General features: G+C 75.6%; 49 protein-coding genes and 1 tRNA gene (1 of these 50 running past the window's edge). 18 read left to right on the top strand and 32 right to left on the bottom strand.

The window, feature by feature from the left end; genetic code table 11:
- Window positions 1–364, bottom strand: partial view of a sugar transferase gene (locus ACWPWV_RS10270; protein ID WP_454042897.1) — the start only. It extends 1,154 nt beyond the left edge of the window; only the first 364 of its 1,518 coding nucleotides appear in the window; it begins with the start codon at window positions 362–364; its stop codon lies beyond the left edge, outside the window.
- Window positions 365–744: 380 nt separating this feature from the next.
- Between ACWPWV_RS10270 and ACWPWV_RS10265 the strand changes: the two genes are divergently transcribed.
- Complete coding sequence (locus tag ACWPWV_RS10265; protein WP_454042896.1) at window positions 745–1,053, top strand: DUF2530 domain-containing protein; 309 nt, start codon at window positions 745–747, stop codon at window positions 1,051–1,053.
- 12 nt (window positions 1,054–1,065) lie between these two features.
- On the opposite strand, the gene ACWPWV_RS10260 is transcribed toward ACWPWV_RS10265, so the two are convergent.
- From ACWPWV_RS10260 to ACWPWV_RS10245, 4 genes are all read right to left on the bottom strand, one after another.
- On the bottom strand, window positions 1,066–4,191 hold the full coding sequence (locus tag ACWPWV_RS10260; protein ID WP_454042895.1) for a sacsin N-terminal ATP-binding-like domain-containing protein: 3,126 nt from the start codon (window positions 4,189–4,191) through the stop codon (window positions 1,066–1,068).
- Window positions 4,188–5,018, bottom strand: coding sequence for a DUF3027 domain-containing protein (locus tag ACWPWV_RS10255; protein ID WP_454042894.1), 831 nt, complete (start codon window positions 5,016–5,018; stop codon window positions 4,188–4,190). Before ACWPWV_RS10255 ends, ACWPWV_RS10260 begins: the two co-directional genes overlap by 4 nt.
- A gap of 2 nt (window positions 5,019–5,020) precedes the next feature.
- Window positions 5,021–5,404, bottom strand: coding sequence for a cold-shock protein (locus ACWPWV_RS10250; RefSeq protein ID WP_251150583.1), 384 nt, complete (start codon window positions 5,402–5,404; stop codon window positions 5,021–5,023).
- A gap of 93 nt (window positions 5,405–5,497) precedes the next feature.
- Window positions 5,498–6,241: a TetR/AcrR family transcriptional regulator gene (locus ACWPWV_RS10245; RefSeq protein WP_454042893.1), complete on the bottom strand. Its 744-nt coding sequence runs from the start codon at window positions 6,239–6,241 to the stop codon at window positions 5,498–5,500.
- A gap of 119 nt (window positions 6,242–6,360) precedes the next feature.
- Between ACWPWV_RS10245 and ACWPWV_RS10240 the strand changes: the two genes are divergently transcribed.
- The 5 genes from ACWPWV_RS10240 to ACWPWV_RS10220 all read left to right on the top strand — a co-directional run bounded on the left by ACWPWV_RS10240 (window position 6,361) and on the right by ACWPWV_RS10220 (window position 14,663).
- Complete coding sequence (locus ACWPWV_RS10240; RefSeq protein ID WP_454042892.1) at window positions 6,361–7,293, top strand: NAD-dependent epimerase/dehydratase family protein; 933 nt, start codon at window positions 6,361–6,363, stop codon at window positions 7,291–7,293.
- A 50-nt stretch (window positions 7,294–7,343) separates the two neighbouring features.
- Complete coding sequence (locus tag ACWPWV_RS10235) at window positions 7,344–9,845, top strand: helicase-associated domain-containing protein (protein ID WP_454042891.1); 2,502 nt, start codon at window positions 7,344–7,346, stop codon at window positions 9,843–9,845.
- A gap of 40 nt (window positions 9,846–9,885) precedes the next feature.
- Entirely contained in the window at window positions 9,886–11,565 is a 1,680-nt protein-coding gene (locus ACWPWV_RS10230) for a DNA repair helicase XPB (RefSeq protein WP_454042890.1), read from the top strand.
- A 101-nt stretch (window positions 11,566–11,666) separates the two neighbouring features.
- Complete coding sequence (locus ACWPWV_RS10225) at window positions 11,667–13,778, top strand: TPM domain-containing protein (RefSeq protein WP_454042889.1); 2,112 nt, start codon at window positions 11,667–11,669, stop codon at window positions 13,776–13,778.
- 78 nt (window positions 13,779–13,856) lie between these two features.
- Entirely contained in the window at window positions 13,857–14,663 is an 807-nt protein-coding gene (locus tag ACWPWV_RS10220) for a PspA/IM30 family protein (RefSeq protein ID WP_454042888.1), read from the top strand.
- Window positions 14,664–14,845: 182 nt separating this feature from the next.
- Here the strand turns inward: ACWPWV_RS10220 and ACWPWV_RS10215 are convergent, their stop codons facing one another.
- Window positions 14,846–15,649: a type 1 glutamine amidotransferase gene (locus ACWPWV_RS10215; protein WP_454042887.1), complete on the bottom strand. Its 804-nt coding sequence runs from the start codon at window positions 15,647–15,649 to the stop codon at window positions 14,846–14,848.
- A 102-nt stretch (window positions 15,650–15,751) separates the two neighbouring features.
- Between ACWPWV_RS10215 and ACWPWV_RS10210 the strand changes: the two genes are divergently transcribed.
- Window positions 15,752–16,354 carry an NYN domain-containing protein gene (locus ACWPWV_RS10210; RefSeq protein ID WP_454042886.1) on the top strand — a complete coding sequence of 201 codons (603 nt, stop codon included), beginning with the start codon at window positions 15,752–15,754 and terminating at the stop codon, window positions 16,352–16,354.
- A 21-nt stretch (window positions 16,355–16,375) separates the two neighbouring features.
- On the opposite strand, the gene ACWPWV_RS10205 is transcribed toward ACWPWV_RS10210, so the two are convergent.
- Window positions 16,376–17,623, bottom strand: a complete 1,248-nt coding sequence (locus ACWPWV_RS10205) for a winged helix DNA-binding domain-containing protein (protein ID WP_454042885.1) — start codon at window positions 17,621–17,623, stop codon at window positions 16,376–16,378.
- 104 nt (window positions 17,624–17,727) lie between these two features.
- Between ACWPWV_RS10205 and ACWPWV_RS10200 the strand changes: the two genes are divergently transcribed.
- The 4 genes from ACWPWV_RS10200 (at window position 17,728) to ACWPWV_RS10185 (ending at window position 21,459) form a co-directional block, all read left to right on the top strand.
- Window positions 17,728–18,468, top strand: coding sequence for a response regulator transcription factor (locus ACWPWV_RS10200; RefSeq protein ID WP_454042884.1), 741 nt, complete (start codon window positions 17,728–17,730; stop codon window positions 18,466–18,468).
- Window positions 18,465–20,141 (top strand): sensor histidine kinase, encoded by a 1,677-nt coding sequence (locus tag ACWPWV_RS10195; RefSeq protein WP_454042883.1) that lies wholly within the window; start codon window positions 18,465–18,467, stop codon window positions 20,139–20,141. Before ACWPWV_RS10200 ends, ACWPWV_RS10195 begins: the two co-directional genes overlap by 4 nt.
- Before the next feature lie 163 nt (window positions 20,142–20,304).
- A complete protein-coding gene (locus ACWPWV_RS10190) occupies window positions 20,305–21,036 on the top strand; it encodes an HD domain-containing protein (RefSeq protein ID WP_454042882.1) in 732 nt (243 codons plus the stop codon).
- Between the two features lie 129 nt (window positions 21,037–21,165).
- Window positions 21,166–21,459: a WXG100 family type VII secretion target gene (locus ACWPWV_RS10185; protein ID WP_454042881.1), complete on the top strand. Its 294-nt coding sequence runs from the start codon at window positions 21,166–21,168 to the stop codon at window positions 21,457–21,459.
- A 65-nt stretch (window positions 21,460–21,524) separates the two neighbouring features.
- Here the strand turns inward: ACWPWV_RS10185 and uca are convergent, their stop codons facing one another.
- The 9 genes from uca to ACWPWV_RS10140 form a co-directional block, all read right to left on the bottom strand.
- A complete protein-coding gene (uca, locus tag ACWPWV_RS10180; protein ID WP_454042880.1) occupies window positions 21,525–25,205 on the bottom strand; it encodes an urea carboxylase in 3,681 nt (1,226 codons plus the stop codon).
- A gap of 94 nt (window positions 25,206–25,299) precedes the next feature.
- Window positions 25,300–26,004: a GntR family transcriptional regulator gene (locus ACWPWV_RS10175; RefSeq protein ID WP_454042879.1), complete on the bottom strand. Its 705-nt coding sequence runs from the start codon at window positions 26,002–26,004 to the stop codon at window positions 25,300–25,302.
- A gap of 85 nt (window positions 26,005–26,089) precedes the next feature.
- Window positions 26,090–26,782, bottom strand: coding sequence for an urea ABC transporter ATP-binding subunit UrtE (urtE, locus tag ACWPWV_RS10170; protein WP_454042878.1), 693 nt, complete (start codon window positions 26,780–26,782; stop codon window positions 26,090–26,092).
- Window positions 26,782–27,735: an urea ABC transporter ATP-binding protein UrtD gene (urtD, locus tag ACWPWV_RS10165; RefSeq protein WP_454042877.1), complete on the bottom strand. Its 954-nt coding sequence runs from the start codon at window positions 27,733–27,735 to the stop codon at window positions 26,782–26,784. Before urtD ends, urtE begins: the two co-directional genes overlap by 1 nt.
- Window positions 27,732–28,916 (bottom strand): urea ABC transporter permease subunit UrtC, encoded by a 1,185-nt coding sequence (gene urtC, locus ACWPWV_RS10160; protein ID WP_454042876.1) that lies wholly within the window; start codon window positions 28,914–28,916, stop codon window positions 27,732–27,734. Before urtC ends, urtD begins: the two co-directional genes overlap by 4 nt.
- A complete protein-coding gene (gene urtB, locus ACWPWV_RS10155) occupies window positions 28,913–29,797 on the bottom strand; it encodes an urea ABC transporter permease subunit UrtB (RefSeq protein ID WP_454042875.1) in 885 nt (294 codons plus the stop codon). The genes urtC and urtB overlap by 4 nt, the downstream gene beginning before the upstream one ends.
- Before the next feature lie 256 nt (window positions 29,798–30,053).
- Window positions 30,054–31,316: an urea ABC transporter substrate-binding protein gene (gene urtA, locus ACWPWV_RS10150; protein WP_454042874.1), complete on the bottom strand. Its 1,263-nt coding sequence runs from the start codon at window positions 31,314–31,316 to the stop codon at window positions 30,054–30,056.
- Window positions 31,317–31,534: 218 nt separating this feature from the next.
- Window positions 31,535–34,363 carry a hypothetical protein gene (locus ACWPWV_RS10145; protein ID WP_454042873.1) on the bottom strand — a complete coding sequence of 943 codons (2,829 nt, stop codon included), beginning with the start codon at window positions 34,361–34,363 and terminating at the stop codon, window positions 31,535–31,537.
- Window positions 34,306–34,707, bottom strand: coding sequence for a hypothetical protein (locus ACWPWV_RS10140; protein ID WP_454042872.1), 402 nt, complete (start codon window positions 34,705–34,707; stop codon window positions 34,306–34,308). Before ACWPWV_RS10140 ends, ACWPWV_RS10145 begins: the two co-directional genes overlap by 58 nt.
- A 126-nt stretch (window positions 34,708–34,833) precedes the next feature.
- Between ACWPWV_RS10140 and ACWPWV_RS10135 the strand changes: the two genes are divergently transcribed.
- A complete protein-coding gene (locus tag ACWPWV_RS10135) occupies window positions 34,834–35,328 on the top strand; it encodes an N-acetyltransferase family protein (protein WP_454042871.1) in 495 nt (164 codons plus the stop codon).
- A gap of 76 nt (window positions 35,329–35,404) precedes the next feature.
- Here ACWPWV_RS10135 and ACWPWV_RS10130 read toward each other — a convergent pair whose 3' ends face one another.
- From ACWPWV_RS10130 to groL, 8 genes are all read right to left on the bottom strand, one after another.
- Window positions 35,405–36,442, bottom strand: coding sequence for an energy-coupling factor ABC transporter permease (locus tag ACWPWV_RS10130; protein ID WP_454042870.1), 1,038 nt, complete (start codon window positions 36,440–36,442; stop codon window positions 35,405–35,407).
- 1 nt (window position 36,443) lies between these two features.
- Complete coding sequence (locus ACWPWV_RS10125) at window positions 36,444–37,337, bottom strand: urease accessory protein UreD (RefSeq protein WP_454042869.1); 894 nt, start codon at window positions 37,335–37,337, stop codon at window positions 36,444–36,446.
- 27 nt (window positions 37,338–37,364) lie between these two features.
- Window positions 37,365–38,213 carry an urease accessory protein UreG gene (ureG, locus tag ACWPWV_RS10120; protein WP_454042868.1) on the bottom strand — a complete coding sequence of 283 codons (849 nt, stop codon included), beginning with the start codon at window positions 38,211–38,213 and terminating at the stop codon, window positions 37,365–37,367.
- A complete protein-coding gene (locus ACWPWV_RS10115; protein ID WP_454042867.1) occupies window positions 38,179–38,976 on the bottom strand; it encodes an urease accessory protein UreF in 798 nt (265 codons plus the stop codon). The genes ureG and ACWPWV_RS10115 overlap by 35 nt, the downstream gene beginning before the upstream one ends.
- Before the next feature lie 3 nt (window positions 38,977–38,979).
- Complete coding sequence (locus ACWPWV_RS10110) at window positions 38,980–40,698, bottom strand: urease subunit alpha (protein WP_454042866.1); 1,719 nt, start codon at window positions 40,696–40,698, stop codon at window positions 38,980–38,982.
- A gap of 3 nt (window positions 40,699–40,701) precedes the next feature.
- Complete coding sequence (gene ureB, locus ACWPWV_RS10105; RefSeq protein WP_454042865.1) at window positions 40,702–41,076, bottom strand: urease subunit beta; 375 nt, start codon at window positions 41,074–41,076, stop codon at window positions 40,702–40,704.
- 40 nt (window positions 41,077–41,116) lie between these two features.
- The gene (locus ACWPWV_RS10100) at window positions 41,117–41,419 is read right to left on the bottom strand and encodes an urease subunit gamma (RefSeq protein ID WP_454042864.1); all 303 of its coding nucleotides are present in this window, start codon (window positions 41,417–41,419) and stop codon (window positions 41,117–41,119) included.
- A 177-nt stretch (window positions 41,420–41,596) separates the two neighbouring features.
- A complete protein-coding gene (gene groL / locus ACWPWV_RS10095; protein ID WP_454042863.1) occupies window positions 41,597–43,222 on the bottom strand; it encodes a chaperonin GroEL in 1,626 nt (541 codons plus the stop codon).
- 314 nt (window positions 43,223–43,536) lie between these two features.
- Here groL and ACWPWV_RS10090 point away from each other — a divergent pair, with 314 nt between their 5' ends.
- Window positions 43,537–45,102 carry a glycoside hydrolase family 15 gene (locus tag ACWPWV_RS10090; RefSeq protein WP_454042862.1) on the top strand — a complete coding sequence of 522 codons (1,566 nt, stop codon included), beginning with the start codon at window positions 43,537–43,539 and terminating at the stop codon, window positions 45,100–45,102.
- A 109-nt stretch (window positions 45,103–45,211) separates the two neighbouring features.
- Here the strand turns inward: ACWPWV_RS10090 and ACWPWV_RS10085 are convergent, their stop codons facing one another.
- The 4 genes from ACWPWV_RS10085 to ACWPWV_RS10070 form a co-directional block, all read right to left on the bottom strand.
- Window positions 45,212–46,693, bottom strand: coding sequence for a phytoene desaturase family protein (locus ACWPWV_RS10085; RefSeq protein ID WP_454042861.1), 1,482 nt, complete (start codon window positions 46,691–46,693; stop codon window positions 45,212–45,214).
- Between the two features lie 45 nt (window positions 46,694–46,738).
- Window positions 46,739–46,942: a cold-shock protein gene (locus ACWPWV_RS10080; RefSeq protein ID WP_454042860.1), complete on the bottom strand. Its 204-nt coding sequence runs from the start codon at window positions 46,940–46,942 to the stop codon at window positions 46,739–46,741.
- A gap of 102 nt (window positions 46,943–47,044) precedes the next feature.
- Complete coding sequence (locus ACWPWV_RS10075; RefSeq protein ID WP_454042859.1) at window positions 47,045–47,695, bottom strand: LytR C-terminal domain-containing protein; 651 nt, start codon at window positions 47,693–47,695, stop codon at window positions 47,045–47,047.
- A gap of 72 nt (window positions 47,696–47,767) precedes the next feature.
- On the bottom strand, window positions 47,768–48,085 hold the full coding sequence (locus ACWPWV_RS10070; protein ID WP_454042858.1) for a DUF3263 domain-containing protein: 318 nt from the start codon (window positions 48,083–48,085) through the stop codon (window positions 47,768–47,770).
- Window positions 48,086–48,226: 141 nt separating this feature from the next.
- On the opposite strand from ACWPWV_RS10070, the gene ACWPWV_RS10065 reads away from it, so the two are divergent.
- Both ACWPWV_RS10065 and ACWPWV_RS10060 read left to right on the top strand, forming a co-directional pair.
- Complete coding sequence (locus ACWPWV_RS10065) at window positions 48,227–48,928, top strand: uracil-DNA glycosylase (protein ID WP_454042857.1); 702 nt, start codon at window positions 48,227–48,229, stop codon at window positions 48,926–48,928.
- 285 nt (window positions 48,929–49,213) lie between these two features.
- The gene (locus tag ACWPWV_RS10060) at window positions 49,214–50,071 is read left to right on the top strand and encodes an SGNH/GDSL hydrolase family protein (protein WP_454042856.1); all 858 of its coding nucleotides are present in this window, start codon (window positions 49,214–49,216) and stop codon (window positions 50,069–50,071) included.
- Window positions 50,072–50,129: 58 nt separating this feature from the next.
- On the opposite strand, the gene ACWPWV_RS10055 is transcribed toward ACWPWV_RS10060, so the two are convergent.
- From ACWPWV_RS10055 to ACWPWV_RS10040, 4 genes are all read right to left on the bottom strand, one after another.
- Window positions 50,130–50,202, bottom strand: a tRNA-Thr gene (locus tag ACWPWV_RS10055).
- Between the two features lie 62 nt (window positions 50,203–50,264).
- The gene (locus ACWPWV_RS10050; protein ID WP_454042855.1) at window positions 50,265–51,122 is read right to left on the bottom strand and encodes a DsbA family protein; all 858 of its coding nucleotides are present in this window, start codon (window positions 51,120–51,122) and stop codon (window positions 50,265–50,267) included.
- Between the two features lie 86 nt (window positions 51,123–51,208).
- Entirely contained in the window at window positions 51,209–51,787 is a 579-nt protein-coding gene (locus tag ACWPWV_RS10045) for a hypothetical protein (protein WP_454042854.1), read from the bottom strand.
- A gap of 75 nt (window positions 51,788–51,862) precedes the next feature.
- Entirely contained in the window at window positions 51,863–53,527 is a 1,665-nt protein-coding gene (locus ACWPWV_RS10040; RefSeq protein WP_454042853.1) for a protein kinase domain-containing protein, read from the bottom strand.
- A 125-nt stretch (window positions 53,528–53,652) separates the two neighbouring features.
- Here ACWPWV_RS10040 and otsA point away from each other — a divergent pair, with 125 nt between their 5' ends.
- The 3 genes from otsA (at window position 53,653) to ACWPWV_RS10025 (ending at window position 57,341) form a co-directional block, all read left to right on the top strand.
- Window positions 53,653–55,140, top strand: coding sequence for an alpha,alpha-trehalose-phosphate synthase (UDP-forming) (gene otsA, locus ACWPWV_RS10035; protein ID WP_454044516.1), 1,488 nt, complete (start codon window positions 53,653–53,655; stop codon window positions 55,138–55,140).
- Window positions 55,137–56,000: a trehalose-phosphatase gene (otsB, locus tag ACWPWV_RS10030; protein WP_454042852.1), complete on the top strand. Its 864-nt coding sequence runs from the start codon at window positions 55,137–55,139 to the stop codon at window positions 55,998–56,000. Before otsA ends, otsB begins: the two co-directional genes overlap by 4 nt.
- 216 nt (window positions 56,001–56,216) lie before the next feature.
- Window positions 56,217–57,341, top strand: coding sequence for an ABC transporter ATP-binding protein (locus tag ACWPWV_RS10025; RefSeq protein WP_251150160.1), 1,125 nt, complete (start codon window positions 56,217–56,219; stop codon window positions 57,339–57,341).
- Window positions 57,342–57,671: the final 330 nt, after the last annotated feature.

Below are 57,671 nucleotides of genomic sequence, written 5' to 3'. Positions count from 1 at the left end.
AGGAGGCGTCGAACACGCGGTGGTACTCCGTCGGCCCGCTGCCGAGCACCCGGGGGTCCCGGGTCCGCGTCGCGACGAGGGAGATGGACCACGCGATCCCGAGCAGGAGGCTCAGGACGACGTACGGCACCTGGAGGTTGCTGCGGACCGGCTGCTCGATGAACTGCTCCCACCGCAGGAAGTACGCGACGAGGACGCCGACCGTGACGGCGATCGTGTCCGTGAGGAGGAGCCGACGGGCGTAGCCGACCTGCCAGTCGTGGTCCGTGAAGGCTGCGCGCGCACGGCGGACCCGTGCGGCCGGAGAGCTGGTGAGGAGCGAGCGCAGTCGGCGCCGCGTGTCCTGCTCGACGTCGTGGGACACCCGTCCACCTCCTGTCTGCTGATACCCCTGCATGGCGACTCATCCTAAGTTCGTCAACGTTCCGGACAGCGAATTCCCGAGGGCTTTCACCCGGGTGAGAAGGAGATGGCTCCAGTCGGTCCGAGAGCCGCGTCGACCGCGGTATTCCAACGATCCCTGCAGCCGCTCCGAACGAGTGAAACAGTCTGGACACCCGTCCAGATCAGACGTTCTGCCCGCCGTTCCCTCGTCGGGCGGAAGGCTGAGCCCTCCGGGCCTCGCCGGGGTGCGGCGGCGTGCCGGCCGGGGACGCTGGAGAACATCACACCAGGGAAGATGCGGGATCCGGCCCGCTGTGACCTGGATCACCGGGTGAAAAGAGCCGCCGGTACGATGTCGGCGTGCCCTCGTTCGTCACGCTCCTGCTCCACCCGGAGCGCCGCCGGCCCGACCCGGCGCCGCTCCGGGTCGACCTGCGCGCCGTGATCCTGTGGGGTGTCGCCCTGTGGGCGGCGGCCCTGCTGGTGTGCGTCGTGCTGCTCGCGACCGGCATGCCCACGGCCCGCGGGGTGGCGACGAGCGTCGTCGGCCTCGCGCTCGGAGGAGCGGGGCTGTGGTGGGAGCGCGGGCACCGCGACAGCTACCGCGCGGGCACCGCCGAGCTCCCCACCGTGCCGCGCGACCACCGCCGGGGCGGCGCGGCCGACTGACACCGGCCGGCCTCAGGGCTCGCCGGGCCCCTCGGGCACCTCGTCCCAGAACGACGAGGCGACCGCCAGCTCGGCGCCTCCCGGGTCCCGCAGCACGTCCTCGACGAGGTGCCGCAGCGCGAACCGGCCCGCCGCCGCGGCGAGCGCCGCCGCGAGGCCCCACGGCTGCGCGACGTGCACCGCGGCGGAGGTCCCGGTCCCCACGACCCACCACGGCACCGGCACGCCGTGCACCCGCAGGTCGGCGTGCTCGGTCCAGGTGCGCGGGGACTCCCCCAGGACGCGGCGTACCGGCCCGGGCACCTCGCGCGGCGAGCCCGCGCCGGCCGCCGGCACCTCGAGGCCGTCGGGCAGCGGGCCGTCGGGCAGCGGCGCGGGCGGCGCGACGTCGACGTCGAGCAGGTCGGCGACGGCGCCCACGAGCGTGGCGGGGGCCGGGACCACCGGGCGCAGCGGCGACCACATCGGGTCCTCCGCGACGACGACCTCGGCGGCGTCGGCGACCACGACGCCGCCGGGGCCGAGCGCCGGCAGCCGCTCCGGGGCCGGGTCGAGCTGCGCTCCTCGGCCGGCGAGCGTGGCGAACGCCCGCCACACCGTCACAGCGTCGGCGGCGGCGATCGGCCTCCCGACGTCGGGGAGCGCGTCGAGCAGACCGACCCACTCGTCCGGCGCGAGGCCGTCGAGGCTCCGCACGCCGCCCAGGGCGGCGAGGACCGCCTCGTCGAGCCCTGCGCCGTCAGCCCCCGCGCCGTCGAGGCCGGAGAGCTCGGGCGGGACCGGACACAGGAACGGGACGTCGCCCAGCGCGAACGGGCCGCCCAGCTCCTCGCGCAACCACCAGGCGGTGTACGACGGCGCCTCCCGCCCGCCGGGTGCCCGCACCGGCTCGAGCAGCGCGGCCCGGGCCGCCGGGTCCGCGGCGATCGTCCCGAGGACGTCGGGCCACGCGCCGTCGGCGACCGCGTCGAGGTCCGCCACGGCCGCGACGTCCCCCACGAACATGCCGGGCCCGAGCGCGACCGCCAGGTGCTCGACGTAGCCCGACCAGTCCGAGAGCCAGGACTCCGGACCGTGCGGAGCCAGGACCGGCTCCTCGCCGGGCGACGGGGTGAGGACGTCGCGCACCCGGTGGACCGCCGGCCCGGCGACGACCCCCACCGCGCGCAGCGCCGGCTCTCCCCAGCGCGCGACGGCGGCCGCGTCGACCTGGTCCAGGTCGAGGACGCGGCTCGCCCACGACCCGGGCAGGACGAGCGAGCGCGCCGCCGCGACGTCACCGTCCGCGGTCGGGAGCGGCAGCTCTCCCCACCAGAACGGGGCGGTGCCGAGACCGGCCTCGACCGCCGCGGCGACCAGGGAGAGCAACGGCCCGACCGCCGTCGTGACGTCGTCGCCGTCGTCGGACGCGGACGCCGCGGCGAGGACGCGCGCGCGGACCGCGTCGTCGGCGACGAGGTCGCGCAGCGACGCCCGCCGCGCGCCGAGGCGCTCGAGGAGCGGGTGCGCCGCCTCCGGGTCGACGACGCGCAGGCCGAGCGCCACGGCGTCCTGGGCGGTCAGGGAGAGCGGAGCGCCGGGCTCGCGCGGCGCCGGTCCCGCGTCGGACGCGTGCGGCTCGTCGAGCAGGACGAGCCCGCGCGCCCCGCGGACGGTGCGACCGTCGGCGAGCGGCACCGGGAGGGCGCCGAGCGCCTCGCGCACGGCCGCGTCCGCGGCGTGCGGCGCGAGCGCGTCGTAGAGCGAGCGCCAGCCCTCGGGTCGCGTCGGGAGCGACAGGTCGTCGACGACGTCGGCGAGGTCCAGCACGTCCGTCCCGAGCCCACGGGCGACCGGGAGGAGCTGTCCCGGCACCGCGACGAGGTCGGCGACGCCGAGCACGTCGAGCACGGCCGGGTCGGAGCCCGCGTCGCCGCGCAGCACGCGTGCGTCGACAGGACGGAGCAGTCGCCGCGACCCCGCGCCGGGCAGGAGCGGCGTGCCGCGCAGGGCGTCGGTGGCCGCGTCCCGCACGAGGGCGTCGACGGCGCCGGCGGGCAGCCCGGTCGGCACGAGCCCGAGGACGTCGGCCCCTCGCCGGGCCGCCTCCGCCCCGAGCAGCTCCGCGTACGCCTCGCCCGCGCGGCGCGCCACGTGCTCCGTCAGCGCGCCCGGTGACACGTGCCGACGCGACGGGTCGAGCGGGAACGACGCGAGCAGCAGCGCCGGGAAGGTCGTCGGCTCGTCGGTCGGCGTCGGCGCGTGCACGACGCGCGGCGCGCCCGCGGGCGCCGATCCGCGCGGGAGCGCCCACGTGACCGTCCACCGGGTGCGCGACCGCTCCTCGACCGGGCGCCCGGCGAGCAGCCCGGGGTCGAGGTCGCCGCCGCGACGCAGCGTCGTCCAGCGCTCCTCGACGTCCGCGACCCGCCGTGACGTGCCCGTGCCCTCGTCGACGGCGATCTCGGCCAGGGCGGGCAGCGCGAGCAGCAGCGGGTCGCCGACCCCGGCCAGCTCGGCCCGCACCGCGGCGAGCGCCTCCGCGTCGCGCAGCACGACCTCGACCGTCGTGTCGTAGCCGCGCGGGACCTCGACCGCGGCGGGGAACGGGAGCCGCAGGACGGGGAGCCGGTCGCCGCGCCGGGCGATCTCGGCGCTGAGCGCGGCGTCGTCGCGGACGACGTCCTGGAGCGTCGCCCGCGACCGGTCCAGCGAGAACCCGACCGCCCGCTCCCCGGCGCCGATGCGGATCTCGTCGGACACCGAGCGCAGCGCGGCGAACCCGACACCGAACCGGCCGACGGTCGTGCCGGTGCCGCGCTCCGCCGTCGCGGACGCCCGCATCGCGGCGAGCGAGGCCGCGCCCGCGGCGTCGAGCGGCTCCCCGGTGTTGGCCGCGCGCAGGAGCCACCGCGCGTCACCCTCGTCGTCGTCGTCACCGTCCGGCCGGAGCGTCAGGAGCAGACGGCCGGGCACCCCCGCGCGCGCGGCGGCGTCGGCGGCGTTCTGCGCGAGCTCGACGACCACGCGGTCGCGGTACGACCCGTGGGCGTGGTCCTCCTCGGTGTTGGCGTCCTCGCGCAACCGCGTGGGCGACGACCGCCACGCCTCGAGGACGGCGCGACGCAGCGCCGCGGTCCCGAGGGGGTCGTGGGTCACGCCCCGGGCTCGTCCTCGGCCGGTGCGGCGGCCTCGAGCATCGTCACGAGCTCGACGTGCATCTCGTCGATGAGCGGCGCGGTGTCGGGCCAGTCGCTGGGCTGCGGGTCGACGTCGGTCTCGGAGTGCGCCCCGCAGCCGTGGTCGAGGCTGACGACCTTGCCGTCGTCGGGCGACCACGCGTTGGCGCACACGCCGAACACCTGGCCGAGCGCGCCCTGGAGCGGCACGAGGAAGCCGCACGACCCGCACTCGGCCGCGGAGGCGACGGCGCCACGCGTCGTCGGACCGCGCGAGCCGCGGTACCAGCGCTCGGCGGCCTCGTCCCGGCCCTGCGGGGACAGGACCCGGGCGCGCGCGAGCGCGAGCTCCTCGATCGCGACGGCGTCCTCGTCCTCGTCACCGGTGGGGACGTAGCCGGGCTCGAGGCGCGGGTCGTCCGCGCGGAACGGCAGGACGTCGCCGGGGCCCACGTCACCCGGCCGCAGACGCTCGGACCACGGCAGCCACGCGGGCGCGAGCAGCGCGCCCTCGCCGGGCAGCAGCTCGACCTCGCACACGGTGGCGACGCGCCCGCGCGGCACGCGCGCGAGCGTCACGGTCCAGTGCCAGCCGGAGTACCCGCGCATCGTGCACGCGAACCGGTGGGAGATGAGCCGGTCGGCCTCCGCGACGGTGCCGAGGTGCTCGCCGACGTCCTGCGGGTTCTCCGCGACCTCCTCGGCCGCAGCGCGGGCGACGTCGACGGCGCCCGTCAGGACGGCGTCCCGCGCGGCCCGCGCGGACACCCCGCGCACGCGCTCCTCGGCGGCTGCCACGGCACTCATGCTCAGGCCTCGATCTCGTCCGCGACCGCGCGCAGCACGGCGGCGACCTTCGTCGCCTTGCCCTTCTCCGGGTAGCGGCCGCGGCGCAGGCCGTTGCCGATCCCGTCGAGCTCCTTGATGAGGTCCTCCACGATCACGGCCATCTCGTCGGCCGAGCGACGCTTGGCCTTGACGACCGACGGCGCGGGGTCGAGGAGCTTGACGGCGAGCGCCTGGGGGCCACGACGGCCGTCGGCGACGCCGAAGTCGACGCGCGCTCCGGGCTTGGGGGCGGGCGCGCCCGCAGGGAGCGCGGAGGCGTGCAGGAAGACCTCGCCGCCGTCGTCGTCGGCGATGAAGCCGAAGCCGCGCTCGGTGTCGAACCACTTGACCTTGCCGGTGGGCACGGGGACCTCGTTCGTGCTCGTAGGGACCAGAGCCATCAGGCTACCGGCCCCGTCGGGCAGTCGCCGCATCGATGCCGCCCGGCGGACGCGTGCTCAGGGCGCACCGCTCCCGGCGTCGGGGGCGCGCCCCACGACGCCGAGGTCGGCGCCCAGCCGCAGCGCGACGGCGTCGAACCACTCCGCCCGGTCCCCGACGGTCCGTTCGAGGTGCCCGAACAGCTCGAACGAGACCGTGCCGAACAGCGCGGTCCAGGCGGTGAGCGTCCGCACGACGCCCTCGGTCGGGACGTCCGGGCCGACCAGGCCTCGGGCGGTGACGTAGTCGCGGGCGTCGGCGACGAGCGCGGTCGCGTCGCCGGCCCCCACGGGTGCCGGGACGGGTTCCCGGGCGGCGGCCCACGCGTCGCCCGCGATCCGCACGAGGACCCGCACGACGCGCGTCGCGGGCTCGACGGTGTCCCTCGGCGCGGCGTAGCCGGGCACGGGCGTGCCGTAGAGCAGCGCGAAGTCGCCCGGCCGCTCGACGCACCACGACCGCAGCGCGCGGCACGCCGCGAGCCAGCGCCCCTCGAGGTCGTCGCGCGCTACGGCCGCCTCCGCACGCTCGACCGCGGCGCCGAGCTCGTCGTAGCACTCGACGAGGAGAGCCGTGAGGAGCGCGTCGCGGCTCGGGACGTACCGGTACACGGCCGACGACACCATGCCGACGTCGCGCGCGACCGCCCGGAGCGAGAGCGACCCGGGGCCGTCGGTCGCGAGCCGGGCGCGCGCGGCGTCGAGGATCTGCCGCGTCAGGGTCTCCCGGGCGAGGGCGCGGGCGGTGCGGGGTGCGGCCATGCGCCCAGGGTCGCAGACGAGAGCGCCGCCCACCAACGAGAGCACTGCTCTTGTACTTTCCGACCACGCGTGCCACGCTCCTCGCAGTGAGAGCACCGCTCTCGGAAACGGAGACCGTCATGCCCAGCACCCCTCTCGACCGCCACGTCGTCGTCGGGGCCGGCCCCGTGGGCCGCCACGTCGCCGCCCTGCTCGCCGCCCGCGGGTCGTCCGTCACCGTCGTCACGCGCAGCGGCCGCGACACCGGGATCGCCGGCGTCCGCCACGTCGCGCTCGACGCGTCCGACGCCGACGCCCTCAGCCGACTGGCCGAGGGCTCGGACGTCCTGCACAACTGCGCGAACCCGGGCGACTACACGCAGTGGGAGCGCGTGTGGCCGCCGCTCGCGGCCTCGCTGCTCACGGCCGCCGAGCGCAGCGGAGCGGTCTACGCCATCACGGGGAACCTCTACCCGTACGGACCCGTCGACGGACCCATGACGGAGGACCTTCCCGACGCCGCGACCGACCACAAGGGCGTGCTGCGCGCGCGGCTCTGGGCCGAGGCGCTCGCCGCGCACGCCGCCGGGCGCGTCCGCGCCGTCGAGGTGCGCAGCTCGGACTTCATGGGCCCGGGCGTCGGGGCGAACGGCCACGTGTCGCGCGTCGTCCCGGCGGCGTCCCGCGGGAAGGGCGTGACGATGATGGGGCGCACCGACCTCCCCCACACGTTCACCGACGTGCAGGACGCGGCGCGCACCCTCGTCGCCGCCGCCGAGGACCCCGGCGCGCACGGACGCACGTGGCACACGCCGAGCAACGCGCCCCTCGGCCAGGAGCAGGCCCTCACCGACGTGCTCGCGAGCGTCGGCCTGCCGCCCGTGCGCGTCCGGTCGCTGCGCGGGGCCGGGCTCGCCGCCGCGGGCCTCGTCTCGCCCCTCGTGCGCGAGCTCCGCGAGCTGATCTACCAGTGGGAGCGCCCCTACGTCCTCGACGACTCCGCAGCCCGCGCACGGTTCGGCATCGAGCCGACGCCCTGGGAGGAGGTCTGCCGCCGTACCGCGCGCGGGTGAACGGCCGGACCACGCGCAGCGGTGGCCGCGGCCCGCGTAGCATCGAACGGATGGCCACCTCCACGTCCGGACGGTCCGCGACGTTCAGCGACACGCTGCGCTCGAGCGACGACGCGCGCCTCGTCGCGCTCCTGGTGCGGCGACCGGACCTGGCGACGCCGTCCCCCTCGACGCTGCTGTCCCTGGCCGCCCGCGCCTCGAGCCGCACGAGCCTCGAGCGGGCGCTGGCCGGCCTCAGCGCCTTCGAGCTCCACGTGCTCGAGTCCGTGCTGCTCCTCGACCCGGTGACCGGCCCGCCGGCGCCGCGCGACGTCGCCACCGCGCTCGGCCTCCGGGACGCGGCGGGCGTCCGCGCGACGACGGAGGCCCTCGCGCACCTCGCGGAGGCGGCGCTGGTCTGGGCCCCCGACCCCGCGCGACCCACCAGCCGTCGCCCCGCGCCGGGCCTCGCCGAGATCCTCGGGCCCTATCCGGCCGGGCTCGGGCCCGCCGCAGGCGTCCCGCGCGACGACGTCCCGGCGGTCCCCCTGCCGCCCGACGCCCCGCCCGGCGCGACGGCGATCCTCGACGCGCTCACGTGGGGCCCGCCGGTCGGTGTCGCCCCGCGCTCCGACCCGGCGGCCCGGCGCGCCGTGGCCTGGCTCGTCGAGCGCGGGTACCTGCACGCCACCGACGACCGGCACGTCGTCCTGCCGCGCGAGGTCGGCCTCGCGCTGCGCGGCGGCCGCACGCACCGCGACGTGCGCACGACAGCGCCCGTCCCCGACGTTCGCGAGGTCCCGGCGGCGACCGTCGACGCCGAGTCGGCGAGCGCCGGGATCGAGGCCGTGCGCCTCGTGGCCCGGCTCGTCACGGCCTGGCAGGAGAACCCCCCGGGCGTGCTGCGCTCGGGCGGTCTCGGCGTGCGCGAGCTCCGCCGGGCCGCCACGACGCTCGAGGTCGACGACGCGACGGCCGCCGCCGTCGTCGAGCTCGCCGCCGCGGCCGGGCTGGTCGCGGACGACGGCGACGACCCGCCGTCGTTCACCGCGACGGCCGCCGCCGAGGACTGGCTGGACGACGACCTCGGCGACCGCTGGGCGACGCTCGCGCGCGGCTGGTGGCGCTCGCGGCGCACCCCGTGGCTCGTCGGCAGCCGCGACGAGAGGGGCTCGCTGCGCGGCGCGCTCGACCCGGAGCTGTGGCGACCGTGGGTGCCGCGGCTGCGCGGCACCGTGCTCGACGTGCTCGCGGACGCCCCCGGGCGCGGGCCGGGCGCGCCCGAGGTCGTCGACGTGCTGCGCTGGCGCACGCCGCGCGCCGTCCCGCCCGAGCAGGCGGTGGCGGGGCTGCTGCGCGAGGCCGCGCTGCTGGGCGTGACGGGAGCCGGCGCGCTGTCCGCGCCGGGGCGTGCGCTGCTCGACCAGGACGACGACCGCGCCCCGGCGCTCGCCACGGCGTTCGAGGCCGTCCTGCCGCCCGAGGTGGACGAGCTGCTGCTGCAGGGCGACCTCACGGGCATCGTGCCGGGGAGGCCGTCGGGCACCCTGAGCCGGCTCGTGGAGATCGCGGCCGACGTCGAGTCGCGGGGCGCGGCCACGACGGTGCGGTTCTCCGCGGAGTCGGTCGTGCGCGCGCTGGACCACGGCCGCACCGCGGACGACCTCCTCGACGACCTCGCCGCGCACTCGCGGACGCCCGTCCCCCAGCCGCTGGAGTACCTCGTGCGCGACGCCGCCCGGCGGCACGGGCGCGTGCGCGTCGGCTCCGCGTCGAGCTACGTCCGCGCGGAGGACCCGGCGCTGCTGGCCGGCCTGGTCGAGGCCGCGGCCCTGCGGCACCTGGGCCTCGTGCGGATCGCGCCGACCGTCCTCGTGTCGGCCGTCCCCGCGAGCGAGCTGCAGGCGGCCCTCCGCGAGCGCGGCGTCGTCTCGGCGGTCGAGGGCCCGGACGGTCGGGTGCTCGTGGCCGACGGCGGACGGCGCCCCGGTCCGCAGGGCGGCGGCCGGCACGTGGTCGGCAGGCGACGCGCCCGCGCAGCCGCCGCAGGGTTCGGTACCGGGACGGACGACGACGCGCCGCGACCCGGGGACGGGCGCGCGGCTGCGGCCGGCGAGAGGTACGCCGCGCTCGTCGCGCGCCTGCGCGCGGCCGACGTCGCGGCGGCGGGTCCGGACGAGGCGTCGGGTCGCGGCGGGGTCACCTCGGCCCGACGACCCGACGGCGGACGGCCCGGCCGCAGTGGCGGCGCGACGGGCGCCGGTGGCGGGCGGGCGTCGTCGGGCACGAGCGCGGCGGACGACGGCACCACGAGCGGGGCACCGGGGGGCGGGTCGGCCGCGGGCGACGGAACAACGGACCCGGCGGCCGCGTTGGGCCTGCTGCGCGAGGCGATCGCGGACGGCTCCTCGGTGTGGCTCGAGGTCGTGGGGTCCGTCGGGTCGCCGACCCGGCGGCTCGTGCGGCCGCTCACGCTCGACGCCGGGCGGCTGCGCGCGCAGGACCCCGCACGCGACGCCGAGCTCACCGTCGCCGTGCACCGCATCGCCTCCGTCACCCCGGCCCGCGGGTGACCACGGGCGCGACCACGGCTCTACCCCGCCAAGGAGACGCATGACCGACGGCCCCCTCATCGTCCAGAGCGACAAGTCCCTGCTGCTCGAGGTCGACCACCCGCGCGGCGACGACGCGCGCCGCGCCATCGCGCCCTTCGCCGAGCTGGAGCGCGCACCCGAGCACGTCCACACGTACCGGCTGACACCGCTCGGTCTCTGGAACGCGCGCGCCGCGGGCCACGACGCCGAGCAGGTCGTCAACACGCTCATCGAGTACTCGCGCTACCCGGTGCCGCACGCGCTGCTCATCGACATCGCCGAGACGATGTCGCGCTACGGGCGGCTCACGCTCGCGCAGCACCCGGTGCACGGGCTCGTGCTCGAGGCGACCGACCGCGCCGTGCTCGCGGAGGTGCTCAAGTCGAAGCGGACCGCGGGCCTCGTGGGCGAGCGGGTCGACGAGACGACCGTCGTGGTCCACCCCTCCGAGCGCGGCCACCTCAAGCAGGTGCTCGTCAAGCTCGGGTGGCCCGCCGAGGACCTCGCGGGCTACGTGGACGGCGAGAAGCACGAGATCGCGCTGAGCCCCACGACCCCGCCGCGCACCGAGGGCGACGCGCCCAAGCCCTGGGAGATGCGGCCCTACCAGGCCCAGGCCGTCGACGGGTTCTGGCACGGCGGGAGCGGCGTCGTCGTGCTGCCGTGCGGGGCCGGCAAGACGATCGTCGGCGCCGGCGCGATGGCGCGGTCGAGCACCACGACGCTCATCCTCGTGACGAACACCGTCAGCGCGCGGCAGTGGCGCGACGAGCTCGTGCGGCGCACGTCGCTCACCGAGGACGAGATCGGCGAGTACTCGGGCGCCCGCAAGGAGATCAAGCCCGTCACGATCGCGACGTACCAGGTGCTCACGACGAAGCGGAAGGGCGTCTACACGCACCTCGAGCTGCTCGACGCGCGCGACTGGGGCCTCGTCGTGTACGACGAGGTGCACCTGCTGCCCGCGCCCATCTTCCGCATGACGGCCGACCTGCAGGCCCGGCGCCGGCTCGGCCTGACGGCGACGCTCGTGCGCGAGGACGGCCGCGAGGACGAGGTGTTCTCGCTCATCGGGCCGAAGCGGTACGACGCGCCGTGGAAGGACATCGAGGCGCAGGGCTACATCGCGCCGGCGGACTGCGTCGAGGTCCGCCTCACGCTGCCCGAGGCCGACCGCATGACCTACGCCGTGGCGGAGCCCGAGGACAAGTACCGGCTCGCGGCGACGGCGACGGGCAAGAACCGGGTCGTCGAGCAGATCGTCGCGCAGCACCCGGACGACCAGGTGCTCGTCATCGGGCAGTACCTCGACCAGCTCGAGGAGCTGAGCAACCACCTCGACGCCCCGCTCATCACCGGCGCGACGACGGTCCGCGAGCGCCAGCGCCTGTTCGAGGCGTTCCGCTCCGGCGAGATCTCGCGGCTCGTGGTGTCGAAGGTCGCGAACTTCTCCATCGACCTCCCCGAGGCGTCGGTCGCGATCCAGGTGTCGGGCTCGTTCGGCTCGCGCCAGGAGGAGGCCCAGCGCCTCGGCCGGGTCATGCGGCCCAAGGCGGACGGCCGGACGGCCCACTTCTACGCCGTCGTCGCGCGCGACACCGTGGACCAGGACTTCGCGGCGCACCGCCAGCGCTTCCTGGCGGAGCAGGGGTACGCCTACCGCATCGTCGACGCCGAGGACCTGGGCGTCGTGCAGTAGAGGGTGGGGACCGCAGCGCAGCAAGGTCCCCGCCCGGCACGGAACGGCGCCCACGGTGCCTGCGATTGCAGGCGGGTGGCCGCTGGGAAAGGATCGGGCGCGTGAGACCGCTCGCGCGCACGACCGCCCCTGCCCCCGTCACGACGGCGAGCCACGGGTTCCGGCGCGGCGTCGCCGTCGCCCTGGCGCTGCTGGCGGGCGTCCTGACGGCGGCGGTGCCGACGGTCGCCGCCGTCGCGCTCCCCTCCGGGCCGCCGGTCCGGACGGAGGCGCCGCTCGACGTCGACGGCGAGATCACGGACCCCGAGGGCGTGCTGGGCGACCGCACGGGTGAGGTCGAGGAGGCGCTGGACCGGCTCGCCGCGGACACGGACCTGCAGCTCTTCGTCGTGTACGTGCCCGACCTGGACGGCATGGACGGCATCGACTGGGCGAACACGACGGCGAACGCCTCGGGGCTCGGCGTCGACGACCTCCTGCTCGCGGTCGGCACGCAGGACCGTCGGTACGGGTTGTCGTACGACAACAACGTCGCGCTGAGCGACGCCGACATCGACCGCGTCACGTCCGCCGTCGAGGACCACCTGCGCGAGGACGACTGGGCGGGCGCCGCGATCGCCGCCGCCGACACGGCGCGCGACGCGGCGGCCGGCGGCGGTGGGGTGAGCTGGTTCCTCGTGCTCGCGGTCGGCGGGCTCCTGGTGCTCGTCGTGGTGCTCGTGGTGCGCGCCGTCGCGAACCGGCGACGTCGCGGCGAGCGCGGGGCCGTCGCGGGCGGCCCGGCCCCCGGCAGCCTGGAGTCGCTGCCCACCGACGAGCTGGACCGTCGTGCGAGCGCCGCGCTGGTCGCGATCGACGACGCCCTGAGGACGTCCGAGCAGGAGCTCGGCTTCGCCCAGGCCCAGTTCGGGATCGAGGCCACGCAGCAGTTCTCCGCCGCCCTGGGCGCGGGGAAGCAGAAGGTGACCGAGGCGTTCGCGCTGCGTCGCCAGCTCGACGACGGCACCCCGGAGGCGGAGCCCCAGGCCCGCGCGCTCCTGCTGCGGATCATCGCGCTGTGCGACGAGGTCGGGGACGCCCTCGACGCGCAGTCGACGACGTTCGACGAGCTGCGCGACCTCCAGGCCCGGGCGCCCCAGGTCCTCGACGAGACCGACCAGCGCGCGACCGAGGTCCTGTCGCGCGTCCCGACGGCCCGCACGACGCTCGACACCCTCGCCCGGACGTACCCGGCGACGGCGCTCGCGTCGGTCGCGCAGAACCCCGACCAGGCGGAGGCGCTCGTCGCGGGCGCGCAGGACTCGGTGGCCCGGGGACGTGAGGCGCTGGCCCGCAAGGACCGCGCGGCCGCGGTCGCGCTGGCGCGGGCGGCGCAGAACGCCGTGGGCCAGGCGGTCACGCTCCTGGACGCGGTCGATCGCGCGGGGACGGACCTCGCGCAGGCCGGCGTCCGCCTGGACAAGGGGCTCGCCTCGATCCGGGCGGACATGGCCGACGCCGCCCGCCTGGCGCCGCAGGACACCGCGGTCACGCCTGCCCTGGCCGAGGCCCAGGCCGCCGCCGAGGCCGCCGCGACCGTGCACGACGGCGGCGACCCCCTGGCCGCCCTGCGCCGCCTCACCGACGCGGAGGCCGCGCTCGACGCCGCGCTCGCCCCGTTCCGGGAGCGCGCGGAGCAGGCGGCCCGCGCGAACGCCCTGCTGCGCGAGACGCTCTCGCGCGTGGACTCCCAGGTGCGCGCGACGCACGACTTCATCGAGACCCGGCGCGGCGCCGTCGGGCCCGAGGCACGCACCCGCCTCTCGGAGGCGATCCGCCTGCTCGGCGAGGCCCGCTCCCTCCAGCCCACGGACCCGGTGTCGGCCCTGCAGCGCGCGCAGCAGGCCGACGCGCAGGCGCAGGCCGCCGCGCAGCTCGCCCAGCAGGACGCGTCACGGTGGGACGCCTCGCAGGGCGGCGGTCTCGGCGGGTTCGGCGGGGGCGGCGGCTACGGCTCCGGCGGCGGGAGCAACGTCGGTGGCATGGTGCTCGGCGGCATCCTGCTCGACTCCATCCTGCGCGGAGGTGGCGGTCGCGGCGGTCGCAGCGGAGGCTTCGGCGGAGGCAGCTTCGGCGGCGGGTTCGGCGGCGGAGGCTTCGGCGGCGGACGCTCGGGCGGACGGTCCGGCGGCAGGTCCTCGGGCGGCCGCTCCGGGCGCGGCGGACGCTTCTAGCGCGGCGCCCCGGACCACCCCGGCATCTCTCAGCAGCACGACCCGGTCACGGAACGACGCATCGACAGGAGAGGCACCATGGCGGAGAAGCAGAGCATCTTCGGGCGCATCGCCCAGCTCACGAGGGCCAACATCAACGCGTTGATCGACAACGCCGAGGACCCGCAGAAGATGCTGGACCAGCTCGTGCGGGACTACACGAACAACATCGCCGAGGCCGAGCAGGCCGTCGCCCAGACGATCGGGAACCTGCGCCTCGCGGAGCAGGACTACAACGAGGACGTCGCCGCGGTGCAGGAGTGGGGCGAGAAGGCCGTCGCCGCCTCCGCGCAGGCGGACCGCTACCGCCAGGGCGGCGACACCGCGAACGCCGACAAGTTCGACAACCTCGCCAAGCTGGCGCTCGGCAAGCAGATCGCGGCAGAGGGCGAGGTCCGGCAGGCGGAGCCCGTCATCGCCTCCCAGCGCGAGACGGTCGACAAGCTCAAGTCCGGCCTCGCGCTCATGAAGGACAAGCTCGGCGAGCTGCGCTCGAAGCGCGACTCGCTCGTCGCCCGGCAGAAGAGCGCCCAGGCGCAGCAGACCGTGCAGGGCGCCATCAGCTCGATCAACGTCCTGGACCCCACGAGCGAGATCTCGCGCTACGAGGAGATGGTGCGGCGCGAGGAGGCGATGGCGATGGGCCAGGCCGAGGTCGCGGCGTCGAGCATCGACGCGCAGTTCGCCGAGCTCGAGTCGTCGGGCGAGACGATCGAGATCGAGGCGCGCCTGGCCGCGCTCAAGGGCGGGTCGGCGTCGACGGCGCCCCAGGTCGCGCCCACGCAGGTCACCCCGGAGATCGGTTCCGGCACGAGCACCCAGGACGCGCCGACGTCGGGCTGGTGAGACGGCTCGCCCTCGTCGCGGGTCGGCGCCTCGTCCGGTCTGCGACAGGGCGCCCGTGGTTCGCACGCCCCGCAGCGGGAGCCCGCGAGGAACGAGCGGGCGGGTGGTAGACCCGGCCCCTTCCTCGCGCAGCCGTCGACCGCGGACCGGTGCTGGAACGCGCGGCTCGGCGGCTCGGCGGCTCAGGCGGTGACGAAGCGCCGCTCGACGGCGGCGCGCACCTCGGCGACGAAGGCGGCGGCGAGGCGGCGGCCGCCGTCGGCGATCTCGGCCGCGTGCTCGTCGAAGCCGGCGAGCACCGCCGCGGTGTCGACGTCGTCGTAGCGGTCGCACCACCCCGCGAGGCTCGCCCACGAGACCTCGGGGTGGAACTGGACGCCGAGCGCCGAGCCGAGGCGGAAGGCCTGGTAGGGGTACATGTCCGACGACGCGAGCCACACCGCGTCCCCGGGCAGCTCGACGACGGCGTCGCCGTGCGCGCTCGCCACCCAGCGGACCGGGTCGTCGCCGGCCGCGAGGGCGCCGAGGACGGGGTCGGCCGCAGCGCCGTGCCGCCAGAACACCTGCGTCGCGCCGACCTCGCGCCCGGGCGGCGCCGCGACCTCGACCCGGCCACCGCCCGCGACGGCGAGGAGCTGGGCGCCGAGGCAGATGCCGAGGGTGGGGACGGCGGACGTCGCGGCGGCGAGCAGCAGCTCCCGCACGGCGGGCAGCCAGGCCGCGCGGGCGTCGTCGTGCGCCGACATGTGGCCGCCCAGCACGACGAGGCCGTCGCCGACCTCGCCGACCGTGGGGACGGGCTCGCCGTCGTAGGCCCGCACCACGTGCAGGTCCGCGCGGAGGTGGTCGGCGTAGGCGTCGAGGGTGACGTCCGGGGAGCTCTGGACGACCGTCAGGCGCACGGCGGGACGCTCGAGGTCGAGCGGGGCTCCGGCGGGGCCGGACGGCGCTGCGGAGAGGCCGGACGGGGAGTCGAACGTGGTCACGAAGGACGACCGTACCCAGTGGCCCCCCGCCCGACGCAAACCGCGACGTCGCACGGCTGCCCCGCCGGGGCCCGGCGCACGGGTCGCGGCTAGGCTGACCGCATGTCCGACCCCCAGATCGTCGAACCCCCGCCCGTCGCCGAGCAGCCGCGCCGCACCTACCTCGTCGTGGACGGCGAGAACATCGACGCGACGCTCGGCATGAACGTCCTCGGGCACCGCCCGGCGCCCGAGGAGCGTCCGCGCTGGGACCGGATCGTCGACTTCGCGCGTCAGGCCTGGGGCCAGGACGTCACGCCGCTGTTCTTCCTCAACGCCTCGTCCGGGCAGATGCCGATGTCGTTCGTGCAGGCGCTGCTCGCGATGGGCTACCGACCCATCCCCCTCGCCGGGACCGGCAGCGAGAAGGTCGTGGACATCGGTATCCAGCGCACGCTCGACGCGCTGCGCGACCGCCCCGGCGACGTCCTCCTCGCGAGCCACGACGGCGACTTCCTGCCGCAGGTCGAGAACCTCCTGGGCGACCCGGACCGGCGCGTGGGCGTGCTCGCGTTCCGCGAGTTCGTCAACGTGCGACTCTCGGAGCTCACCGCGCGCGGGCTCGAGGTGTTCGACCTCGAGGACCACGCCGGCGCGTTCACGACGATGCTGCCCCGCGTGCGGATCATCCCTCTCGCCGACTTCGACCCGCTGCGCTACCTCTGACGGCGGCCGCGGGCTGCACGCTCAGGCGTGCAGCTCGCGGTACAGCGGCGTGGGGAACGACGCCGTCGTGCCGTCCCCGCCGAGCAGCGCGGCGATGCGTGCCGCCTCGGCACCGACGGCGGCCTCGGCGTCCGCGCCGACGTCCTCGAGCAGGCGGTACGCCGGCTCTCCCCCGCGCCGCACGGTCCACGCGCCGACGATCCGGCCCTCCCACCAGACCGTCGCACCGGCGTTGCCGATCGTGTCGAAGAGCTGTCCGCGGTGCGGCCCGAGGTACCAGTCGCGCCGGAACCAGCCCATCGTCGTCGGGTCGAGCGCCGGCACGAGGGAGACGACCCCGTCCGCCGTGCCGGCCGGGAGGTCGAGCGTCCCGTCGTCGAGAGCGGCCGCGAGCACCACGCCGCGCGCCACCTCGCTCTCCCCCGTCCCGCCCGGCCCGCCGACCTCGAGGTCGACCTCGCGCAGGTCGAGGGCGCCGAGCGCTGCGCGCGTGTCCCGCAGGTTCCACCCCGTCCACCACTGCAGGTCCTTCTCGGTCGCGGGACCGAACGCGGCGAGCCAGGCGCGCGCGAGCCCGACCCGCGCCGTCGGCTCGTCGACCTCGGGGAGCCCGCCCGGGAACCAGTCGTCCATCGGCGCCCACACGTGCCGGTTCGAGGACCACGAGCCGCGCGGCTCCCCGCGCACGACGACGCCCTCCGCCGAGAGCATCGACAGGAGCTGGCTCGTGGCCGTGCGCCGCACGTCCCACGACTTCGACGTGGTGGGCAGGAACGCCGTGCGCAGCGCGGGCACGGCGCGGGACAGGCTTGCGCCGTCGAGCGGGCCCTGCTCCGCGAGCGCGGCGTGCACCTGCCGCTCGGTCTCGGCGAGGAACGCCTGCGCGTCCTCGACGGGCGGGTCGGTCGGCAGGGTCGCGAGCTCCTTGAGAAGCCGGGCCCGCAGGCGTCGCCCGACGGCCGAGCCCGCCGCGGCGTGCACCACCGGGACCAGCTCGCTGCGCACGACGAACATCGTGCGGCGCATCGCGAGCACCTTGACGAGCGTGCGCCGCCCGAACAGCGCGTCGCGGACGTCCTCGAGCCCGAGCGCGGGCACGCGCGCGAGGACGGACAGGTACACGCTCGGGGCGTCGGTCGCGTGGAGCGCGAGGACGCGGTCCACGACGTCCTCGACCGTCCGTGCGGCGGGCAGGCCGGGGTGGTCGACGCCGAGCGCGAGCTGACGGGCGACGAGCAGACGGCGACGCTGGTCCACGGTGATGCGCACGTCGCCATCCTGCCCGAACCCGCCGACGCGGAGCCGCCGGAGCCGGTGGAGCGGGTGGAGCGGCTTCCCAGGCACCTCCCAGAGGACGCGCGCACACTGGACGCATGAGCACTCCCGAGGCACGCCTCGTCGTCGTCGACGACGAGCCGAACATCCGCGAGCTCCTGGCCACCTCCCTGCGGTTCGCGGGGTTCGAGGTGCACGCCGCCGCGGACGGCCAGAGCGCGCTCCGGCTGGTCCGCGACGTCGAGCCGGACCTCGTGGTGCTCGACGTCATGCTCCCCGACATGGACGGGTTCACGGTCACCCGCCGGATGCGCGAGAAGGGCCAGCGCACGCCGGTCGTGTTCCTCACCGCGAAGGACGACACGCGCGACAAGGTGACCGGCCTGACGGTCGGCGGCGACGACTACGTGACGAAGCCGTTCAGCCTGGAGGAGGTCGTCGCGCGCATCCGGGCCGTGCTGCGTCGTACGCACGCGGAGCCCGTCGACGACGCGGTGCTGCGCTTCGCCGACCTCGAGATGGACGAGGACTCGCACGAGGTGCGCCGTGCCGGGATCGACGTCGACCTGTCCCCCACCGAGTTCAAGCTCCTGCGCTACCTCATGCTCAACGCCGGCCGCGTGCTGTCCAAGGCGCAGATCCTCGACCACGTGTGGCAGTACGACTGGGGCGGCGACGCGAACATCGTCGAGTCGTACATCTCCTACCTGCGGCGCAAGATCGACAACCTCACCGTCCCCGGACCGGACGGCGAGCCCGTCGCCCTGCCGCCGCTCATCCACACGAAGCGCGGCGTCGGGTACCTGCTGCGCCAGCCGCCGGGCACGCCGTCGTCATGAGCGCGGGTCCCGACCGCACGACGACCGACCCGCGGCCGGTGCCGCCCCCTCCGCCGGGCGACGCCGCGCGCGCCGCCGGCGACCCGGCGTCGGGCCCCTCCGGCGACGCGGCGGCCGCAGGCTCGGGCGACCCCGCCCCCACGCAGCGCCCGTTCGGCCGGCGTGTCCGCACCGAGGGCTGGAGCTGGTTCGCGCGCGTGCCGCTGCGCGCCCGGCTCGTCGCGATCATCGTCCTGCTGCTCGCCGCCGGGCAGGGGATCGCCGCGCTCCTGACGACGACGGTCGTGTCGCAGTACCTCGTCGACCAGGTGGACGACCAGCTCCAGCGCTCGGCGAGCACGGTCGCCTGGTCGACCATCACCCAGGACACGCAGCGCAGCCGGCTGCCCAGCGACTACTACGTCCTCGCCCGGGACCTCCAGGGCGGCGAGGTACCGCTGAGCTGGCCCGCGACGGTGAGCCTGTACGGCGAGCCGGACATCCCCGCGCTCTCGGACCAGGAGATCGAGCGGCTGAACGGCGAACCGTTCACGGTGTCGTCGTCCGGCGGGTCGGACCCGGCGCAGTGGCGCGTCGTCTCGCGGTTCGTGCGGTTCGACGACCAGGTCGTCGGGACCGCGTTCGTCGCGCTCCCGCTCACGGGGATCCACGAGACCGTCAAGGTCCTCGGCCGTACCCTCGCGCTCTCCGCGCTGGGCATCGCGCTCGTCGGCGGGGCGGTCGCCTACCTCGCGGTGCACCGCGCGCTGCGGCCGCTCCGCGAGATCGAGGAGACCGCGGCGGGGATCGCTGGGGGCGACCTCGCCCGCCGCGTCCGGCCGGCTCCGCCGACGACAGAGGTCGGCTCGCTCGCCGCGTCGCTCAACGCGATGCTGTCGCAGATCGAGGAGGCGTTCGCCGTGCAGGAGGCGTCGGAGGCGCGCATGCGGACCTTCGTGTCCGACGCGAGCCACGAGCTGCGCACGCCGCTCGCGACGATCCGCGGGTACGGCGAGCTGTACCGCATGGGCGCGCTCGACACGCCCGAGAAGGTCGACGACACGATGGGGCGCATCGAGGACTCGGCGACCCGCATGGGCACGCTCGTCAACGACCTGCTCGCCCTCGCGCGCCTCGACGAGGGCCGGCCGCTGCGCCACGAGCCGGTCGACCTCGCGGCGCTCGCGCGCGACTCCGCGCAGGACCTCCACGCGCTCGACCCGTCGCGCGACGTCCAGGTCGTCGGGCTCGCGCCGGGGACGGCCGCTCCCGAGCGGCTGCGCGTCGTCGGCGACGAGGACCGGTTGCGCCAGGTGCTGGCCAACCTCGTCGGCAACGTCGCCCGGCACACCCCGAGCGGCACGGCCGCGCAGATCGCGCTCGGCGTCGTCGAGGCACCCCCGCTCCCGACGGGCAGCGCGGACCGGCGCGCCCCGCAGGGGTCGGCTCCCGGTGCGACGGCGGTCCTCGAGGTCCGCGACCACGGGCCCGGCGTGCCCGCCGGCCAGGAGGACCGTGTGTTCGAGCGCTTCTACCGGGCGGACTCGTCCCGCAACCGGGCGTCCGGGGGCTCGGGCCTCGGGCTCGCGATCGTCGCCGCGATCGTCGCCGCGCACCGCGGCCACGTCTCGGTGCGCACGACGGACGACGACGGCGGCCTGACCGTCCGCGTCGAGCTCCCGCTCGCCCCCTGACGCCACCACGCCGCCGAGCGGGGCTACGATGGCGCGTCGTCGTCGGCGGATCGACCTAGGCTGGGACCGAGGGCCCGGCACGAACGCTGACGACGCCGGGCCTGCCGGTCGGCTCTCCCCGGCCGGTGCCGCTCCTCCGTCGTCGTCGAAGAAGGCTGATCTCATGGGCGTCACGAGCATCGACGCACCGCAGTGGTTCCTCTCCTCGTTCGTCCGCAGCGCCCGGGGTGCCGGGGCGACCGCACCGGAGGAGGCGATCCGCGCCGTCGGGCAGGGACTGCTCGACCGCTGGGACACCCCCGGCCGCAACTTCCACAACCTGCGCCACCTCGCGGACGTGCTCGGGCGCGTCGACGAGCTCTCGCAGGAGACCCACGACCCCGACCTCGTCCGGCTCGCCGCCTGGTACCACGGCGCCGTCTTCGACGCGAAGGGCCGCGCGACGTACGCGAACAAGGGCGGCGAGGACGAGACGGCGAGCGCGGCGCTCGCGCAGGCCGAGCTGACGGACCTCGGCGTCCCCGCGGACGCGGCGCGTCGGGTCGCCCAGCTCGTGAACGCCCTCGTGCGGCACGCACCCGACCCCACGGACTTCGACTGCGCCGTGCTGTGCGACGCCGACCTGGCGATGCTCGCCGCCGAGCCCCAGCGCTACAAGGAGTACCTCAAGGACGTGCGCGACGAGTACGCGCACATCCCGCCGGAGGACTACGTCCGGGCGCGCATGGCGATCCTCACCAAGCTGCTCGAGCGGCGCTCGCTCTTCTCCAGCCCGCTCGGCGCGGCCTGGGAGGAGCCCGCCCGGCAGAACCTCGACGCCGAGCTCCAGCGTCTGCGCAAGGAGCAGATCAAGCTGGCGCAGCGATCCACGCCGTCCACGACGTCGTTCTCCTGACCGTTCGTCCACAGGCCCGCCGTCGCCTCGCGCCGCGGCACCGCCCTCTCCCCTAGCGTCCTCGACGAGCCCGGCGGACGACCGGGCCGCGCGGCCCGCGAGGACCGCCGGAGACGACGGAGGACGACGATGAGCAGGTACGAGGTCGACAGCGCGCGCGTCGCGCAGGCCGGCACGGCCGTGAGCGGGTCGGTGACGGCGATCCGCACCGAGGTCGCGGCGATGATGCGGCACCTCACGGACCTCCAGGCGTCGTGGCGCGGTGGTGCCGCCGACGCCTTCACGGGCGTCATGGTGCAGTGGCAGGGCACGCAGGTCCAGGTGGAGGCGGCGCTCGACGCGATCACGGCCGCCCTGGGTACCGCCGCGCAGACGTACGCGGACGCCGAGGCCCAGGCGTCGCGCCTGTTCGTCGCCCGCTGACCCGGAGGCGCCCGGCGCGGCGGCGGTCGGCGCGGGGGGTCGGGGCTGGGAGCGGTCGGCGCAGGTCACGTGTCGGTGACGACGACGGCGAGCTCCTCCCCCGGTGCGACGTGGTCGCCGGGCCGGACGAGGACCTCGCTCACGAGCCCGGGCGCGGTGGTCGTCACCGGCAGCTCGAGCTTCATCGCCTCGAGCACGACGACGGCGCCTCCTGCGGCCACCCGCTCACCCGGCTGCGTCTCGACCCGCCAGACGACGCCGCCGAGCGGCGCCCGCAGCACGGTCCGTCCGGGCGCCGGGCGCGGGTCCGTGCCCGCCGCGCGGGGCTCGTCCCCGACGGCCCAGCGGGGCCCGTCCGGGCCGGCGCCTCGGCGCCGTGCCGCGGTGCCGGGGGTCCGTCCGCCGCGTCGCCCGGGAGCCCCGACGTGCTCGCCCGCGCCCGACCACGCCGCGAGCTCGCGGTCGAACGCGGTACGGCGCGAGCGGGCGACGGTCTCGATCTCGTCCGCGTGCTCGGCGAGGAGGTCGAGGTGCGCGCGCCCGGAGAAGGTCCCCTCGGTCACCGGCACGTCGAGGACCCCCGCCCGTGCGGCCGCCCGCCGCTCCACGAGCTCGGCCGCGTCCACCGGGTCCCACACGATGCGGTCGAACGCGCGGAAGAGCCACGGGACACCCGGCTCGAACGGGCCGCGCTGGGCGTGGGGCGCCCAGATCGGCACCGTGCGGCCGACGAGCTGGTACCCGCCGGGGCTGTCCATCCCGTAGACGCACAGGTAGGTCCCACCGAGGCCCACGGCGTCGGCGGGCGTCCAGGTGCGCGCGGGCGTGTACTTCGTCGTGAGGAGGCGGTGCCGGGGGTCGACGGGCAGGGCCAGCGGCGCACCGAGGTAGACGTCGCCCAGGCCGAGCACGAGGTACTGCGCGTCGAGCACGGTGCGGCGCACGTCGTCCACCGAGCCGAGCCCGTTCACGCGCCGCACGAAGTCGACGTTGGACGGGAGCCACGGGGCGTCCTCCCGGACGGCCGCCGCGTACCGCTCGACGGCCTCGTGGATCGCGGGGTCGTCCCAGCTCAGCGGGAGGTGCAGCGCACGGCTCGGGACCTCGATCTCGGCCGCGGGCGGGAGGTCGTCCTCGAGCTCGCCGAGCAGCCCGACGAGCCGGGGTACCGGCAGCTCGTCCGGGTCGACGTGGACGTGCAGCGTCCGCACGCCCGGCGTCACGTCGACGACGCCCCGCGGCGCGCCCGCCGCGAGCGCCTGCGCGAGGGCGTGCACGCGCAGGCGCAGGAGCAGCGGGTCGCCGCCGCGCCCGTCGCCGCCGTCGTCGCCGTACTCGACGAGCACGTTGTCCTCGGCGGCGCGCAGGTACCGCACCGCGGGTCGTCCGACGGGCCGGCTCCCGTCGCGGCGGGAGAGCACCGCGTCGTCCGGGAGCGCGCGTCGCGAGACGGGGACGCGCGCGGCGGCGCGGGCCGCGTCGCGGGTGCGCAGGTCACGGGCCTCGTCGTCGTCCACGACGACGAACCGGACGACGTCGCCCGGACGGAGCTGGCCGAGCTTCCAGCGCGCGCCGGCGACGACGGTCAGCGGGCACACGAACCCGCCGAGGCTCGGCCCGTCCGGACCGAGGAGGATCGGGGTGTCGCCGCTGACGTTGAGCGCGCCGACGGAGTAGGGGTTGTCGTGCACGTTCGAGGGGTGCAGCCCGGCGTCGCCGCCGTCGGCGCGCACCCACGTGAGCGGCGGTCCGGCGAGGCGCACCCCGGTGCGGTCGGCGTGCGGCAGGACGCGCCACCACGCGGTGCGCAGCCGGCGCAGCGCGGCCGGCGTGAGGTGCGTCGGCTGCGGCCCGGTCGCGACGGCGATCTCCCAGGCGTGCCCCATGCGGGGTCGCTCGTCGGTCGGGACGGGGCCCGTGGGGCCACCGTCGCGGGCGGGTCGACGCGGGTGCAGCACGTCGCCGGCAGCGAGCGCCCTCCCGGCGTAGCCGCCGATGCCCCCGAGGAGGAACGTCGCGGACGACCCGAGGTACGTCGGGACGTCGAGGCCGCCCCGCACGAGCACGTACGTCCGCAGGCCCACGGCGTGCGGCGCGCCCACCGCGAGCACGCCACCGGGCGGGACGTCGACCGGCTCCCACTGCCGCACCGGCTCGCCGTCCACCGTGACCGGCGCCGGAGCACCCGTCACGCACACGGTCGCCGCGTGCGAGAACCGCAGCGTCGGGCCCGTGAGCGTGCACTCCAGGCCCGGCTCGCCCTCGCGGTTGCCCAGCGCGCGGTTGCCCGCACGGAACGACAGGTCGTCCGTCGGCCCCGACGGCGGCACGCCCACCGCCCAGTACCCGGTGCGGCCGGGCCAGTCCTGGACCGTGGTGAGCACGCCGGGGTCGAGCACGTCGACCCAGGGCGTCGGGTCCAGCACCCCGGCGAGCGTGGTCGTCGTCGCGGCACCGCCCCGGACGGCCGGGTCGGCGACCGTCGCCCGCAGGAGCGACAGGTTCGTCGGCACGCCCTCGACGCGCGTCGCCGCGAGCGCCCCGCCGAGGGCGTCGAGGGCGCCGGCGTGGGAGGGCGCGTGCGCGACGAGCTTCGCGACGAGCGCGTCGGCGTGGCCGCCGAGCTCGTCGCCGGGCCGCGCCCCGCTCTCGACCCGCACGTCGCCGGGCAGGACGAGCCGCGCGAGGGCTCCCGCGACGGGTCGCCCGTGCCGGGTGTCCTCCGCGTACACGCGCGCCTGCACCGCGACGCCGACGGGCTCCGGCCCGGACGCCGGCACCCCGTCCAGGACGCTCGCGTCCCCGAGGGCGAGCCGGAGCATCCACGCGACGAGGTCGACGCCCGTGACCTCCTCGGTCACGGTGTGCTCGACCTGGATCCGCGGGTTCACCTCGCAGAACCACGTCTGGCCGGTGTCGACGTCCAGGAGCATCTCGACGGTGCCGGCCGACCGGTAGGCGACGGCCTCCGCGAGGCGGCGTGCGCCGTCGTGCAGCGCGGTCCGGAGACCGGGGGCGAGCCGGGGCGCGGGGGCGACCTCGAGGACCTTCTGGTGGCGACGCTGCACCGAGCAGTCGCGGTCGCCCAGCGTGACGACCCGTCCCGCACCGTCGCCGAAGACCTGGACCTCGAGGTGCCGCGCGCGGGCGACGTGGCGCTCGACGAACAGCCGGCGCGAGGCTCCGGGCCGCGACGTCTCCCGCCGCCACGCGGCCGCGAGCTCGTCGGCGTCGCGGCACACGTGGACCCCGGTCCCGCCGCCCCCGCCCGCGTCCTTGAGCACGACGGGATAGCCGATCGCCCGGGCGTGCGCCGCGGCGTCCTCGGGTCCTGCGAGCACCGGCGACCCGGGGAGCACGGGCAGGCCGCACGCCGCGGCGAGCTCCCGGGCCCGTGCCTTGTCGCCGAGCACGCGCAGGTGCTCGGGGGACGGGCCGGCGAACGCGACGCCCGCGGCCTCGACGGCCGCGGCGAACGCGGCGTCCTCGGACCGGAAGCCGTACCCGGGGTGGAGGAGGTCGGCTCCGACCGACGCCGCCGCGGCGAGCAGGCGGTCCGCGGAGTCGTACGACGCGGCGACGGGGGCGGGGCCGATCCGCACGGCCCGGTCGGCGAGCCCGACGTGGCGTGCGCCGCGGTCGGCGTCGGAGTGGACGGCGACCGTCCGCAGCCCCAGGTCGCGGGCGCTGCGCAGGACGCGGCAGGCGATCTCGCCGCGGTTCGCGACGAGCAACGTGGCGGTCATCGCCCTCCCGGGTGCCGTGCGGGCGAGAGGGCGCCGCGCCGTCGGGTCGAACGACGACACCCTAGGCCCGGCGCGCCGGCGCCGGGTGCGGGTCTCAGACCGCGAGCGCCATGCGCGACAGCGCCCGGGCCGCGCGCTCCATGACGACGGCGAGCGACTCCCCCACGTGCCGGTGCAGGGCCGTGCGGGCCTCGGGCAGCCGGTCCGCGAGGGCGAGCTCGAGGATCTCGACGTGCTCGTCGATGGTGATGCGGATGCGCTCCGGCTCCACGAAGTCGTACATCCGCACGGCGCGCACCTTCTCGTTCACCTCGACGAGGGCCTCGGTGAGGCGCTCGTTGCCCGCGGCGCGCGACAGCACCGTGTGGAAGCGCTCGTCGAGCATGACGAAGCTCGGGTCCGGCTCCGGCACGTCGGCGCGCAGCCCGAGCCAGTGCTCGAGCTCGGCGGACAGCGCGTCGGTGTCGTAGCGCAGCTCGGGGTTCTCGATGATCCGCTCGACGCCGCGCAGCTCGAGCGTGACGCGGAGCTCGTAGAGGTCGCGCAGCTCGGCGAGGCTCGGCACCACGACGGCGTAGCCGAAGTCCGTCCGCTCGATGAGCCCGTCGGAGAGGAGGCGGGACAGGGCCTCGCGCACCGGGGTGCGCGAGACGTCGAAGAGCTTGCTCAGCTTGGGCTCGGTGAGCCGTTCGCGCGGGTCGACACGACCGTTGAGGATCTCGGCGCGCAACCGGGTGTAGACGGTGTCGCGGAGGGAGCGCGCGGCCGCGCCGGGCGTCGTCGCGGTCGCGATGTCCATGCTGGCTCTCCTGACTCGTCCGGCCACTGCGTCCCCTGCCCCATCCTCCCGCACCGGTGCACCCACCGTGCGCACACCGGTGCCCTCAGACCGCCATCGCCGCGCGCACGCCGGCCTCGGCGTGCTCACCGCCCGTCCCCCGGCTCGTGACGCGTCCCGACTGCAGGACGACGTAGTCGCTCGCCGCACCGAGCGCGAACCCGACGTGCTGCTCGACGAGGAGCACCGAGAGCCCGCCGGCGTCCGTGAGGGTCAGGATCGCGTCCTCGATCTCCGTGACGACCGACGGCTGGATGCCCTCGGTCGGCTCGTCGAGCACGAGGACGCGCGGACCCGTGATGAGCGCCCGGGCGATCGCGAGCTGCTGGCGCTGCCCGCCCGAGAGCAGTCCCGCGCGACGACCGAGCAGACCGCGCAGCGCCGGGAACAGGTCGAGCGCGTCGTCGAGCCGGCGTGACCCGTCGCGCGACGTGTCGGCGACGAGCTGGAGGTTCTCGCGGGCCGTGAGGTCGCCGAACGACTGCTGCCCCTGCGGCACGTACGCCAGACCGCGGCGGACCCGCTGGAACGTGGGAAGTCGGGTGACGTCCTCGCCGTCGAGCACGACGCTCCCCGAGCGGGGTCTGAGGAGGCCCAGGGCCGTCCGCAGGAGCGTCGTCTTCCCGGCGCCGTTGTGGCCCAGCACGGCGGCCACGCCGCCCGCGGGCACCGTGACGTCCACGCCGTGCAGCACCATCGTCCGGCCGTAGCCGGCGTGCAGTCCCGTGAGCTCGAGCATCACGCCTCCTCCTCGTGGGTCGCGCGGCCCTGCGGCCCCGCGGTCGAACCCGTGCCCGACGCCGCGGGCCCGCCCCCGGTGGCGCCTCGCCCGGGCCTGCGAGCACCGCGGGTCGCCCCGGCGCTGCCGAGGTAGACGTCCTGGACCCGGGGGTCGGCCTGGACCTCGGCGTACGTGCCCTGGGCGAGCACCCGGCCGAGGTGCAGCACCGTGACCGACGAGGCGAAGGCGCGCAGGAACTCCATGTCGTGCTCCACGACGACGACCGTCCGCTGGGCGCCGATGCGCTGCAGCAGCTCGCCCGTCTGCTCGCGCTCCGCCTGGCTCATGCCCGCGACGGGTTCGTCGAGCAGCAGCAGGCGCGCGTCCTGGACGAGGAGCATGCCGATCTCGAGCCACTGCTTCTGCCCGTGCGCGAGGACCCCGGCCTGCGTGTCGCGCAGGTGCGCGAGACCGACGGTCTCGAGCGCGTGCTCGACCGACTCGGGCACCTGGCCGCGCCGGCGCAGGAGCGTGAGCGCCCCGCGCCCCGCCCCCGCGGCGATGTCGAGATTCTGCAGGACGCTGAGCTCCTCGAACACGCTCGCGGTCTGGAACGTGCGCCCGACGCCCGCGCGGGCGATCCGGTGGGTCTTCTTCCCCAGCAGCTCGACGCCGCCGAACTGCACGGAGCCGGACGCCTTCGCGAGGCCGGTGATCGCGTCGACGATCGTCGTCTTCCCGGCACCGTTCGGGCCGATGAGGAAGCGCAGGTCGCCCGCCGTCACGGTGAGGTCGACGCCCTGGACGGCGACGAACCCGTCGAACTCGACGCGCAGCCCGCGGACCTCGAGGTAGTCGTGCCGGAACCGCGAGTCGTCGACGCCGAGGACGGCCTCGGCCGCCTCGAGGTCGAGGCCGTCGCCCGCGACGCCCTCCTCGAGGGCTTCGGGTGCGGTGTGCTGCTCGGTCATGAGGCCCTCCCCGAGGGTGCGTCGACGGCGGTGCGCTCGGCCGCGTCGGGACCGGCGCCGGAGGTGACGTCGCCGCCCGGGGCGGGGCCGGCGTCGGGCGACGGAGCACCGCGCGAGCGCCGCCACCGGGTGAACAGCTCGGCGAGACCGCCCGGCAGGAACGCGACGACGACGATGAACAGCGCGCCCTGGGCGTAGATCCACCCGGAGGGGAACTGCTCGGACAGCGTGGTCTGCGCCCAGCTGACGGCGATCGAGCCGAGCACGGGCCCCAGGAGGGTCGCGCGCCCACCGATCGCGACGCCGATGAGGAAGCCGATCGACGGCACCACGCCCACGTCGGCGGGCGAGACGATGCCCACGATGGGGACGAACAGCGCCCCGCCGACCGACGCCATGAGCGCGGCGACCGCGTAGGCGACGACCTTGACCGTCGCGGGGTCGTAGCCGAGGAACCGCACGCGGTTCTCCTGGTCGCGCACGGCGACGAGGAGCTCGCCGAACCGGGAGACCATGAGCTGGCGCGCGATCGCGACCATGACGAGCAGCGCCCCGGCGGCGATGAAGAACAGCATGCGCTTGTTCACCGGGTCGGCGAGGTCGTAGCCGAAGAACGACCGGAAGCCGTTGAGGCCGTTGGTGCCGCCCGTCGTCGCCTGCTGACCGATGAGCAGGATCGCGAACGCGGCCGCGAGCGCCTGCGACAGGATCGCGAAGTACGCGCCGCGGACGCGCCGGGTGAACACCGCCCAGCCGAGCAGCGCGGCGACGCCGGCCGGGACGACGAGGATCGCGAGGACCGTCACGACGGGCGAGCGGAACGGCTCCCACCACCCCGGCACGACGCCGGACCCGTAGAGCATCATGAAGTCGGGCACGCCGCCGGACCCCTCGACCTGCGCGGCGTCGGCGAGCTTGAGGTGCATCGCCATCATGTAGGCGCCGAGGCCGAAGAACACGCCCTGCCCGAGCGTGAGCATCCCGCCGCGGCCCCACGCGAGGCCGATGCCGACGGCGACCATCGCGAGGCACAGGAACTTGCCGAGCAGCCCGAGGCGGAACGTGGAGAGCGTGGCGGGCGCGACCGCGAAGAGCAGCACGGCGGCGACGGCGAACCCGACGATCACGCGGGCGCGCGACGAGCGGAACAGGGCCTGGGCCCGGTCGGTGACGGCGGTCATGCGAGGCTCCTCGTCCGGACCGACACGAGGCCCTGGGGTCGCACCTGGAGGAAGGCGACGATCGCGACGAACACGAGCACCTTGGCGATGCTCGCCGTGGTCGAGTACTCGAAGGTCGCCTGGAGCAGCCCGAGCGCGAAGGCCGCGATGACGGTGCCCTTGATCTGCCCGATGCCGCCGACGACGACCACGAGGAAGGCGTCGACGATGTAGCTCGTGCCGAGCGTCGGGCCGACGGACCCGAGCAGCGTGAGCGCGACGCCCGCGATGCCGGCGAGCCCGGAGCCGATGAAGAACGACAGCCGGTCGGTGGCGCGGGTCGAGACGCCGCTCGCCTCGGCGAGGTCGCGGTTCTGCACGACGGCGCGGATCCGCCGCCCGAGCGGCGTCGCCTTGAGGACGACGGCGAGCGCGACGACGGCGACGACGGCGAGCGCGAGGATGAACAGACGCGTCTTCGGGACCGCGAGGCCGAACAGGTCGAACGCCCCGCTCAGCCACGACGGCGCCCGCACGTCGACGTTCGGCGCGCCGAACACGTCGCGCGCCACCTGTTGCAGCACGAGCGCGACGCCCCACGTGACGAGCAGCGTGTCGAGGGGCCGCTTGTACATCCGGTGGATCAGCGTGGCCTCGAGCAGCAGACCGAGCAGGCCGCCGACGAGGAACCCGAGCGGCAGCGCCACGAGCAGCGAGACGCCGGCGTTCCCGACGACCCCCTGCACGACGAACGCCGTGTAGGCGCCCGCCATCATGAACTCGCCGTGCGCCATGTTGATGACGCCCATCTGACCGAACGTGAGCGCCAGCCCGAGGGCGGCGAGGAGCAGGACGGAGCCGAGGCTCAGTCCCGCGAACAGCTGGGAGAACAGCACATCCATGGGCGGCGCGCCTTCCGGTGGGTGCGTGCGAAGTGGACAGTTGCGCGGCCGGGCGGTGCCGGGGCCGACGGCGAGGCGAGGCGACGGGAGAGGCGGAGCCCGGGGTGTGCGCGCCGGGTCGTGGCGGGTCTGGCGGGAGCCCGCGAGGAACGGGCGGGCGGATGGTAGACCCGGCGCGCACACCCTGGGCACCGCCGCAGGTGACGGGCCGCGCACACCCCGGGGACCGCCGGTGGCGACCCTCGGGGCCCACCGGCTAGGAGAGGCCCTCGGCCCAGTCGTAGCCCTCGAGGAACGGGTCGGGCTCGATGGGCTCCTCGGAGCTCCACTCGGTGTGGATGAGACCGTCGGCGCCGATCTTCCCGATGAGCGCGGTCTTGGCGATGTGGTGGTTGTCGCCGTTCACGGTCACGGAGCCCTCCGGCGCGTCGAACGTGACGCCGTCGGCGGCCTCCTGGACGTCGGCGACGTCGAACGACTCGGCCTTCTCGACCATGCCCTTCCACAGGTACAGCGACGTGTACGCGGCCTCCATCGGGTCGGACGTCACGCGGTCGTCGCCGTACTCGGCCTGGAACGCCTCGACGAACGTGGCGTTCTCGGGGCTGTCGATGGTCTGGTAGTAGTTCCAGGCGGTGAGCTGGCCCTCGACGTTCTCGACGCCGATGCCGCCGACCTCCTCCTCCGCGATGGACACCGAGACGACGGGCATCGCGTCCGGGCCGAGGCCCGCGTTCTTGTACTCCTTGAAGAACGCGACGTTGGAGTCGCCGTTGAGCGTGTTGAACACGGCGTCGGCGCCGGCGGACTTCACCTTGTTGACGATGGTCGAGAAGTCGGTGTGGCCGAGGGGGGCGTACTCCTCGCCGAGGACCTCCATGCCGTTCGCCTCGGCGTAGGCGTTGATGATCTTGTTCGCGGTGCGCGGGAAGACGTAGTCGGAGCCGACGAGGAAGATCGACTCGGTGCCCTGCTCCTTGAGGTAGTCGAGGGCGGGGACGATCTGCTGGTTGGTCGTCGCGCCGGTGTAGAAGATGTTCGGCGACGACTCGAGGCCCTCGTACTGGACGGGGTAGAAGAGCAGCGAGTCCTGGGCCTCGAAGACGGGCAGCATGGCCTTGCGGGACGCGGAGGTCCAGCCGCCGAAGACGGCGGCGACGCAGTCGCTGGTGATGAGCTTCTCCGCCTTCTCGGCGAAGACGGTGGGCTCGGACTGGCCGTCCTCCTGGACGATCTCGAGCTGCTTGCCGAGCACGCCGCCGTCGGCGTTGATCTCGTCGGCCGCGAGGGCGAGCGAGTCGGCGACGGTCTGCTCGGAGATCGCCATGGTGCCGGACAGCGAGTTGAGGAAGCCGATCTTGACGGTGTCGCCCGAGGTGTCGACGCAGCTCTCGGCGGCGGAGGTCTCGCCGGCCGTGTCGCCGCTCTCGGTGCGCGCTCCGCAGGCGGTGAGCACGAGCGTGAGGGCGACGAGGGCGGCTGCCGGGGCGAGGCGGGTCGTGGCGCGTGAAGGTGTCACCGGAGGTCCTTTCAGCGGGTCGGCGCGGCCTCCGGGGCGGGAGGACCACGTGCCGCGGGCGCGGTGTACGCGGACGTATACGGGAACGTGTCCGCAATCGTGCCCACTGATGTCGACGCTAGAGAGGCCGTGTTTCGGGCGGTCTCACGGTCCTGTTAACGCTGCGTGTCGGACGGTCACGGTTCGGTCACGCCGAGGCGTGCCCGCCGGACCGGCGATCAGGGGCGGGAAAGGGGCGCGCTCCGCGCGCGGCCTGCCCACCACGCGACCGCGCCGAGAGCGCCGACGACCGCGCCGACGGCGCCGGCCGCGAGCGGGATGTCCACGGGGATGCCCAGGTGCACCGTCAGACCGAGGATCCGCGACAGCCCCCACGGCAGGACCATCATCTGGTCGTTCCAGGCGGTGAGCGTCGTCTCGAGACCGACGGCGGCCACGGCGAGCCCGCCCACGACGAGCGGCGCCGCGGCGGCGACCAGCACGCGCCCGGTCGCGCCGAGCACGCTCACGCCGAGCGACCGCAGCGCGAACCACGACGCGACACCCACCCACACGAACCCCGCGAACGCGAGCACGACGTACGCCGTCCGCGCACCGGGCTCGGCCCACAGGCCGTACCAGTACCCGCCCGGACCCGTCGGGGCCAGGGCCGCGAGCAGGAACACGGTGCGCAGGACCGCGGCCCCGCCCACCGCGCCCGCGAGGCCGAACGACCCGGCGCGTCCGACCGTCAGGCGCAGCACCCCGACGAACAGCGCCCAGGCCCCGAGCACGACGGCGAGGTGCACCCACGACAGGGCCCACGTGTAGGCGACCCGGCTGAGCACGACGGCGCCGACGGGCAGCGCCCACACGACGACGCGGTCGAGGCGACCGGCGTCCGGGGCGATCCCCGCCGCTCGCCAGGGACGCGTCGCGCCGAGCCACAGCGCACGCAGGGCGAGGGCTCCCGGCGCCCGCCTGCCCGGTCGGTCGTCGCGGGGACGACCTCGGCCGGCCGGCGCGAGCAGACGCTGTCCCGGCGCCGTGCCGAGGAGCAGGGCGAGGACGAGCAGCAGCCCGAGCACGCGCGCGACCCGGGCGACGGGCAGGTCGCGCTCCGCGCGCTGGAGGCCGAGGTCCGCGGCCGTGAACGTGTACGCGGGCAGGTAGAGGTCGTCGCCGTAGGCGGTGACGTGCGCGGACCGTGAGCTCTCGAAGCGGTCGCGGGCGTCCGACCACGCCGCCCGGGCCGCACCGTCGTCCGTCGCGAGCCACCGGCCGTGCTGCAGCACGACCTCGCGGTAGTCCGCGAGCACGGTGAGCAGGTCCGCCTCGTAGTCGATCGCGTCGAGCAGCTGCTGACGCAGCGCCGGGTCGCGCCACGTCGTCGGGTCGGTCCCGGAGACCGCGTCGCGCATCCGGCCGACGGTCCGCACGGCGTCGCGCCCCTCCGCGACCGCGGCCTCGACGTCCTCGGGCCGGTCCCCCACGATCGAGGTGATCGAGTCGAGCGCGGCGGCGTCGCCCGAGACGATGTCCCACTCGAAGATCCACATCATGGGCGGCGGCTCGAGACCGAGCGCCGTGACCTGGTTCCCGGCGAAGGCCCCGATGTACAGGCCGTGGGTCACGGCGTCGCGCGAGAGCGCCATCGCCTCGCCGACGGCCGCGACGGTCGCCGGGTCGTCGGAGAACGTCGCGCGCGCCCACGAGGCGGTGATCTCGCCGGGGTCGGCGGACGGGTCGACGGCGAGGCGCGCCGCGGCGTACGTGTTGAGGTCGTAGAGCTGCCAGAACCCGGACTTGCGGTACAGGCTCATCGGCCCGGCCTTCCACGGCCCGCCGTCCTGGGCCCACGCCCACACGCCCTCGACGTGGGGGTTCACCGCGAGGTAGTGCTCGAGCGCGCCCGCGTACGCAGGCCCGAGGTCGTTCGGCATCGCCCCGAAGCCCTCGAACTCGCGCCGTGACTGCAGCTCGACGATGCGCCGCTGGTCCCCCACCTCGAGCGTGGGGTTGAGCGGGAGCCACGAGTAGAAGTCCCCGGCGACGTGCTTCGTCGACACGACGAGCGAGGGCGAGTCGATCCCGGCGAGCACGGCCTCGTAGGAGCCGGGGTTCGTGTGCATGTCGCCGACCGCGCCCACCCCGACCGACCACGACCGGAAGATCACGTCCTTGCCGTGCTCCTCCGCGACGCGCGTGAAGGCCGAGAGCATGGCCTGCACCGCGGCGTCGTCGGTGACCGCGAGCTCGGACCAGTAGTCCCAGCCGGGCAGGTCGTAGATGCGCCCCGCCTCGCCGATCCGGACCATGAGGCCGTCGACCGCGGGCATCGCGGTGAACAGCTCGTCGAGGCCCGCCGCGTACACGTCCCACAGCCCGGGGTCGTGCACGTCGAGCCCGCGCGCGTCGAGGTACTCCTCCAGCGGCGTGCTGAGCATCAGCATGTCGGTCTGCAGGTAGACGTCCATGCCCGCGTCGTCGGCGTGCTCCCACATCGGCCCGAACCCGGAGCGCATCGCCTCGGCGCGGGCGACGTGCTCGTCGCCCGCGGCGTACACGTCGCCGTCACCCGCCCCGCCGTCACCCACCTCGTCGAACGTCACGTACTTGAGGAAGCCGGGGATCACGACGCCCGTGAACCCCTGCGCGAGCTGCGCGGCGACGTAGCCGCGGAAGTCCTCGGCGTCGTCGGCGAGCGCGGCCTCGTCCACGTACGGGGCGTCGGACAGGATCGCGTCGGCGAACGACCCGCCGTTGTGCGAGTACGGGTCGCCCTCGCGCCACTCCTGCGCGTCGGGCTCGATGCCCGTCGCCCCCTTGTCGACGAGCCGCATGCCGAGCGCGGGCTCGTGCACGACGCCGTCCCCCGGCTCGCCCGGTCCCGCGGGCAGCGCGTCACGTCCGGTGCGGACGCGGTCCGCCACCTCGTACAGCCCGTGCGCGGCGCCGGCAGGGTCCGCCGCGTCGAGCCGCCACGAGCCGGGACCCGCCGGGGCCTCGATCACCACCACCCGGTACGCCTCCGGGTCGTCGGAGCCGAGGTCGGCGCCGGTGACCACGCGCGCTCGCCCGGCGCGGGGTCGGGCTCGGCGGGGTCGGGCGGGGCGGGGTCGACCCGGACCGTCGCGGCGGCCCCGCGCGCGGCGAGCGCGTCCACGACGGCGTCGGCCGCGAGCGAGAGCCGCAGCGAGTCGTCGGGCACGACGACGGTCGTGATCCCGGGCGCCGCGGCGGCCGCCGCGGCGGGGGCCGCGACGGCCTGCTCCGGCGCCGCGACCGACGGCGTCGCCTCGACGGCGAGCACGTCGCCGAGTCCCGCCGCGACCCCGAGCCCGAGCCCGAGGAGCACCGCGGCCGCGACGGCGGCGTAGAAGGGGCGGCGGCGTGTGACGTCGTCGTGCACGCGGTCAGCGTAGGCCCCCGACCTCGCCGTGCCGAACGGGGCGTCGTCGCCCGTCCGCGCCGCACGACGGGCGGACGGCCCTGCCCGGGCGGCAGCGTCCGACGGCTCGGCAGTACGCTCGCGCACGTGCTGCTCCGACCTGCCCGACCCGACGACGCCGCGCGCTGCGCCGTCGTCCACCACCTCGTGTGGCGCGCGACGTACTCCGACCTCGTGCCCGCGTCGTTCTGGGAGTCGGCGACGGTCGAGGCGCGCACGGCGTCGTGGGAGCGCTGGCTCGCGACCCCGCCGTCCGAGGGACGTCCTCTCGTCGTGGTCGCCGAGGTGGACGACGTCGTGGTCGGGCACGCGATCAGCGGTCCGGCGAACGAGGTCGGCGGCTTCGCTCCGGTGCGAGACCTGCAGCTGTACTCGCTGTACGTCCTGCCCGAGCACCACGGGACCGGGGTGGGGCAGGCGCTGCTCGACGCCGTCGTCCCGGCCGGCCCGGCGCAGCTCTGGGTGGCCGAGGAGAACCCGCGGGCGCGGCGGTTCTACGAGCGCAACGGGTTCGTGCCCGACGGCCCTCGATGCACGGACGACCGCTTCGGCGGCATCGTGGAGATCCGCATGGTCCGCTGACGACGCGGACGTCCGGACGACGCGCAGACGACGGCCCGCCGCACCAGCGGGTGCGGCGGGCCGTCGTCGGACGACCTCAGGCGACCGGTGCCGGAGCCGTCCGCGCACCGAGCACCCGGCGGACGCCCGTGAGGAGCGCCGCCGTCACCGCGACCACGAGCACGACGCCCACGAGACCGGCGACCCCGACGAAGATCCCGCCGGCCTCGCCGTAGTCGGCGAGCGGCAGCCCGGCGAACGCGTGGTCGCGCGCGGCACCGGCGAACCCGACGGCCTCCGCGGTCGCCTCGAGCCCGTCGGGCGTGGCGGCCGCGAACGACGACAGCACGACCGCGGCGAGCAGCGCGCCGCCGCCGAGCGCGGCGACGGCCCGACGGACGCCACCCGCAGGAGCGGCAGTCACGACGGACGACGGCGACAGTGCCGGGGAGGTCGACCCCGCGACGTCGGGCACGAGGGCGCCGCGCGCCGCCCGGGCGGCCGGCTCGATCGCCGCGACGCCCGGCGCGACGGCGAGCACGAGGCCCACGACCCCGGCGGTGATGAGGGCCTCGCCCAGCCCGACGAGCACGTGCACCGAGAGCATCTGTCCCACGAGCTCGCCGAGCGGCACGGGGACCGTGCCCCCGACGGCGAAGAGCCCGGCGAACACCGCCGCGGACACGGGGACGCTCGCGAGCGCACCCGCCCCCGCCGCGGCCGGGGACCAGCGCCCGCGCGACAGGCGGAGGACGCCGCGCGTCACGGCCCAGCCCACGAGCGTCCCGACCACGGCCATGAGCAGCACGTTCGTCCCGAGCGCGCTGAGCCCGCCGTCGGCGAACACGAGCGCCTGCACGAGCAGGACGAGCGTCACGGACAGCATGCCGAGCCACGGCCCCACGAGCGCCGCGGCGAGCGCCCCGCCCATGAGGTGGCCGCTCGTCCCCGCCGCGACCGGGTAGTTGAGCATCTGCACGGCGAAGACGAGGCCCGTCGTGGCCGCGGTCAGGGCGACGCGGCCCGGCGTGAGGTCGGCGCGCGCCCGGTACGCGGCGTACCCGACGGCGGCCAGGGAGACGACGGCGGTCGTCGCCGACGTGGGGTCGTTCAGGAAGTGGTCGGGGACGTGCATGTCAGGATCCTGTCGTCTGCAGCATGATGCTCTGATCGGGGTCGTGGCCGGGGCCGGATTCCGGGAGGACGGACGGGCGGGCGGCGCGCGCCGCCGCGGCCCACGTGGTGACGACGGCGTCGAGGCCGGCGTCGTGCGTGCTCGCGCCGAGATGACGCGCGACGGCGCCCGGCCCGTCCAGGTCGAGGCGCAGCGGCTGCCGCCCGCTCGCGACGGCGTCGTCGGGGTGGGCGGCCGGGGGCCGTGCGCCGAGGAGGAGCACGGAGTCGACGACGCGCGCCGTCCCGAGGATCCCGGGCAGCGCCCGGTCCGCGCCGAGGTCGAGGTCCTCGACGAACAGGTCGCGCGCAGGTTCGGGGCACACGGGGTCCGACCGGCCCGGCGCCGAGATCTCACCGGCGTCGTGCCGGGGACCCGGCAGCACGGGCTGCACCGCGTGCTCGGCGCGCGTGCTCGACCGCAGCCGGCCGCCGGTCTCGCCCGTCCGGCCGAGCACGAGCGTCTCGCGCAGCAGGGCGACCGCGTCGGCGCCGAGCCGTACGTCGGTGCTCCGCGCGACGTCCGCCCCCTCCGCGACGACGAACGGCAGCGCGTCCCAGACGAGCAGGCCGCCGTCCTCCACGACGACGTCCACGGACCACGACGCGGCGCGGCCGCGCCCGGTGTAGGCGACGGTCCCGGAGACCTCGACGAGCTCGAGCTCGACGCCCTCCCCCACGTGCACCTCGACGCGCACGTGGTCGCCGCCGAGCAGCAGCGCGCGCGTCGCGACGAGCGCGACCCGCGCGACGCCCGGACCGGTCGACATCACGCGCGCGCTGAGCGCCCCGGGACGCAGGTCGCAGCGCACGCGCCCCGCCGCCCGGGTCACCCCGACCCGCGTCGTGCCGTCCATCCGGTCCGCTCCCCCGTCGCGCCGAGGTCAGCCGCGCGCGCCGGCCGGCGCGTCGTCGTGGTCGTGCGGGCCCCCTGCGTGCGCGTGGTCGTGCCCCGCGTCGCCGTCGTCGTGCGTGTGGAGGAACCCGTTGCCGTCCTCGTCGGCGTGGAAGTGCGGCGCCATCGGCCCCGGGTCCTGCGGCACGTGGCTCCCGGCACGGTGCTCGGCGAGCAGACCGTGGAGCCACGCGGTGAGGGCGTCGATCGAGCCCTGGTCGAGCCGCGAGAGCGCGAGCACCGGGCCGCCGTCCCGGGCGGCCGTCGCGTCGGCGACCATCTGCGGCACGTCGACGCCGACGTACGGCGCGAGGTCCGTCTTGTTGACGACGAGGAGGTCCGCGCGGGCGATCCCCGGTCCGCCCTTGCGCGCGACGTCGCCGCCGCCCGCGACGTCGAGCACGAAGATCTGCGCGTCGACGAGGGCGGGCGAGAACGTCGCCGTGAGGTTGTCGCCGCCCGACTCGACGAGCACCACGTCGAGCGGCGCGAAGTCCTCCTCGAGGTCCTCGACGGCGAGCAGGTTCGCGGTCACGTCGTCGCGGATCGCCGTGTGCGGGCACGCGCCGGTCTCGACGGCGCGGATGCGCTCGGGGTCCAGCACGCCGGCGGACCGCAGGAAGCGCGCGTCCTCGTCGGTGTAGATGTCGTTGGTGATGACGCCGAGCTGCAGCACCCCGGACAGCTCACGGCACAGCAGCGCGATGAGCGAGCTCTTGCCGGTCCCCACGGGACCGGCGACGCCGAGGCGCAGCGACCTCGTGGACGGCAGGGCGGGGGTGGTGCTCTGGTCTTTCAGGGTGTCAGGCACTGAACAGCCTCTCGGTGGTGCGGGCATGGGTCTCGGCCCACTGCTCGACGAGCGGTGCGCCGTGCGCGGGGATCGCGCGGGGGTCGGTGATGTGGGCGACGTCGCGGGCGAGCGCGTCGATCGCGGGCTGTGCCGCGACGACCCAGCCGGTCGCGTCGACCGGGTCGACCGGGGCGAGCTTGAGCGTCGCCGCGGCGACGGTCTGCACGTCCTCGTACCCGACGAGACGTGCGACCTGCAGCGCGGACAGGCCGGCGCACGCCGCCGTCACGCCGAGCACGAGCGGACGCGGCGGCGAGGGAGCGCGGCCGGCCCGGCCCGACGGCGCCCCGTCGACCGCGAGGAGGCGGGCGGCGTCGTCGAGCCCGACGACGCCCGGGTGCCCGGCCCAGAGCCGGCGCAGGAGACGCAGGTACCCGCGGCCGAGGCGCTGCGACGTCTCGCGCAGCGCGGGCGACGGCGTCCGGGCGGCCCACGCGCGCCACGTCCCGGCGAGCGCGTCCGCGCGACCCGCGTGCGCGTCACCGGCGAGCACGGCGTGCCGTGCGACGACGGCCGTCCCCGCCTCGACGCGCGTCACGGTCGCGAGGCGAGCGCGCACGTAGTCGGGCACGCGCGCCGGGTCCATGCCCGCCCGCAGCGCGGGCTCGAGCCCGGCCGACTGCGTGTGTCCACCCGTCGGGAGGCGCGCGTCCGCGAGCAGCGCGAGCATGAGCTCGGCGCGTCCAGCCCCCTGGTCACCGCCGTCGACGCCGAGTCCACGGCCTGCCCCTCCTCCCGTGTCGCCCATGGCTCAGAACAGCGAGTAGAGCTGCGCGAGGGGCAGCCGCTCGGCGGGAGCGGGGACGACGAGCTCGCCGTCGACCTCGATCGCGAAGGACTCGGGGTCGATGTCGATCTGCGGCAGGTAGTCGTTGAGCCTCATCTGGGCCTTGCCGACACCGCGCGTGTCGGCGACGGGCAGGAGCTGGCGCGCGAGCCCCAGCCGTTCCTCGAGCCCGTCGTCGAGCGCGGCGGGCGAGACGAACGACATCGACACGTCCGCGCCGATCGCGTCCGCGAGCGCCGGACGCATGAGCACGGGCTGGGGCGACGGGATCGAGGCGTTCGGGTCGCCGAGCGCGCCCCACACGAGCGCGCCGCCCTTCATGACGACGCTCGGCCGGACGCCGAACCACTTGGGCTCCCAGAGCACGAGGTCCGCGGCCTTGCCGGGCTCGACGGACCCGACGTAGCCGTCGATGCCGTGCGCGACCGCCGGGTTGATCGTGTACTTCGCGACGTACCGGCGTGCGCGGAGGTTGTCCGCCGGCAGCGCTGGTCCGCGCCCGCCGCCCGGGTCGGCGCCGCGGCGCGCCTTCATGACGTGCGCGACCTGCCACGTCCGCGTCACGACCTCGCCGATGCGGCCCATCGCCTGCGCGTCGGACGACGTGATGGAGATGGCGCCGAGGTCGTGCAGCACGTCCTCGGCGGCGATGGTCGTGCCGCGGATGCGCGACTCCGCGAACGCGAGGTCCTCCGGGACGGCGGGGTTGAGGTGGTGGCACACCATGAGCATGTCGAGGTGCTCGGCGACGGTGTTCACGGTGTGCGGCAGCGTGGGGTTGGTCGAGCCCGGGATGACGTTCGGGTGGCTCGCGACCGTGAGGATGTCGGGCGCGTGCCCGCCGCCCGCGCCCTCGGCGTGGAACGCGTGGATCGACCGGCCGCCGATCGCGCGCAGCGTCGAGTCGACGTACCCGGCCTCGTTGAGCGAGTCGGAGTGCAGCGCGACCTGCAGGCCCCAGTCCTCGGCCGCGCGCAGCGCCGCGTCGATCGCGGCGGGCGTCGAGCCCCAGTCCTCGTGCACCTTGTAGCCGCCCGCGCCGGCCATCGCCTGCTCGCGCAGCCCCTCCGCGCTCACGGTGTTGCCCTTGCCGAGCAGGAGCACGTTGACGGGGAGGCGGTCGAGCGAGCGGTGGATCGCCTCGAGGTGCCACGCGCCCGGCGTGACGGTCGTCGCCTTGGTGCCCTCGCTCGGCCCGGTGCCGCCGCCCGCGACGGTCGTGATGCCCGTCGCCAGCGCCTCGTGGACCTGCGACGGCGAGATGAGGTGCACGTGCGAGTCGATCCCGCCCGCGGTGAGGATCTTGCCCTCGCCCGAGACGACGTCCGTGGACGGCCCGATGTGCAGGTCCGGGTGCACGCCGTCCGCGACGTCGGGGTTGCCGGCCCGCCCGAGCGCGACGATCCGCCCGTCGCGGATCCCGACGTCGGCCTTGACGATCCCCCACCAGTCGAGCACGACGGCGTTCGTGATCACGGTGTCGAGCGCGCCCTCGGCCCGGGTCGTCGTGCCCTGCGCCATCGACTCGCGGATCGACTTGCCGCCGCCGAAGACGACCTCCTCCCCGCCGAACGTGCGGTCCTCCTCGACCTCGATCCACAGGTCGGTGTCGCCCAGGCGCACCTGGTCGCCCTTCGTGGGGCCGTACAGCGCGACGTAGCGCTCTCGCGAGATCGCCACCATGGCTCAGCCCTCCGAGGTCGTCGTGGTGTCGAGGCGTCCGCCGTCGCGCTTGCCGCGCTGAAGGCCTGGCACGCGACGCCGGCCCCGGAGCGCCACGGCCTCGACCTCGGCCGACGCGCCCGGCTCGAACCGGCGCGACGTGCCCGACGGGACGTCGAGCCGGAAGCCGCGCGCGGCGGCCCGGTCGAGGTCGAGCGCGGCGTTGGCGTCCGGCAGGTGCAGGTGCGACCCGATCTGCACGGGCCTGTCCCCGGTGTTCGTCACGACGAGCGTGAGGCGCTCGTCGTCGGTGCGGTCCGCGTTGAGGACGACCGGGACGTCCTCGGCCCCCTGCTTGAGCCGGATCGCGCCCGGCCCGCTCGTGCTGATACCCGCCATCGTCGGCTCCGTCCTGCGCTGCTGCTCGTGCGGGTCGCCGTCAGGCGATCGGCTGGTGGATGGTGACGAGCTTGCGCCCGTCGGGGAACGTCGCCTCGACCTGCACGTCGGGGAGCATCTCGGCGACCCCCTCCATGACCTCGTCGCGCCGGAGCACCTCGCGGCCGGAGACCATGAGCTCGGCGACGCTCACGCCCTCGCGGGCCCGCTCGATCACCCACGTCGTGAGGAGCGCGACCGTCTCGGGATAGTTGAGGAGCACGCCGCGCTCGCGCCGGTCGCGGGCGACCATGCCCGCGACGGCGAGCAGCAGCTTCTCGGTGTCACCAGGTGTCAGGTGCATGGCGTGATCCTGCCCCTCCCGTGTGTCCGCCATGTATACGCGGCGTTATACGCGTGTGTACCGCACCGCGGGCGTGCGGGCACGACGAAGGCCGCCGACCGGGCGAACCCGGCCGACGGCCCTCGATGTCCTGCTGCGTGCCTCCCGGACGACGCCGGGGAGCGGGTCAGGCGCGGATCAGAAGTCCATGCCGCCCATGCCACCGGTCGGGTCGCCCGCGGGGGCGGACTTCTCCGGCTTGTCCGCGACGACGGCCTCGGTCGTGAGGAAGAGCGCCGCGATCGAGGCGGCGTTCTGCAGCGCGGAGCGCGTGACCTTGACCGGGTCGTTCACGCCGGCGGCGAGGAGGTCCTCGTAGACACCGGTCGCGGCGTTGAGGCCGTGGCCCGACGGGAGGTTGCGGACCTTCTCGGCCACGACGCCACCCTCGAGACCGGCGTTGATCGCGATCTGCTTGAGCGGGGCGTCGATCGCGGCGCGCACGATCGCGGCACCGGTCGCCTCGTCACCCTCGAGCTCGAGCTTCTCGAACGCCACGGCACCGGCCTGGATGAGCGCGACGCCACCACCGGCGACGATGCCCTCCTCGACGGCAGCCTTCGCGTTGCGCACGGCGTCCTCGATGCGGTGCTTGCGCTCCTTGAGCTCGACCTCGGTCGCCGCGCCGGCCTTGATGACCGCCACGCCGCCCGCGAGCTTCGCGAGGCGCTCCTGGAGCTTCTCGCGGTCGTAGTCGGAGTCCGACTTCTCGATCTCGCCACGGATCTGGTTCACGCGACCCGCGATGAGGTCGGCGTCGCCCGCACCCTCGACGATCGTGGTCTCGTCCTTGGTGACGACGACCTTGCGCGCCTGGCCGAGCAGGTCCAGCGTCGCGTTCTCGAGCTTGAGGCCCACCGTCTCGGTGATGACCTGGCCGCCGGTGAGGATCGCGATGTCCTGGAGCATGGCCTTGCGGCGGTCGCCGAAGCCCGGGGCCTTGACGGCGACGGACTTGAACGTGCCACGGATCTTGTTGAGCACCAGCGTCGCGAGGGCCTCGCCCTCGACGTCCTCGGCGATGATGAGGAGCGAGCGCCCCTGCTTCATGACCTGGTCGAGGACGGGGAGCAGGTCCTTCACGTTCGAGATCTTGGACTCGACGATGAGGACGTACGGGTCCTCGAGCACGGCCTCCTGGCGCTCGGGGTCCGTCTCGAAGTAGCGCGCGAGGAAGCCCTTGTCGAAGCGCATGCCCTCGGTGAGCTCGAGCTCGAGGCCGAACGTGTTCGACTCCTCGACCGTGATGACGCCCTCCTTGCCCACCTTGTCGAGGGCCTCGGCGATGAGCTCGCCGATCGCGGGGTCGCCGGCGGAGATGGCGGCCGTGGCGGCGATCTCCTCCTTGGTCTCGATCTCCTTGGCGGCGTTGAGCAGCTGCTCGGTCACCGCGTCGACGGCCTTCTCGATGCCGCGCTTGAGGGCGATCGGGTTCGAGCCGGCGGCGACGTTGCGCAGGCCCTCGCGCACGAGCGCCTGGGCGAGCACGGTCGCGGTGGTGGTGCCGTCACCCGCGACGTCGTCGGTCTTCTTGGCGACCTCCTTGACGAGCTCCGCACCGATCTTCTCGTACGGGTCCTCGAGCTCGATCTCCTTGGCGATGGAGACGCCGTCGTTCGTGATGGTCGGCGCGCCCCACTTCTTGTCGAGCACGACGTTGCGGCCCTTGGGGCCGAGGGTGACCTTCACGGTGTCGGCGAGGACGTTGAGCCCGCGCTCCATCCCGCGACGGGCCTCCTCGTTGAAGGCGATGATCTTTGCCATGGGGAATGATCCTCCGCTGGTGGCTCTTCGGCGGTCGGCGGGCGCCCGCGACGGACGGCCCGCGTCGGGCGGCGTTCATGTCACGCCGCCGGGGCGGGCCTCACCTGTCGACCTGGTGTTGTTGCGCGGCACCCGCCGGAGCGGCTGCCTGCGCTGGTCACTTCTGTCACTCTCACGTGGAGAGTGCTAACGCCATTATTGGCACTCGCACCCTGCGAGTGCAAGGCAGCGAACGCCTCTTCCTCCCCGGTATCGCCCGGGGCTGAACCCGGCGCGGGTCCCCGTCGTGGCCACGCTCCCCTAGGATGCGCGGTGTGATCCGCGCAACAGCGACGTGGCGTCTCGGGGCGGTGGCCGGCTTCGTGCTGGTCCCGAGCCTGGGGCTGAGCGCGGCGACCGCCTCGGTGGACCCCGTGGGCGAGCACATCGACCTCTACCAGGACGGGGTCGCCGTCACGTCGGGCGCGCTCCTGCGCCTCGCGCCCGGCACCGAGGGCGTCTACCTCGAGGGCAGCCGCGTCCTCGACCCGGCGAGCCTCGACCCCGCCACGCTCGCCGGCGGCGTCGACCCCGCGGACGGCGAGGCGGACCGCCTCGCCCAGGTCGCCGGCGCGCCGATCGACGCCGCCGCGCTCCTCGACGCGACCGCCGCCGCCGATGCCGCCGCCGCCTCGCGCGCCTGGCTCGCCGCGGGCACCGTCCCCGGCGCGGGCGGGCCGCACGCGGACCTGGGCGAGGACGCCCTGCTCGACCTGCGCGCCCTCGTGCTCGACAACGGGGCGTCGCTCGCCGCGCCGTCACCCAAGTGGCGCTACGTCTGGCCGCGCGACGCGTCGTTCACCGCGGCCGCGCTCGCCCGGACCGGGCACGTCGACGACGCCCTCGACGTGCTCGGGTTCCTCGGCCGGGTGCAGGAGGAGGACGGGTCGTTCCACGCGCGCTACCTCCCGGACGGCACCGGTGTGCCCGACGACCGCGGGCTCCAGTCCGACGGGACCGGCTGGACGCTGTGGGCGGCGGCCGTCGTGGCCCGCGAGGCACCCGAGGACGACCGGGCGGAGGTCGTCGCGGCGCTGCGCCCGCTCGTCGACGCGTCCACCGCCCACGCGCTCTCCCTCGCCTCCGGGCCGGACGCGCTGCCCCCCGCGTCGAGCGACTACTGGGAGGTGGAGCCGACGTCGCTCACGCTGGGTACCGCCGGGCCCCTCCTCGCCGGGCTCGAGGCGGCGACCGACTTCTACCGCGCCGCGGCCACGCTCGAGCGACCGCGCCGCGCGTCGGTGCACGGCGCGGGCCTCGGCAGCGTCCCGGGTGCGGGCTCGGGAGCCGCCGCGGGCGCGGCAGGGACGGCGAGCGCGGCCGCTGCCGGTGCCGGTGCCGGTGCCGCGACCAGCACGTGGGCGCTGGTGGAGCAGACGTCGCGCGCCGCGGGGCGCCTGCGCGCGGCCGTCGAGCAGGCGTTCGGGAGCCAGGACTACCCGCGGCACGTCACCGGTGGCCCGCGGGACGCCTCCACGGCGTTCGTGCTCCCGCCGTTCCAGCCGGACCCGCTCGACGGCGCACGCGCCGCCTGGCAGTCGTCGGTCACCGAGATGCTGCGGCCGGCCGGCGGACTCGCTCCCGGAGCGGGCTGGCGCGAGGACGGGATCTCGTGGACCCCGCAGACGACCCTCTACGCGCTGACCGCGGCGTCGTCGTCCGACGCCGAGGACCGGGCCGACGCGCGCGAGTGGCTGCGCTGGGTCGACGAGCACCGCACGGCGTCCGGCGCCATCCCCGAGAAGGTGCTGGCCGACGGGTCCCCCGCGGCCGTCGCGCCGCTCTCGTGGAGCTCCGCGCTCGTCGTCCTCGCACTCGTCGAGCTCGACACCGCCGGCTGACGGCGCCCTGGCTCCCGAGGAGGGGCCGGGCCCGACGCTGCGGTACCACCTCGCGGGACCGGCGGTGCTACCTCGCGGGACCGGCGGTGCTACCTCGCGGGCTGCGGTGCTACCTCGGCGCGAGGTCGGGGACGTCGCGCACGTCGAACTCGCGCCGCAGCACGCGGCGTGCCGCGTACCAGCCGCCGAGGCCGTGCACGCCGGGGCCGGGCGGCGTCGACGCGGAGCACAGGTACACGCCCTCCAGACCCACCGCGTACGGGTCGGGACGGAGGCTGGGTCGTGCCACCATCTGCCACATCGTCACCGCCCCGCCGGCGATGTCGCCGCCGACGTAGCTCTCGTCGTGCCGGCTCATGTCCGCGGCCGGTGTGCAGCGCGAGGCCACGACGACGTCGCGGAAGCCCGGGGCGAAGCGCTCGACCTGGGCGACGACGTCCTCCGTGACGTCGCGCGGGGACCCGGCCGGGACGTGGGCGTAGGTCCACAGCGGCCGGAGGCCGCCGACCCCGCGTCCGGGGTCGACGACGGTCGGGTCGCTGACGAGAACCACGGGCCGCTCCGCGTGCCGGCCGGCCGCGACCTCGGCCTCGGCCGACGCCATGTCCGCGCGCGACCCGCCGAGGTGCACGGTGCCCGCCCGGCCGACCTCGGCGTCCGCCCACGGGACCGGGCCCGAGAGCACGAGGTCCACCTTGGCCGCGGCGTCGCCGTGCCGGAACCGGCGCAGCGCAGCGGCGGACCGCGGCGCGAGCCGGTCCGCGAAGACGTCGGCGACGACGCGCGGGGCGGTGTCGAACACGTACGCCCGAGCCGGGGGCAGGTCGGCGCGCGAGGCCACGCGCCGGTCCGTCAGGACGTCGCCCCCGTGCGCCCGCAGGTCGTCGACGAGCGCCGCGACGATCGCACCGGACCCGCCGCGCGGGATCGGCCAGCCGCCCGGGGCGTGGCCGAGCGCGGCGAGGAGCAGCGCCGTCCCCGCGCCCGCGAGCGACGGCAGCGGCGTGATCGCGTGCGCGGCGACGCCCGTGAGCAGCGCCGCGGCCTCCTCGGTCGCGAAGCGTCGGCCCCAGGCCCGGCTGCCCTGCTCGAGCACCGCCGCGCCGAACCGCGCCACGACGGCGGCGCCCTCGGGCCGCAGCACGCGACGGGGAACCGACCGCTTGTCGCCCAGGGCGACCGCGACGACGTCGCGCCACCCGTCCGCGAGGGGGCCGAGCAGCGCGCGCCAGGCCGCGCCGTCGGGCCCGCCGAGGCGCTCGGCGGTGCGGTCGAGGTCGTGGTAGGCGACGCCCGCCCTGCCGCCGTCGAGCGGCTGGGCGTACGAGACGTCGGGCGCGACCAGCTCGACCCCGCGCGCGTCGAGGTCGAACGCCTCGAGGAACGGCGACGCCCAGGCCATGGGATGCACGGCCGAGCACACGTCGTGCACGAGCCCGTCCCCGAGGCCCAGGTCGAGCGTCCGCGCTCCCCCGCCGATCGTCGGCTGCCCCTCCAGCACGCGGACGGCCAGCCCGGCACGGGCCAGCGTGACCGCTGCCGCGAGACCGTTCGGGCCCGAGCCCACGACGACCGCGTCCAGGTCCTCCACCGCGTCCGCCTGCTCAGTCCCTCGGCAGCACCGTCGTCGGCACGGTCAGAGCGGCCGCACCTGCTCGGCCTGCGGCCCCTTCGTGCCCTGGCCGAGCTCGAACTCGACCTCCTGCCCCTCGTCGAGGGAGCGGTAGCCGTCGGACTGGATGGCGCTGAAGTGGACGAACAGGTCCTGACCGCCGCTGGCCGGGGTGATGAACCCGTAGCCCTTCTCGGCGTTGAACCACTTCACGGTGCCCTGAGCCATCGAGATCTCCTCGTGCGTCGTCAGCCACGGGACGACCGCCGCCTCGTGGTACGGCGAGCCTAGCGGCGACGACGGGCCGGCGGAAGGAGAACGCGGGGCGGGTCAGCCCGCGGGCGTGAGCTCGGACTTCACGATGACGACGACGTCTCCCGTGCGCAGCGGCTGCTGGCTGACGTTCTCCGCGGGGACGCCGAGGACCGCCGCGACGGCGGCGGCCGTGTCGCTGCGGTTCTCGCCGTACCAGACGGACGTCACGGCGACGTCGTCGGGGCTCCCCTCGTAGTCGGCGGCCTCGACCTCCGTGAAGCCCTGCGCCTCGAGCGCCTCGGCTCCCTGCGCCGCCATGCCCTGCAGACCGCTCGCGTTGAGCACCCGCACGTACGCGCCGGGGTCGGCCGCGGCCATCAGGGCGGCGACGTCCGGACCCGCCGGGGTCTCCTCGACCGGGGGCTCCTCCGTCTCGGCCGGGGGCTCCTCCGTCTCGGCGGGCGTCTCGGTCCCGGCGTCGCCGGGCGTCTCCGTCGACCCCGCGGGGGGCTCGGTGGACTCCGCCTGGGGCGGCGCCTCGCCGTTCCCGTCCGACAGCAGCGTGAAGCCGCCGTACGCGAGCCCCGCGAAGACCACGGCCACGAGGAGGAACGGCCAGGTCTTGCTCCACCGCGTCCGGGGCGAACGGTGCACGCCGACGGGCGCACCCTGCGGCGCGGGAGCGTCGAACTCGTCGGGCGCGTAGGGGTAGCGGCTCTTCGTCACGGCGACAGGGTAGCCCGGCCGGGGCGGATGGCTAAACGTCCGGTTCGCCGGTCCTTCACGGCCTGGCCCGCCTCAGAGGCCTTCGAGACGGCGCGCGGTCCGGGCCCGCTGCCGCGTGGACCGCATGCGCCGCAGCCGCTTGACGAGCATCGGGTCGTGCGCGAGCGCGGCGGGCGAGTCGATGAGGGCGTTGAGCACCTGGTAGTACCGCGTCGCGGACAGGTCGAACAGCTCGCGCACCGCCTGCTCCTTGGCGCCGGCGTACTTCCACCACTGCCGCTCGAAGTCGAGGATCTCCTGGTCGCGCGCGCTCAGTCCCGACGCCGCGTCGTCGCCCCCGTCGGGCGCGGTCGCGTCGGGTCCCTCGAGGACGTGTGCCGCCTCGCTCATGGTTCCCTCCCGTCGTGCACGTTCTCGTCACCGATCGGTCCGCCCGGTCGCGTCGTGACGAGCGCGGACCATCCACAGGGTACGCAGCGAACCACACCGGTGTCATTCGCCCCCGCCGGGCGCGGGCTACGCTCGGTTCCCGTGGAGAGCGCACCCGGAACGACCCGCCCACCGCTCGCGAGCGTCATGGCGCCCGACTGGGCGGAGGCCCTGGCCCCCGTGGAGCCGCAGCTCCACGCGACGGGCGACTTCCTCCGCGCCGAGGTCGCCGCGGGTCGCGAGTACCTGCCTGCGCCGTCGGCCATCCTCAACGCGTTCTCGCGCCCGCTCGCCGAGGTGCGCGTGCTCGTCGTCGGGCAGGACCCGTACCCCACGCCGGGCCACCCGATGGGCCTGTCCTTCTCCGTGCAGCCGCACGTGCGCCCCGTCCCCCGGTCGCTCCAGAACATCTTCGCGGAGCTCGCGGACGACGTCGGCGCCCCGACCCCCGCGACCGGGGACCTGTCCGCGTGGAGCGACCAGGGCGTCATGCTGCTCAACAGGGTCCTCACCGTGCGGCCCGGCGAGCCGGGGTCGCACCGGGGCCAGGGCTGGGAGCCCTTCACCGAGGCGGCGATCCGGGCGCTCGTCGCGCGCGACGCCCCTCTCGTCGCGATCCTGTGGGGCCGCGACGCCGCGACGCTGCGCCCGATGCTCGGCGACACCCCCGTCGTCGCGAGCGCGCACCCGAGCCCGCTCTCGGCCCGCCGCGGCTTCTTCGGCTCGCGCCCGTTCTCCCGGGTCAACGAGCTCCTCGTCGCCCAGGGCGCAGCCCCCGTCGACTGGCACCTGCCCACCACCTAGGTGCCGGGAGGCACGCCGCCGGTTTCGGCCAGGCCGAGCCGTGGACGAGGCGACGCAGGAGCGGTCGACGCGACGCGCGCGCGGACGTGACGGCGAAACCTCGTCGTGGCGTGGGCGAGGCGACGGACGAGCGGTGGTGGACGGGACGCGCGCGCGGTCGTGGCGGGCCTGGCGGGAGCCGCGAGGAACGAGCGGCGGATGGTAGACCGCGCGCGCGTCCCGGGAACCACCGCGGCAGAACCCCTGACCGCTGGACCACACGATGGGCAGGAGCAGAATGGTCGGGTGACGACGCCGAACCCGACGACCTCCCCGTCCGCCGGAACGCCCGCCCCCGAGACTTCCCCGCCGCGCTGGAGCAGCTACGTCGCGGTGGGCGACTCGTTCACCGAGGGCCTGTGGGACCCCTACCCCGGGCAGGAGGACCACCAGCGCGGGTGGGCGGACCTGCTCGCGCAGCACCTCGCGGTGCGCCGCGTCGACGCGGGGTCCGAGCCGCTGCGGTACGCCAACCTCGCGATCCGTGGCCGCAAGCTGAGGTCGATCCTCACGGAGCAGGTGCCCGCGGCCCTCGCGCTCGCCCCCGACCTGGTCAGCCTGATCGGCGGCGGCAACGACATCCTGCGCCCGAACGCGGACGTCGACCGCCTCGCGCGCAACCTCGAGCACGCCGTCGCGCGCCTGCGCGCCACGGGGATCGACGTGCTGCTCGGCACGGGCTTCGACGCGTCGCACTCGCCGCTCGTCGGGCTCACGCGCTCGCGCGTCGGCGTCTACAACGCGCACATCTGGGCCATCGCCCGGCGGCAGGGCGCCTACGTCGTCGACCTGTGGGGGCTGCGCGCGCTCCAGGACTGGCGCATGTGGTCCGACGACCGCATCCACCTCACCCCCGAGGGGCACCGGCGCGTCGCGCAGGCGGCGCTCGTCGGTCTGGGCCAGACGCCCGACGACGCGGCGTGGGACGACCCGCTGACCCCCCTGCCGCCGTCGCCCGCGATCGACCGCGCCCGGCAGCACGGGCAGTGGGTGCGCGCGCACGTCGGGCCGTGGGTGCAGCGGCGCCTCACGGGGACGTCGTCGGGCGACGGCCGGCTGCCGAAGGCGCCCGAGCTCCAGCCGGTCCCGCTCGCGGAGGGCTGAGCACGCGGTCGGCGGCACGACGAAGCCCCCGACCCGGATCGGGTCGGGGGCTCTGCGGAGCCGCCTGTCGGGTTCGAACCGACGACCTTTCGCTTACAAGGCGAGTGCTCTACCAGCTGAGCTAAGGCGGCGCACCGGCTCGCGCCGGACGAGAGAGCAGGATACCCGCTCGTCCGGCGCGGGCCGGGCGTCGTCAGCCCTGCTGCGCGGCCTCGACCGCCGCGGGCAGCGCGCTCGGGTCGGACCAGTTGCCGTCCCAGCGCTCCCCGTCGATCGCGATCGTCGGCGTGCCGAAGCCGCCGGACTGCGGGTTCGCGAGCGACTCGTCCTGCGTCACGAGGTTCGTGGCCGTCGCGGCCCAGTCGGCGAACGTCTCGGTGGCCGTGCCGTCGGCGATCTTCGCCGCGACGTCAGCGGGCACCCCGGCCTGCTCGGCGAAGTCCGCGATCTGCTGGTCGGTCAGGCCCTCGGTGCCCTCCGCGGGCTGGTTGACGAACAGGAGGCTGTTGAACTCGTTCATGGCCTCGGGCGCCTGGTCGGCGACGTAGCCCGCGGCGGCCGCGGCGCGCGTGGAGAACTGCGAGCCCTGGGAGTAGCGGTCGAGGATCGACACGGGGTGCAGCACGACGGTGATGTCGCCGGACTCGCGCAGCGCGTCGAGCGAGGCGGCGTTGGCCTCCTCGAAGTCGCCGCAGATGGGGCACATGTAGTCGAGGTAGACGTCCACCTGGACCGCCTCGGCGCCGTTGTCGGTCCCCGCGGCGCCGTCGGCGCCCATCGGGATGCCGCCGTCGGTCGAGTTCTCCGGGTTGGTGACCTCGGAGAGGTTCCCCGCGGCGACCGCGTCGATCGTCTCGTTCTGGTCGTTCAGCGCGGGGATGAAGAAGTAGAGGAACACGCCGATGAGGACGGCCAGGCCGGCGACGAGCGCGCCGATCGTGATGAGCCGGTTGCGGCGGTCGCGCTTGGCCTGCGCCTCGCGGAGCGCGAGCGCCTCGGCGCGCGCGGCGTCGCGGCGCTGGGCCTTGGTCTGGGGTTCGTTGCTGGGCATGGTGGGTCCTTCGGGTGCGGTGCGGTCGTCGTGCGGGGACGACGGAGGGCGGGTGCGTGCCGCCGACGGGCTCGGGTGGGGAGCCGTCAGGCGAGGGCGGCCTCGGGAGGTCCTCGCCGGGTGCGCACCACGGCGTCGGCGAGGTGGTGCAGCGCCGCGGGGACGACGTCGGGCCGCGGCCGGCGCGGAGCGCGGGGACCGTCCACCGTGCGGCCGTGCGATCGGCCGAGGAGACGGACGAGGTGGGCGCGCAGGACGCGCGCCGCCCCGGCGGACAGCTCGCGGGCGCGGGCGTGCGCGCGGCGCACGCGCGCCGAGACGCCCCAGGCCACGAGCGCGGCGGCGGCGTGGCCCACGAGGACGGGGACGGCGAGCACGCCGAGCACGGTCACCATCGCGGCGCCGTCGCCGCCGAGGGCGGTCCCGGAGGGGCAGTCCGGCGCCTCGTGGACGAGCGCCAGGTGCATCCCGGCGACGCCCCAGGCGCCCGGGACGGTCACGCACTGGTGCACGACGGAGAACCCGCGGTCCGCGAGGTTCGTCAGCAGGGCCGTGGCGAGGGTCAGGAGGAGGAGGACGGGACCCAGGAAGGACCCGGCCGCGGGCATGCCGGACACCCGCGTCGCGCCGCGCGGCAGACCGCGCGTGACCGTCCTCCGGAGCACGGCGCCCAGACTACACACGCCGGCTGGGACCGGCCTGGGTGCCGGCCGGGTGGCGGGCCGCCCCCGCGGCGGTCGTCAGCGCAGGTCGGGGGGTCCGGGGAACGGCCACCACTCGACCGGGCGGTCGGAGGCGAGCAGCACCAGGCACCCCACGACGAGGGCGACGCCGACCACCAGGAGGACGAGGGTGCCCGTGCGCCCCGGGGCCAGCCGCGCGAGCGCGGTCCGCGTCCCGTAGCGCGTGAGGTAGGTGAGCGGGCCGAGCCAGGCGAGCACGACCGCCGCGAGCATCGCGACCGCGAGCAGGACGGTCGTCACGACGGGCGAGTTGCCGCCGTCGGCACCCGCGACGACGACCCAGCGGTCCGCCTCGAGCAGCCACCAGCCCGCCACGACGACGAGCACGCCCGCGCAGGCCGCGACGAGCAGCGACGGGAGCGCGCCGAGCAGCGCCCGCACCACGTACCAGGGCGACGCCGCGACGGAGCGGGCGGTGTCGCTGCGCTGCGGGCCGCGCCGCTCACGGCGCGTGTGCAGGGACTCCGTGGTGACCCCGACGACGCGCGCGAGCACGACGAACAGCGCGAGGGCGCCGAACGCGAGCCCGGGGAACATCGCCCCCAGCAGCACGAGCGGCACCGCGAGGAGCGCGAGCGCCGCGCGCCGGGGCGCGGGCACCGGCCGCACGTACAGCGGCTCGCCCTCCTCGTCGGCGGGCGGCGCCCCGAGGTCGTCGAGCAGGTCGGGGTCGGCCGGGCCGGCGGCCGGGACGGCGACCGTGCGGCCGTCGTTGACCTGCGTGTGGGACACGGGCAGGGGCGGCGGCACGACGACGGGCGCCACGACCCGCGTGGGCCCGGTCGGTGGACCGACGAGCTGCGTCGGCTCGTCGCCGGTGTCGGCGGCGCGGCGCAGCGCCGCGACGACCTCGGTCGGGCCGACGCGCTGGGCGGGGTCGGCGTGCAGCGCGCCCGCGAGCGCCCGGGCGGTGACGGGCCCGAGACCGGCGAGGTCCGGCCGCCCGCTGCGCGCGCGGGCCAGCACGACGTCCGTCGGCCGGACCCCGAACGGCGCGCGCCCCGTGGCCGCGTAGGCGAGCAGCGCGGCCCAGCCCCACCAGTCGGTGTCGGCGCTCGGCGCGGCGCCCTCGAGCAGCTCGGGCGCGAGGTAGCCGGGCGTGCCCATGACCAGGCCGGTCGACGTGACGCGCGCGTCCTCGAGCCCCTGCGCGATGCCGAAGTCGATGAGCACGGGACCGCGGGACGCCACGAGGACGTTGCTCGGCTTGAGGTCGCGGTGGATGACGCCGGCCGCGTGCACGGCCTCGAGCGCGGCGGCGAGCTGGTCCGCGAGCTCGTACAGGTCCCACGCGTCGAGCGGACCGCCGTCCGCGACCTCGTCCTCGAGCGTCGGGCCGTCGACCAGCTCGGTGACGATGAACGCGTCCGGCCCGTCGAGCTCGACGTCGAGGATCTGGGCGACGGCCGGGTGCCGCAGGCGCTGGAGGGCCAGCGCCTCGCGCCGCAGGCGTTCGCGACCCTGCGCCGCGGCGTCGAGGTCGACGTGCGCGTGGAGGAACTTGATCGCGACGAGGCTGCCGCCGCCGTCGTGCGCGCTGTGGACGGTGCCCATGGCGCCGGAGCCGAGGCGCGCGCCGATGAGGTAGCCACCGACCTCGCTGCCGGGGGCCGGCCCGCGGCCGCCCGCCGTCGGGGGGACGCGCTGCGTGGACTCCTCCATGGTGACAAGGTAGCGGCAGGCGCGACGTCCGGCGGCCCGGGCCGGGCGGTGTCGGCCCGTGCCGACCGCGGCCGCCCCACTACCCTGGGACTCGTCATCCGCGTTCCATCGAAGCACCAAGGAGAATTCCGTTGTCAGGCAAAGAGGGGTTCGATCTCGTCGTCGTGGCCAACCGGCTGCCCGTGGACTTCACGGTGGACGCCGGGGGTGACGTCTCGTGGAACCGCTCGCCGGGCGGCCTGGTCACGGCGCTCGAGGCGGTCATGCAGGCGTCCGACGGCGCGTGGGTCGGCTGGTCCGGCGCCCCGGACCTCGCGCACGAGCCGTTCGACGCCGACGACATGCGCCTCGTGCCGGTGACCCTGAGCGCCGACGAGATCGAGCGTTACTACGAGGGCTTCTCCAACGACACGCTGTGGCCGCTCTACCACGACGTGATCTCGGCACCCACGTACCACCGCACCTGGTGGGACGCGTACCGGCGCGTCAACCAGCGCTTCGCCGACGCCGCGGTCGCGCAGGCCGCGCCGGGTGCCGTCGTGTGGGTGCACGACTACCAGCTCCAGCTCGTCCCGCAGATGGTCCGCGAGCAGCGGCCCGACGTGCGGATCGGCTTCTTCAACCACATCCCGTTCCCGCCGCTCGAGCTCTTCCAGCAGCTCCCGTGGCGGCGCCAGGTCCTCGACGGGCTCCTCGGCGCGGACCTCGTGGGCTTCCAGCGGGCCGGCGACGCCGCCAACTTCATCCGCGCCGTGCGCCGGCTGCGTGCCTACACGACGCGCGGCCCGATGATCACGGTCCCGACGGCCGACGGGCACGACCGCCACGTGCGCGCCGCCGCGTTCCCCATCTCCATCGACTCGCGGCGGTTCGACGAGCTCGCGCGCACGCCGGAGGTGCAGCAGCGCGCCCGCGAGGTCCGCGCGGACCTCGGCGACCCCGACGTCATGATCCTCGGCGTCGACCGCCTCGACTACACCAAGGGCATCCGGCACCGCATCAAGGCGTACGGCGAGCTGCTCCAGGACGGGCGGCTCGACGTCGAGCACGCGACGCTCGTCCAGGTCGCGAGCCCCAGCCGCGAGAACGTGGACGCGTACCAGGAGCTGCGCGAGCACGTCGAGGGCGCGGTGGGCCGCATCAACGGCGAGTACGCCGAGATCGGGCACGCGGCCATCCACTACCTGCACCACTCCTACCCGCCCGAGGAGATGGCCGCCCTGTACCTCGCGGCGGACGTCATGCTCGTCACGTCGCTGCGCGACGGGATGAACCTCGTCGCCAAGGAGTACGTGGCGGCACGCTCCGACGACCGCGGCGTCCTCGTCCTGTCGGAGTTCACGGGGGCCGCCGACGAGCTCGCGTCGGGCGCCCTGCTCGTCAACCCGCACGACATCGACGGGATGAAGGACATCATCGTCGCGGCCGCTCACATGGACCACCGCGAGCAGCGCAAGCGCATGCGCCGTCTGCGCCGCCGCGTCCTCACCGACGACGTCGCGAAGTGGTCGCAGTCGTTCCTCGGCGTGCTCACCGCCATGCCGTCGCGGGTCCCGCGCCGGCACGCCGATCCCGACGGCGACGCCAGCCGCGGTGCGGAGCGCAGCGCGTGAGCGGCGCACTGCCGTCCCGCGCCGTCCTGCCGCCCGAGGTCGCCGAGGCCCTCCTCGCGTTCGCCGCGGACGGCGACGGGCCGCCCTGCGCGCGCCTCGTCGCGCTCGACTTCGACGGGACGCTCGCGCCGCTCGTCGACGACCCCCGGGCCGCGCGCATGACGCCCGCGGCCCGCGCGGCCGTCGACCGCCTCGCGGCGGCGCTCCAGGGCACGACGACGCGGCTCGCCCTCGTGTCGGGACGCAACCTCACGGACCTGGCCGCGTGCGGGGAGCCGCCGGTCGGGACGTTCCTCGTCGGCAGCCACGGCGCCGAGACCGGACGTGTCACGTCCGGCGGCGTGGACGCCGTGCCGCTCGTGCTCACGGACGACGAGGAGCGCGCGCTCGCCGAGCTGCGGACCGGGCTGGCCGCCGCGGTCGCCGGGCGCGAGGGCGCGTGGGTGCAGGACAAGCCGAGCGCCGCCGTGCTGCACACCCGGCTCGCGTCCGCCGAGGACACGGTCGCGGCCGAGGCCGCGACCGACGCGGTGGCCGAGCACCTCGGGCTGCACGCCATGCACGGCAAGGACGTCGTCGAGGTGGCCGTCCTCACCACGTCGAAGGGCGAGGCGGTGGACCGCCTGCGCGACGACGTCGGGCACGACGCCGGGACGAGCGGCCGCACGCGCGTCCTGTACGCGGGCGACGACACGACCGACGAGACGGCGTTCGCGATCCTCGGAGACGACGACCTGGGCATCAAGGTGGGCCCCGGCGAGACCGCCGCGTCGCAGCGCGTGCCCGACGCCGACACGCTGGCCGCCGCCCTCGACCTCCTCGCGCGCGCCCTGACGGGTGAGGTCGGGACCGGATCGTGACCTCGGCGGCACCGGGGTGTGACCTGGCACTCATCGCCCGGGGGTAGTATCGGCTCCACGATGACGTCGGGTCCCTGGCCTTTTCTCGGGGGTCCGGCTTCATTTGTGTCGTCGAAGACACGCTCGTCCGCCATCGCGAACAGCTACGTCGACGTGGCACGTCACTGCACAACGGATCGTCCGGCACGTACCTGCCGGTGGAGGGATGTACCAGTCATGGCTACGGTCACCTACGACCACGCAACGCGGCTCTACCCCGGGACCGAGCGCCCCGCGGTGGACCAGCTGAACCTGCACATCGAGGACGGCGAGTTCCTCGTCCTCGTCGGCCCCTCGGGCTGCGGCAAGTCGACCTCGCTCCGCATGCTCGCGGGCCTCGAGGACGTCAACGCGGGCAACATCTACATCGGCGACCGCGACGTCACGGACGTCCAGCCGAAGGACCGCGACATCGCGATGGTGTTCCAGAACTACGCGCTGTACCCGCACATGTCCGTCGCGGACAACATGGGCTTCGCGCTGAAGATCGCCGGCACGCCGAAGGCGGAGATCCGCCAGCGCGTCGAGGAGGCCGCGAAGATCCTCGACCTCACCGAGTACCTGGACCGCAAGCCGAAGGCGCTCTCGGGCGGTCAGCGCCAGCGCGTCGCCATGGGCCGCGCGATCGTGCGTCAGCCCCAGGTGTTCCTCATGGACGAGCCGCTGTCGAACCTCGACGCCAAGCTCCGCGTCCAGACCCGTACGCAGATCGCGTCGCTCCAGCGTCGTCTCGGCGTCACCACGGTCTACGTCACGCACGACCAGACCGAGGCCCTCACGATGGGTGACCGCATCGCGGTCCTCAAGGACGGTCTGCTCCAGCAGGTCGGCACCCCCCGCGAGATGTACGACACCCCGCAGAACGTGTTCGTCGCGGGCTTCATCGGCTCGCCGGCGATGAACATCGGCACGTTCACCGTCAACGGTGGCGTGGCCGAGGTCGGTCCGGCCCGCCTCCCGCTCGAGCGCGACGTGGCGGCGAAGCTCACCGAGGCCGACAACGGCAAGGTGACGATCGGCTTCCGTCCCGAGGCCCTCGACGTCGTGTCGCAGGCCAACGAGAGCGCGTTCCCCGTCGAGGTGAACATCGTCGAGGAGCTCGGCTCCGACGCGTTCGTCTACGGCACCCTCAAGGGCGAGCTGGCCGCGCAGGCCGAGGTCCACTCGGGCGCCGGTGACAACCAGGTCATCGTCCGCGTCGACCCGCGCAACGTCCCCACCAAGGGCGAGCGCATCTACGTGGCGATCCGCCCGGGCAACTCGCACGTGTTCTCGGCGGCCTCGGGCCAGCGCCTCAGCTGACCTCAGCACCGCCGACAGGGCGGGTCCGACCTCCGGGTCGGGCCCGCCCTTCGTCGTCCCCGTCCCCTGGCCGAACGGACCCCTGACCACCGACCCCCGGCCTGCACGTCACCTGAGCCCGTCCGTGACCCACGACCCCGGTCCCGACACCGCGCCGGGACGAGCCGACGCCGGAGCGAGGGGCGGGGCGGGGCGGGGGGGGGGGGGCGGGGGGGCCGCGGGGGGGGGGGGGGGGGGGGGGGCGCCCCCCCCCCCCCCCCCCGGGCGGGGGGGGGCGGGGGCCGGGCACGCACCCCCCCCCCGGCCCCAGGGGGCCCGGGGCGGGGGCCC

Source organism: Cellulosimicrobium sp. Marseille-Q8652 (assembly GCF_965112045.1).
The sequence above is the reverse complement of the archived record's forward strand: the minus strand, read 5'-3'. Positions and strand labels throughout refer to the sequence as shown.

Coding starts and splice junctions, on each gene's coding strand:
- ureG (WP_454042868.1), bottom strand. CDS start 38,213: ATGCCCGCACCACCGAGAGGCTGTTCAGTGCCTGACACCCTGAAAGAC.
- urtC (WP_454042876.1), bottom strand. CDS start 28,916: ATGACCGCCGTCACCGACCGGGCCCAGGCCCTGTTCCGCTCGTCGCGC.
- ACWPWV_RS10080 (WP_454042860.1), bottom strand. CDS start 46,942: ATGGCTCAGGGCACCGTGAAGTGGTTCAACGCCGAGAAGGGCTACGGG.
- ACWPWV_RS10130 (WP_454042870.1), bottom strand. CDS start 36,442: ATGCACGTCCCCGACCACTTCCTGAACGACCCCACGTCGGCGACGACC.
- ACWPWV_RS10125 (WP_454042869.1), bottom strand. CDS start 37,337: ATGGACGGCACGACGCGGGTCGGGGTGACCCGGGCGGCGGGGCGCGTG.
- groL (WP_454042863.1), bottom strand. CDS start 43,222: ATGGCAAAGATCATCGCCTTCAACGAGGAGGCCCGTCGCGGGATGGAG.
- ACWPWV_RS10050 (WP_454042855.1), bottom strand. CDS start 51,122: ATGCCCAGCAACGAACCCCAGACCAAGGCCCAGCGCCGCGACGCCGCG.
- ACWPWV_RS10255 (WP_454042894.1), bottom strand. CDS start 5,018: ATGAGTGCCGTGGCAGCCGCCGAGGAGCGCGTGCGCGGGGTGTCCGCG.
- uca (WP_454042880.1), bottom strand. CDS start 25,205: ATGACCGCCACGTTGCTCGTCGCGAACCGCGGCGAGATCGCCTGCCGC.
- urtE (WP_454042878.1), bottom strand. CDS start 26,782: ATGCTCGAGCTCACGGGACTGCACGCCGGCTACGGCCGGACGATGGTG.
- ACWPWV_RS10200 (WP_454042884.1), top strand. CDS start 17,728: ATGAGCACTCCCGAGGCACGCCTCGTCGTCGTCGACGACGAGCCGAAC.
- ACWPWV_RS10235 (WP_454042891.1), top strand. CDS start 7,344: ATGGCCACCTCCACGTCCGGACGGTCCGCGACGTTCAGCGACACGCTG.
- ACWPWV_RS10115 (WP_454042867.1), bottom strand. CDS start 38,976: ATGGGCGACACGGGAGGAGGGGCAGGCCGTGGACTCGGCGTCGACGGC.
- ACWPWV_RS10230 (WP_454042890.1), top strand. CDS start 9,886: ATGACCGACGGCCCCCTCATCGTCCAGAGCGACAAGTCCCTGCTGCTC.
- ACWPWV_RS10100 (WP_454042864.1), bottom strand. CDS start 41,419: ATGCACCTGACACCTGGTGACACCGAGAAGCTGCTGCTCGCCGTCGCG.
- urtB (WP_454042875.1), bottom strand. CDS start 29,797: ATGGATGTGCTGTTCTCCCAGCTGTTCGCGGGACTGAGCCTCGGCTCC.
- ACWPWV_RS10175 (WP_454042879.1), bottom strand. CDS start 26,004: ATGGACATCGCGACCGCGACGACGCCCGGCGCGGCCGCGCGCTCCCTC.
- ACWPWV_RS10025 (WP_251150160.1), top strand. CDS start 56,217: ATGGCTACGGTCACCTACGACCACGCAACGCGGCTCTACCCCGGGACC.
- ACWPWV_RS10040 (WP_454042853.1), bottom strand. CDS start 53,527: ATGGAGGAGTCCACGCAGCGCGTCCCCCCGACGGCGGGCGGCCGCGGG.
- ACWPWV_RS10110 (WP_454042866.1), bottom strand. CDS start 40,698: ATGGTGGCGATCTCGCGAGAGCGCTACGTCGCGCTGTACGGCCCCACG.
- urtD (WP_454042877.1), bottom strand. CDS start 27,735: ATGACCGAGCAGCACACCGCACCCGAAGCCCTCGAGGAGGGCGTCGCG.
- ACWPWV_RS10210 (WP_454042886.1), top strand. CDS start 15,752: ATGTCCGACCCCCAGATCGTCGAACCCCCGCCCGTCGCCGAGCAGCCG.
- ACWPWV_RS10070 (WP_454042858.1), bottom strand. CDS start 48,085: ATGAGCGAGGCGGCACACGTCCTCGAGGGACCCGACGCGACCGCGCCC.
- ACWPWV_RS10195 (WP_454042883.1), top strand. CDS start 18,465: ATGAGCGCGGGTCCCGACCGCACGACGACCGACCCGCGGCCGGTGCCG.
- ACWPWV_RS10220 (WP_454042888.1), top strand. CDS start 13,857: ATGGCGGAGAAGCAGAGCATCTTCGGGCGCATCGCCCAGCTCACGAGG.
- ureB (WP_454042865.1), bottom strand. CDS start 41,076: ATGGCGGGTATCAGCACGAGCGGGCCGGGCGCGATCCGGCTCAAGCAG.
- ACWPWV_RS10185 (WP_454042881.1), top strand. CDS start 21,166: ATGAGCAGGTACGAGGTCGACAGCGCGCGCGTCGCGCAGGCCGGCACG.
- ACWPWV_RS10190 (WP_454042882.1), top strand. CDS start 20,305: ATGGGCGTCACGAGCATCGACGCACCGCAGTGGTTCCTCTCCTCGTTC.
- ACWPWV_RS10240 (WP_454042892.1), top strand. CDS start 6,361: ATGCCCAGCACCCCTCTCGACCGCCACGTCGTCGTCGGGGCCGGCCCC.
- ACWPWV_RS10245 (WP_454042893.1), bottom strand. CDS start 6,241: ATGGCCGCACCCCGCACCGCCCGCGCCCTCGCCCGGGAGACCCTGACG.